Here is a 57,671-nt window from a genome sequence, read left to right on the forward strand (position 1 = left end):
CTAATGCCATGGCCAACATGGCAGCGGTCACAGGACGATACGGTCCTTCACGTAAAGCGTTCTTGATCGTGCCTATTGTCGGCGCATTCTTGATTGACGTCGTATCGATGCCTATCATTATCACGACGATTAATATATTTAGTTAATGTCAGAAGAACCGGACGAGTTGTCCGGTTCTTTTTGTTTCATTTCCTACGTATTTAACTAGACCTTCTGTTAAAATGAAAGCATTCGCAATTTAGAGAGGAGTTTGTCTATTGAAAGAACAATTGATTGAACGTTTAATTCGCTATGCAAAAATTGATACGCAGTCTGATGCCGATTCTAATTCGACACCGTCTACGGCAGGACAGTGGGATTTATTGCATATGCTTGAAAAAGAACTGGCGGAGATCGGTTTAGAAGAGATATCATTGGATGAAAACGGCTATTTATTCGCCACTTTACCGGCCAATACGGAAAAAGAACTCCCAACAGTCGGATTTTTGGCGCACGTCGACACTGCGACAGATTATACAGGCAAGGATGTACGCCCACAGTGCATCGATCGCTATGACGGCAAAGACATCCAGTTAAATAAAGCTACCATCATGACCGTAGAAGCCTTTCCTGAGTTGAAAAACTACCTCGGGCATACGCTCATCACAACCGACGGCTCGACTTTGCTTGGTGCAGACGACAAAGCAGGTATATCAGAGATCATGACTGCTATGCAATACTTAGTGGAGCATCCTGAAATCAAACATGGTAAAGTGCGTGTCGGTTTCACGCCGGACGAAGAAATTGGACGTGGCCCGCATAAATTCGATGTCGAGCGATTCGGCGCAGAGTTCGCCTATACGATGGACGGCGGTCCGCTCGGAGAACTGCAGTATGAAAGCTTCAACGCTGCGGGGGCTTTGCTGACATTCCATGGAACCAACGTACATCCCGGCACCGCCAAAGGAAAAATGGTCAACTCCCTATTGATCGCTGCAGAGTTCCAAGAAGCAATGCCTGAGAATGAAATCCCACAAGAAACAGCGAATTATGAAGGGTTCATTCATCTAATGGAAGCAGAGGGCACTGTGGAAAAGACGACCTATCAGTATATTATCCGCGACTTTGATCGGGATGCGTTCGAGGCTCGAAAACAGCTGGTTCAAGATACTGCGGCCCGTCTTCAAGAGAAATATGGGAAACATGCAGTAGAGCTTTCATTGACTGACCAATACTATAATATGCGCGAAAAGATTGAGCCCGTTATCGAGATTGTCGACATCATGGCAGATGCCTATCGCAATTTGGAAATCGAGCCAAAAATCGAACCAATCCGCGGCGGCACGGACGGATCTCAATTATCGTATATGGGCATGCCCACTCCGAACGTTTTCACAGGCGGGGAGAATTATCACGGCAAGTATGAATTCATTTCGGCAGACACGATGGTAAAAGCCACTCAAGTCATCATCGAAGCTTTGAAACTACAAGAACAGCGCGGTTAATCAGATGAAAGCGATTGGCATCGGAGTTTTATCCGCACTCTTTTTTGCTGTGACGTTTGTCTTGAATCGATCCATGGAACTCGATGGCGGCAGTTGGTTATGGAGTGCTGCTCTGCGCTATTTCTTCATGGTGCCGTTTCTTTTCGTCATTGTGGCGATGCGTGGCGGATTATCTGGAATGAAACGCGAAATGACTGCCGCTCCTCGACCTTTTTTTATTTGGAGTTTTGTTGCGTTTGTTCTTTTTTACGGCCCACTGACGTTTTCAGCAGGGTATAGTCCGGGCTGGTTAGTAGCGGGGACATGGCAAATGACCATTGTGGCAGGTGTTTTGCTGGCTCCGTTTTTCACCTTTCAAGCGAAAACCGAAACTGGTGATCTCCGAACAATCCGTCATAGGATTCCAAAGGCTTCCTTAATTATTTCATTGATTATACTAGTCGGCGTAGTGTTAATTCAAATTCCACACGCGAACAGTGTATCGACCAAAATTATTTTGCTCGGTACGTTACCGTTAGTAATGGCCGCTTTCGCCTACCCGCTCGGCAATCGGAAAATGATGGATTTGCTCGGCAGCCGACTTGATATGTTCCAACGTGTTCTGGCGATGACGTTGATGACACTGCCAATTTGGCTTGTCATGGCACTCTATGCATGGGCAACCGTAGGGCTTCCTTCCACCAGCCAAGTTGTGCAGTCAGTGATCGTCGCCGTCAGCTCAGGTGTCATCGCGACCTCTCTCTTTTTCATGGCTACCGATATGGTACAGCATGATCAGGGCAAGCTCGCGGCCGTCGAAGCTACACAATCCGTCGAATTGATCTTCGCGATGCTTGGTGAAATGGTACTTCTCAGCTTGCCCTTGCCAGGTGCGCTTTCATTGGTCGGCGTACTGGTCATCATTGGTGGTATGTCCTTGCATAGTTATCAGACGGCATTAGCCGCAAAATAATCAATTGCGTCTAGATTTTGAATCGATCGTGCTCGATTCACTCCTTTCAAAATCTGTGACATCCGCCGGAGGCTTAGGCCTACAGGAAGTAGGTCATGCAGGCATTGCCACAGGATGTGGCGATCTTAGCCTGCGTACTTCTATTGTTCAGCAGGCGTTAGAATACCCGCTGAACAGGAAATAAAACTGCATTCATCACACCGCCTAAAGAGGTGAAGACTTCTGCTGAATAAAGATAAAAGCAGAGCTGTCACAGAAGTCACATTGCGCTGACTTGCTAGACAGTTCTGCCCTTTTTTATATTTTCCGCTCGTTTACGTGCTGTACATTACGCTTCCTAAAAAACTGCGGCTTTGTTTCAGATAATAAAATGGCTACAAATATGAGCAATGCACCTAGGAACATGCGGAAGGTCAGGACTTCATATGCCAGAGCTACGGAGAAGGCCATCCCCCACACCGATTCGGTAGATAAAATAATTGCTGCCTTCGTCTCCGATAAATGCTTTTGTGCGATCGTCTGCATTAAAAACGCTATGGTCGTTGAAAATACAGCCAAATAGACTACAGCTCCAATTCCTGATGAAACCATCGAGAATGACGTTTCGCCTAATCCAATGACAGTCAAACAACCAATCACTGCTGCGAACGCCATCTGCAAAAGCGTCAGCAATATCGGATCCACTGTCCGCACAAACTTCGCTGTGTAGAAAATATGGAAGGCAAACAGCACAGCACATCCGAGTGTCAGCACGTCTCCGAAATTCACACCGGCAGACCACTGCAGTGATAATACCGCTACACCGAGCAGCGCTAAAACCGCGCCGAACAATTCAAACGTATCAAGCCTCCGTTTATATAAAATGAAGGCGATAAATGGCACGATTACTACATTGACACCTGTCAAAAAAGCATTTTTTGAAGGTGTCGTGAATTGCAATCCAACTGTCTGAAGCGCAAAGGCTGCGTACAATAAAAAGCCGAGCACGGCACCCTTCCATAAAACGTTTCTCTCTACTTTACGCAAGCGCTTATGGAACACCAAAGCCAATAAAATTGCTCCGATCGTAAACCGTACCGCCAAAATTTGATATGGGGTGTAGTAGTCGAGCGCCAACGCACTCATGACAAACCCGCTGCCCCAGATGATTGCGGTAATTGTCAGTCCGATTTCTCCTATGTATCTTTTCATTTCATCCACCATTCTTCTGATTATCAGTCTTTTCAGTTTAGCATGTTTTTTGTGGCTATTATAGAATACTTTCAAATTTCAAGAAGTGTAATCTTTATAAAATAAAGTTTTCGTAAAAGTCAGCAATAGTAGTTTCTAACATGTTTAAGCAAGCCAGAGGAACGCACCAATATGCCGACAGACCGAACGAAAGCATTGTTGCACCGAACCAAAAACTCCTGGTTCCGAACATTAAACAAGACGCACCGCTCCAAACCGTCTACAGAACACACCAAACCATCTGCGCACCGCACATTTCCTCTTCCCGCAATCACTGGAAACAAAAACTGCCCGAAAAGTCAGGTGAAAATGACTTCTCGGACAGCTCCACTTATCTTATTCCTCATACACACCAATTTCTTTAATCGCCCGTTCCACTAGCGATGGATCTACAGACTTGTCGAAATCGATTTCCCCACGGATCGCACCATTCGCTTTGTATGTCTCATACTGTTTCTTAATATCATCCACAAACATCTTGCCGTTTGGATCCAGCCCTGTCACAAATACTCGCTCCCATAACTCAGGATCCTTCAGCGCCGTATGCTTCACCATAATATCGATGATTTCTTCTTTCCCTTTCTCTTTAAAGAAGGCATCATTATAGTCACGGACCCCTTTCAGATAGGCAGCCATGAAACGTAGCGACAACTCCTCTTTCTCCATGAACTGTGGAGAAGCCAAAACCATTGCAATCTGTGACTCTGGCGCATAATCGGTCGCATCCCCAAAACGTACATGAAAGCCTTGGTGAATTCCTTGTGCGATGAGCGGCTCAATATTAAGCGCAGCATCAATCGTTCCCGAGTCGATTGCCCCAAGCATAGCGCCGAAATCTGCTATGTGCACATACTCTACATCCTCTTCCGTCAAGCCCGCATGCTTCAGCATCTCTTGATAAATATATCCGTCTATTGAATTACGCGAAGAAACCGCGATCTTCTTGCCTTTGAAATCACTATATTCTTTAATTTCATCTACCATATGATTGCCGATAACAAAGCTGAAGTACGACTTTCCAGGCATATTATGTCCTTTATCCGCAATGATCCGGACGTCGATCCCTTGTGCAATCGCATTGAAGAAGGACGCTGTGGATACACCGCCTGCAATATCTACTTCTCCTGCAGCCAACGCTGGCAGCATGTCATCACTATTGGCAAAGTCAGCAAACTCAACGGAAATATTATAGTCTTCAAAGTATCCTTTTTCCTTCGCGATATAGAAGCCCGCCCCTGAAGCCGCTCCGTCTTCCGCTATGAAAACTTTTGCTGGTTTCTCAAGCGGCGTCAAATCACCAGACTTCGGCTTACCATCGTCTGACGCCGGCTTTTCAACTTCTTTTGGCGAGCATGCCCCGACGATCAAAACCGCTGATAGGATACTGATCCAACCCGCCTTCTTCATCCACTTCCCCACACCATCTCTCCTTTTATCGTTTATTCCCTGGATTTCAATACTTCTTCCTGTAAGTGATGCCAGATCTCAATAAACTTTGCTGCCATTTCAGGATCTTTCCGAATGTCTTCAATCTTTCTAGGCCGCGGCTTATCGATAATGATTTCATCAATGATCTTGCCCGGTTGCGCCCCCATCAATAAAATGCGATCACTGAGCAAGAGCGCCTCATCGATACTATGCGTAATAAATAGTACCGTTTTCCTCGTTTCTGCCCAAATACTCAGCAACTCTTCCTGCAAAATGAATCGATTCTGTTCATCAAGCGCGCCAAACGGTTCATCCATCAATAAGATCTCGGGATCATTCGCAAAGGCTCGCGCAATACTCACCCGCTGCTTCATACCTCCTGACAGTTCTTTGGGATATAAAGAAGCAAACCGCTCCAAACCCGTTTTCTTCAAATAAAAGTTCGTTCGCTCCTCAATGAATGCTTTCGGTAATTTGCGCATTTTTAGTCCGAAGGCAACATTTTCACGAACCGTCAACCAAGGAATGACACCTCGTTCCTGAAAGACCATCGATTGCAACGGCCGATCATCTCGTTCCGTCGCAATCGTAAAACTCCCCACACTCGGTTGTTCCAGTCCGGCTAATATACGCAGAAGTGTAGTCTTACCACAACCACTAGGACCAACAAGGCAAACAAACTCACCTTCTTCCACGGTCAGCGAAATATTCTCGAGCGCAATAACACTTCCTTGTTTCTTGTAAAAAGCCTTCATGAGTCCTTCCACGGTAATTTTAGGCTTCCCCTCCATTTCATTCACCTCCATGGCAATAACTTATTTTGAAGGGCGCGCAAGATGAGCGAAAATAAATAGCCAAAAAAGGAGATAAGGATCAGACCGACATACATCTCGGGCAATAGAAAGGCCTTATAGGAAGTCCAGATCAAATAACCGATTCCCGAAGTGGCCCCCATCATTTCTGCTGCCACAATCGTCAGTAGTGCAATCGCCTGCCCCATTTGGATTCCCTCGAGCATAACTGGCAGCGATCCGGGAAGAGCAATTTTGAAAAAGAAATCTCGCCGGCTCGTTTGGTAATTATTCGCGACATCCAAATAAATTTTATCAATGTTCAGCACACCAGCCGCCGTGTTGATCACTACTGGGAAAAATACACTCCCCGCAATTGTTACGACTTTCGATAAATCTCCGATACCAAATAAAATAATGATAATCGGAAGCAATGCCAGTGTTGGAATCGGCATGAGTGCCATGACAATTGGCTGGACAAAGTGCCGTATTGGGGAATACAGGCCCATCAGCAAACCGATGATGATACCCGGGATCACGCCTGCCAAAAATCCGATGAAAATCCGGTACAGCGACACGCCTACATGCTGGGCCATCGTTCCGCTGACGATCATGTCATAAAATGTTTGAACAATTGTGCTTGGTGGAGGGAAAAATCGAATGTCCAGTATTCCGGTCCTTGATAATACTTCCCATAGCAACAAGAGAAATATAGGTGAGACAATTGTCAGCAATTGCTTCCCTCGTTCCTTGCGCTGCCTCACCTTCCACTCCCGTTGCTCCACCTCAAATGATTCATCACGGATTAGTTGTTGCTTCTCCACTCTTCACCACCTCTTCACTGCCTATAGTATGTGATCGCCTAGTGATATGGTTGGGCTTAGGTAAAGTGTAATGCAGTCATATTGAGAGTCTTCAAGTTTAAAAAAGACTAAGAGCCAGTTGTCATTCTAGGAATTAGGGAGAGGGAAAAACAAAAAGTTAAACGATTTCTTAAATAAGCTAGTGAGAAACAATATATTTTTATACACTCTAAAAAGTAAGAGGCGAAGCCATTATGGTAGGAATCACTGTTCCTGGACAGTGATTGGAAAATTGCGGTTATGAATGATGTTCAGTTGGAGGTTGAGTAAATCATAAGCGATGATAATTATTATGACGGTGACGGGCTGGAATACTTGCTTAAGAAATTCAGTGAGTAATTGTAGTTGATTGGGGATCGACTTGATATAGCCGTATTTAAACTTCAGTAATGATGTTAAGGCAATAAAATTGCCTTAACATCATTTTAATCAAGATAAATTATTTATCCCACTCAAGCCGAGGATGTTTTGTTACACAGTCGATATGAACATTTGATTCTATGGTTCCACCAAATGTGTGGTTAGAACCAAAAGCGATATGTACAGTCTGGTAGGCTTTTTCATCCTCCAAAATTTTTCCGGTTATGCGCGCGGCGTGGTTTGTTCCAATACCTAGTTCGCACAGCAGCCTTCCATTTTCTCGGCCTAATAAAGCTAGCAGTTTTTCTCCATCTCCCCCAGTTGCGTCTATTAATCGACCTTTTTTTATTGTTAGGACAATGGGTTCTTGAACCAAACCAATTCCAGCAATGGAGCCATTGATTTCAATAGTTCCTTCGGATTTCTCCTCTAATGGAGCGATATATGCCTCCCCAGAAGGTAAGTTTCCAGACATTCCTTTTTCTTTAAACACTCCAGTACTCGCGATACCTTGTCTCTTTCCTATTGGTATGGTTAATTTATGATTTTCGCCAGTATAAATAGTCACTTGTTGATGAGCATTCAGTTTCCCTGTCATTTCCTTTGTTTCCCGCTCTACTCTTCCGTAATCCGCACGCAAAGCACCATTTAAAAACATATCTTCTGTGATTCCCGGCATTGTAATTACACTAATGTCCTTGGCATTCGCCTGTTTACGTGCAACAGTATGTGTCAAGGAATGCTTGGTAAGACAAAAGACCATATCAAAATTCAACATACGATTCGCGGCTTCACTAGGTGGCTCCTCGCCTGATTTAGTTCGATCTTCCATTACGTACAGATCCGTGTTCCATTCATCCGCTCTTAATGCACCTTCAAACTTACGACCAACATTTTCAGTACTTCGATCTGTCAATACCAGAATAGACGCTGATTTATCTAATGAAAAGTTTGTGCTTATAAGGCCTTTTACAATCGTTGCAAACTGAGACATGTTCAACATCCTTTCATGTGTTTATCAATTTTTGTAACTATACTAAAACATTTCAGCAACCGCAGCAAACACTAAATTTCTCGATGGTAGTATTGGTTTTTCAGTGTACCGGGACATATACTGTTTCATTTTGTCATCGTACCCCATACAATCAAGGATGATAGCTTGTATAGGCCACTCATCCATACGCTCTGCTACTTTCTGAAATTCCGTCCACTCTACTTGGTACGGTGTGCAAGAATCAAGCATACAATCTATTTCAGCTTCATTCCACTTGTCTAAAATTTCGGTTCGTTGTTCGGACAGGGGGACAACCACGCCAATTTCCTTTTCGCGGAACAAACCTTTTACGATTTGACTTACTATATAATCGGGGTACAAAATGGGCTTTGTCGAAGTAAATAACTCAAACTTCCCAGTACAAGCAACTAAAATAGCATCAATATGATCGTCCTGACAAGCAGCCACCAATTTACCCAGTTCCTGATCTACAAATTTCTTTTCCAGCCGTACTTTTGTACCATCGCGCAATCGAGAAACAAGCGTCTGTCCCGGCTGTGAAGAGACTAGTGTCTCAATTTCATCAGGTTTATACGAATCCAAAATTCCACGTTCCACTATATTCACATGCGGAATATATTTTTTGAAGGTTTCATGCATATCCTCTCGCGGACTTTGACCAATCGTTAAGACACATAATGTTTTCAACGTATCATCCCCTCATGGCGATATACTTCTTTTCCTTCTATATAAGTTGCAAGAACATTCGCTTTTGTCTCGAAGGGTTTGTGAGACCAAATTGCAAAGTCGGCATCTTTTCCTTTTTCTACAGAACCTACCTTATCGGCTATTCCCATAATAGCAGCTGCTGCACATGTAATACTTTCAAGCCCCGCCAACTCATCCAATCCATTTTTTACTGCCTCTACGACACAATAATAGAGATACTGTATTGGGATAAATGGATGGTCTGTCATTATAGCAAAAGGGATCCCTGTTTCATGGAAATGTTTCGGGCTCTTTGCTGTAGAAAAACGATTTTCATACTTTGTTGCCGGGGTCATATAAGGACCTAGTGTTACGGTAGCACCACTCGCCTTGATGGTATCAAGCATCAACATACCTTCCGTACAATGTTCAAGTGATAATTTGACATTGTACTCTTTTGCAATCCGAATAGCAGTTGCTATATCATCGGCCCGATGACAATGTAACCGAAGGGGCATTTTTCGTTCCAATACTTCCACAAACGGCGCTAACGCTGAGTTATCCTTAGATAGCTGGTCTCTTTCACTATCTTTTAGCTGTAGCACCTGGTTAAAGCCTTTGCGTATCAAGTGAGCCACTGCCATTCGGGTCATCGGCATCGTTTTATATTGATTACCAAACACATTTTTAGGGTTTTCTCCTAATGCTCCTTTTAATCCACTTCTTTCTATGAGTATCCTGTCATCAAAAGAAGCACCTGCTGTTTTTAATATACTCCATACACCGCCGATTGGATTAGCACTTCCCGCACCGGTTTGGACAGTTGTAACACCACCCATTACAGCCTGTTCAAATGAAAAGTGTCGTGGATCAATTCCATCCTTTGCATTCATTAAAGGGGTCCATGGACTTGAATATTCATTGGCATCATTTTGTCTTTCCGTAACTTCTGCCCATAATCCAACATGCGTATGCGCGTCGATTAATCCTGGCGTAATGAATTGACCTGTACAATCTATGACTTGTGCATCCGAAGGTAAATCTGTGTTCTTGCCTATCTTTGTAATCTTCCCTTCACATACCCAAATATCGGCATTCTGCAAAACTTCATTTGATTGGTTCATTGTGTATACTGTACCGTTACGTAAAACTGTAAGCATTAGCAATCTCCTTTACTATAAACTTCAGTACCTTTTATAAACGTTTTCAGTACCGTAGCCGTTATATTCATTGGGTGCTGATCCCAGATTACTAGATCACCAAACTTTCCAGTTTCAATCGTTCCCGTTATATGATCAATAGATAAAAGTTCGGCTGCTCCTTTTGTTAAGGCATAAAGAGCTTCATTCTCAGGTACGCCTTCCCGAATGGCTAGTGACGCTTCCAACTTCAAGTTGGAGGCACCGCTTTTTGGATGATCTGATGCAAAGACAAATTTTTTCTGTTGTTCATGTAAGACCCGATACATCGATGGGTGAAGTTTCATTAATTCGTTACGTTCTATAGGTTGAAAAGCAGGCCCTGCAATAATTTCTTGAACTTGACTAGACCAACGTTCATCTATCAGGGGATATTCTGTGGCATGGACGAGCGTGATAGATACACCCACTTCTTGCGCAATTCGCAGTGCTGTCTCTATGTCGTCTGCTCGATGGCAACGGATAAATATTCGTTTATCCTTCAGGTCTGAAGATTGAATAAGCATATGCATCATTCTTCGCATCTCCGCAGCAATTCCCATTCGAGTCAGCGGCTTTGCGGTGACATCAAAATAAGCCTGCTTAGGCACATCACCCATTGAAAATGATATACCTCCACCTTCTGTAATGCACATTTCCTCAAACGTACTTCCAGTAGAATGGATAACAGCCGTTACCGCACCAACAACACTTTCCGGGCCCGACATAATATGATTTGCAGTTACTCCGGCTTCCAGTGCATCTTTAAACGAAGTATCGAAAGGGTAAATCCCATCGCGAACGTGGAAGATCATTCCTTTCCCGGCATACGGTTCATAACTGTCATTACCTTCCTTGCCAATCCCTGATTCCTTTAAACCAACAGAAGAACATGTGTCTATCAATCCAGGTGTTACATACATTCCATTCACATCAATCGATATTTCAACTGTTTGATCTTTTAATTCATCTGTCACTTCACGAATCCAATGGTCTTCAAGCAAAATATCTTTTTTTAAAAAAGCCTTATGATTAGTGTCAAATACAAACCCATTACGAATCAAAACTTTCAACGTTATCGCCTCACTTTTCATATATCAAAGGAAAAAAGCAGAGCTACGAGTACTCTACTTTTTCCTTTGCTTCATATTTTATTGCTTCAACCAAACATTGGCACCGTTCGGATGCACAATTTGAATAGAGTTATCTGGTGACACATCAAACCCTTGTACTTTTTTATTAACCCCAGCAGTTGATTCTTGAACATCAATTTCAAGTCGAGGTACATCTTTTAAGATGATTTTCAATGCTTCTTGATACAACTTGGCACGCTCATCTTGATCTGCTGTATCAGAAAGTGCGCTGTTCAATAATTTATCTACTTCAGGATTTTCATAACCTTTACCATTACCCAATGCATTCAACTGATCCGTATGGAATAATTGGTATAAGAAGAAGTATGGATCTGGATACCATGACCAACCTCCAATTGACATTGGCGCATTTCCTTTGGACACTGTATCACTGTAAGTTCCCCATTCTACTACTTTAATCTCCACATCCACATTCAAGTTTTCTTTCATTTGGTTCTGGAAGATTGTCGCATATGGGACACGTGCTTCTGCTACATAAATTTCTGTTTTAAATCCATCTGGATAACCTGCTTCAGCAAGTAAGTCTTTGGCTTTTTCTGGGTCATAAGTTGGCACGAGTTCTTCCAACTCTTTATCGTAGCCCCATGAGCCTGGGGGTAGAGGCAGATAAGAGCGTGTAGCTCCTCCCCATTGGTTTACCCCTTCTACTAACTCATCAACATTCGTAGCTTTATAGATGGCTTCCCGTACTTTCGGATCGGCAGTCGGACCTTTCTTGTTATTTAAGTCTAAGTACGTAATTGATAAAGCTTGTTGTGTAAGCAACTCAAGATTCTCATCTTGTTCAACTAATGCACGATTTTGTCCTTTAACATCCATCGCGATATCAATATCGCCGGAACGCAAAGCATTTGTCATCATATTCGTGTCCGCAATTACTTTCATCTTCACAGAATCCACGTGAGGCTTCTCACCCCAATATTTATCAAAACGCTCTAGTGTAAGCTGTTGATCTTTCTGCCAATCTGTAATTTTGAATGGGCCGGTTCCGACTAGGTTTGCACCAAAGTTATCGCCCCATCCTTCTACTTCCTCTTTCGGAACAATGACATTCCCTGCATCTGTCAATACTGCCAATAAAGCAGCGTTGGCTTTTTCTAAATGTACTTCTACTTCATTTTCACCTGTTACTTCTACTTTTGTCACTCCGCGCAAACGATTCATAACCGACTCATTTGCGGATCTTTCTAAACTATATTTGACGTCCTCTGCTGTCATTTGACGTCCATCTTGATATTCACCAGGTTGAAAATAGACATCATCACGCAACTGGAACGTATACACTAACAAGTCGTCTGAGATTTCCCAGCTTGTTGCAAGTGAAGGTTTAATTTCTGATAAATCTTTACTGTAAACTACAAGAGTATCAGCCACAGATCTCATAACTTGAGATTCATACACACCCGTATATTTTACAGGATCTAAGGTTTGTGGATTAGCGGATAAACCAATCTGTAACACCCCACCATCTTGCGGTTCTCCACTATTTGAATCTCCACTGTTCGATGACTCTCCGTCTGTCGAAGAATTCTTTCCCGAACAAGCACCCAGTACTAACAATAAAGCCATGCTGAGTAAAAATAATCCTAGTACTCTTCTCCTCATCTCTCTCCCACTTCCCTCTGTTTCATATTGTGAACCAATGATTCACCGATTAAGATAGTTAATAATCTATCACAGAGATCTTTTCGTGTAAAGAGGTAATTTCAAATATTCTGATCCTTCATAAACTTAACAACATAATTACAGGAACAGAAAATTTACTATTTACTTTCAATTCTAACAATGCTAGAATTACGAATATTCACATTGTGAACCAGTGGTTCAAATTTTAGAAACAGAGGTGAAGGCGCATGGGGAAATATATAATCAAACGATTATTCGACTTACTTCCTACAGTTTTTGTAGTAGCAGTAATTGTATTCATCATTACACGACTGATCCCCGGTAATCCCGCTGCTGTAATGTTAGGACCAACAGCAAGCGTAGAAGATATTGAAAAATTAACTACACAACTAGGACTGGATCAACCGCTTTATAAACAGTTCCTTGATTACCTTTTGGGTTTATTACAAGGTGACTTTGGAACTTCCTTAAGTTATAACCAACCTGTTGCCCAATTAATAATGGAACGTTTTCCGAATACCGTGATTCTAGCTTTAGCTGCATTGGTCATTGCGTTACTCATCGGGATTCCTGCTGGCATGATCTCAGCTGCACGTCAAAACTCCGCGCTAGACTATGGCGTCATGCTTGTCTCATTACTTGGGGTTTCGATGCCAATATTTTGGCTAGGAGTTATGCTGGTTCTATTCTTCAGTGTGAACTTGGGGTGGTTCCCCGCAACAGGAATGGGGACACTCGACGATGGTTTACTTTCATATATAAAGCACCTCATACTCCCGAGTATTACTCTTGCTACGATTCCTATGGCAACCTTCGCCAGAATCACCCGATCGAGCATGTTGGAAGTTATTTCACAAGAGTACATTAAGACTGCACGTGCAAAAGGCGTTGCCGAGTTTTGGGTTATTTCAAAACACGTATTAAAAAATGCCTTAACACCTATTTTGACCGTCCTAGGTATGCAAATCTCCATGCTTTTAGGTGGTGCTGTTCTAACAGAAACAATTTTCAGCTGGCCGGGCATGGGCCGACTTATCGTCGATGCAATCGACAAACGTGATTTCGTCGTAGTTCAGGGGACCGTTCTATTCATTGCTATTATTTTCGTATTAGTGAACTTACTCGTCGATATCCTATATAAAGTTGTAAATCCAAGAGTCAATTATGAATCTAGCAAAGGAGGAGGACAGTAATGATGAATGTCCAACCGAATACTCCTGAAACTATTGCTATAGAAGAAGGAAATTTACCTGTTAACGAAAAAGTATTCTTAAAAAAGTTATTGAAAAACAAATTAGCTGCGATTGGCTTGGCTGTTACCATACTAATGATTCTTGTAGCTATCTTTGCACCTTTCATTGCTACGCATCCACCGAACGAAATGAATGTTGGGAACTCTTTGAAACCGATAGGAGCTGACGGACATTTTTTAGGGACAGACAATTACGGACGTGATTTATTTAGTCGTCTAGTATATGGAGCTAGAATTTCATTAATCGTTGGAGTATCAGCTGTTTTATTTGGTGCTATTTTAGGTACATTTCTAGGTTTGATTTCCGGTTATTTTGGCGGAAAACTCGATTCCATCATTATGCGTACAATGGATGGACTGTTCGCATTCCCATTCATTCTTCTAGCAATTACACTAATGACTGTACTCGGTCAAGGACTTGTGAATGTAATTATCGCGATTGGTATTGCAAATATCCCCGGCTTTGCAAGAATCGTTCGGGGACAAGTACTTAGTGTGAAAGAAGAAGAATATATCGAAGTCACACATTCTCTTGGAGCTACCCATTCACGAATTTTATTTCAGCATGTGCTGCCAAACTGTTTAGCACCGCTTATCGTTTATGGAACTATGAGTGTGGCAGGCGCCATCATTTCAGAGGCTGCGCTAAGTTTCCTGGGTCTCGGCGTTCAACCCCCTACTGCTTCATGGGGAAGTATCTTGAAAGACGGCAAAGACTTCTTAGTATTAAACCCGCAAATGGCTACATTCTCAGGACTCGCCATTCTGATTACAGTTTTAGGTATTAACTTATTTGGTGACGGCTTAAGGGATGCTCTTGATCCAAAGATGCGAGTGTAACTGATAGGAGGAATTAAAATGTCGGAAAATTTGCTATCCATAGAAGACTTAGATGTAGAATTCCGCTCTTCCTCTTCTACTGTCAAAGCCGTAAACGGGGTGAATCTGACATTGAAGAAAAAAGAGACGTTAGGAATTGTAGGGGAATCTGGATCAGGAAAAAGTGTAACAGCTACTGCTTTGATGCAACTCATTCCCTCACCTCCAGGCAAGATCAGCAACGGTAAAATTCTATTTAACGGTATCGATTTATTAACATTGTCCAAAAAAGAAATGAGATCTATTCGTGGAAATGAAATCGCTATGATTTTCCAAGATCCGATGACTAGCTTAAATCCTGTTTTCACAGTAGGAAATCAAATTATCGAAGCTATTCGACAGCATAAAAAAATATCTAAGAAAGAAGCCCGACTGGAAGCCATTGCGATGTTGAAAACAGTTGGTATACCTGAACCCGAGAAACGCATTGATATGTACCCGCATGAATTTTCTGGCGGCATGCGTCAGCGGGCTATGATTGCAATTGCTTTATCCTGTAATCCCAAGTTATTGATTGCTGATGAACCAACAACAGCACTTGATGTGACGGTACAAGCGCAAATATTAGAGCTGATGAAAGATCTGCAACAGACAAACGATACAGCCATCATCATGATCACTCATGATCTAGGTGTTGTCTGGGAAATGTGTGACAACATCATTGTAATGTACGCCGGAACTACGGTGGAATCTGGATCAGTAGAAACTATTTTCAAGAATCCATTACACCCTTATACGTGGGGACTGCTTGAATCACAAATCACAACAGACGTTCAGCACAATGAAAAATTACCGGCGATTCCAGGGAGTCCGCCAGATTTGCGGAAACCCGTACTTGGCTGTCCGTTTGTAGATCGTTGCCCTTACAGTGAGGAAGTTTGTCACACGAAAAAACCTGAATATATCGAAGTAGAGCCAGGACACTTTGCTGCCTGCCATTTTCAACATGAAACAAGTCGATTGGAGAAGAAGGAGGGAATGTTCGTTGACTGAGACAATTATTAAAGCGACAAATTTAAAGAAACACTTCCCTATTTTGGATCCAATGCCTTTTAAAAAATCTACACAAAGCGTCAAAGCTGTAGATGGGGTAAGTTTCGATGTATTCAAAGGAGAAACTCTCGGAATCGTAGGTGAATCAGGCTGCGGAAAGTCGACACTAGCACGATTGATTAATCAGCTCATCAGTCCGACTTCGGGATCTGTCGAGTTTAAAGGAAAAGACTTGGCTTCTCTTGGCATTAAAGAAATTCGCAGCGCCCGGAAATCCATTCAGATGGTATTCCAAAATCCCGACGCTTCATTAGATCCACGTAAAACTATTGAATCATTAATTGCTGAACCGTTAGTTATTCATAAGATTGGTACGAAAGAAAGTCGCAGAAAACGTGTGCATGAACTATTGGAAATTGTAGGTTTAAGTAGTTATCATGCCAGCAGATATCCGCATGAATTTTCGGGTGGTCAAAAGCAACGGATCAACATCGCTAGAGCGTTGACCTTAAATCCTGATGTCATTATCTGTGATGAGCCTGTTTCAGCACTTGATGTATCCGTTCAGGCACAGGTTATTAACTTGCTGAAAAGCCTTCAAAAAGAATTCAATTTAACCTATATATTTATCTCGCACGATTTGAATGTTGTTCGTTACATGTGTGACAGAATTGCGGTTATGTATCTAGGTAAAGTCGTAGAAACTGGTACATTCCAAGAAATTTATGAGGATCCTAAACATCCTTATACAAAGGCGCTTCTTTCTGCTATTCCAAAAGAGAATCCCTTTGAGCAACGAGAAAGGATTATTTTAAAAGGGGATGTTCCAAGTCCTGTAAATCCACCTACAGGCTGCCATTTTCACAAACGCTGCCCTTTTGTAATGGATATTTGTAAAAATACACGGCCTGAACTACAAGAATTAAATGAAGGCAACAAAGTTTCTTGTCACCTATATTAAAAATGGAGGAATAATAAATGTCATTAAAACACGTAGTAGAACTATTAGAGGTTATGGATGATCATTCTGTTTCAGGCGAAGAGGTGAAAAGCTATTTACAAAAAATTTCGCCGTCTGCCACTGTTTCTGTTCAAACTGTATTTGGAGAAAAAGGATCTACTGACTTCATTAAGGTGACCATTCCCGGTGTAAACGGTAAAACAAACGGTGGTTCAGCGAAAACACTAGGTATTATCGGACGCTTAGGTGGTATTGGCGCTCGTCCTGAAATGACTGGCTTTGTATCAGATGGAGATGGGGCGCTTGCCAGTATGTCGACAGCAGCAAAATTATTAGATATGAGTAATAAAGGGGATCGTTTACAAGGAGATGTTATTTTAACGACTCATATTTGTCCCGTAGCTCCAACTTCTCCACATGACCCGGTTCCATTTATGGGATCGCCAGTAGACATTTTAGAGATGAACCAGCATGAAGTAACAAAAGAAATGGATGCAATTCTTTCAATCGACACAACAAAAGGAAATATGATTACGAATCATAAAGGATTTGCAATCACTCCCACTGTGAAAGAAGGCTATATCTTAAAAGTCAGTAATGACCTTTTACATTTATATACTCAATCTGCTGGTATTTTACCCGTCACACTACCAATTACAACACAAGATATTACACCATACGGCAACGGCGTATACCATGTAAACAGCATCTTACAACCAGCAGTTGCTACCACAAGTCCAGTAGTAGGGGTTGCACTAACAACTCAAACCGCTGTGGCAGGCTGTTCAACAGGAGCAACACACCCAACAGATGTAGAACAAGCTGTCCGCTATGCCATTGAAGTTGCAAAGTATTATGGCGAAGGAAAATGTTCATTTTTTGACGAGAAAGAATTTGAGCATCTTGAAGCCCTTTACGGAAAAATGACCCATTTGCAAACTAAAGGAAACGAGGTAAATGCTTAATGACTAATTTGGAAGCCTTAAAACAATTCGTAATTGATGAAGTGGAAAAGAATAAAAATGAGCTGCTGCAACTATGCAGTTCATTAATTCAAATCCCCAGTGAAAATCCCCCTGGAGATTCCACAGAAATAAGTCAATTCATTGCAGATTACTTGAAAGAATCCAATGTTGAGTTAGACTGGCATGAGTCTGCTGACAAGATGTATAACCTATTAGCTTCTCAAGGTGCCGGCGACGGCAAGGAACTGGTCTATTGCGGACATACTGATGTAGTCCCGGCTGGTGATCTTTCGAAATGGGATTTCAATCCATTCTCTGGGGAGATCAAGGATGGATGGATGTTGGGTCGTGGCGCCAGTGATATGAAAGCAGGATTAGCAGGATTGATTTTCGTTTTTGGTTTGTTCAAACGATTGAATATCGAGCTGCCGGGAAAATTAACACTCGCTATTGTTCCTGACGAAGAAACAGGAGGAGAATATGGTGTACCTTGGTTACTTGAAAGAAAGTTAGTCACTGGAGATGGCGCTCTTATCGCGGAACCCTCCTCCCCTTTAAATCCTACTATCGGTCAAAAGGGATCTTATTGGTTCGAACTTGAAGTTTTCGGTGAACCCGGACATGGCAGTCTTTCTCCACTCGCAGGTAACAATGCAATAACAGATGCAATCAAGGCTATTGAAAAAATACAGGGATTATGGGAGTTAGATATACATATTCCGAAAGAAATACAGCCCTTAATTGAAGTTTCAAAACGCTATATGGAAGAGGTAGAAAAAGATAGAATTAAGTATCAACCAGTTCTAGAAAAAATTACAGTAAACGTAGGCACAATCAACGGTGGTACGAAATCCAATGTCATACCTGAAAGCTGTAAAGTACAAGTTGACTGCCGATTACCATTCGGCGTGACACATGCGCAAGTATCTGACTACTTAAAGCAAGAATTAGATAGTTTAAATATTCGCTACTCTATTAGACTATTCGGTTTTAAGAGCGAAGCCAATTATACACCTGCAGAAAATCCGGTATGTCGTGCAATTGTGGACAATATTAGCGCTATAACAGGAAAAGAGGCTTACGGTGTTATGCAGTGGGCAAGCAGTGATGCGAGACATTTCCGTGATCATAACATTCCTGTCTTGCAATATGGACCTGCTTATTTGCCTAGCATTCATGGATATAATGAAAAAGTACAAGTAGAAGATATTGTACGCTGTGCAAAGGTATATGCAGCCGCCGCCATTGATTTCCTTCATAATAATTAGTATTATTTACTTATATGGAAAATAGTTAATAATATATCAAAAGGAGTCAACTATGCTTAAAACAGTCAACTCGGCGTTAGCCATTCTGAAGATGTTTACGCGTGAAAAGACCGTCTGGGGCGGTAGAGAATTGGCGGCTGAAATGGGACTTAACCATACCAATGTCTATCGAATATTAGAGACTCTAGAGAGAAATGGATTCGTGTCTAAAGACCCAATCACCAAACAGTATAAACTTGGTTCCGCTGTTTGGGAATTGGGCACCATTTTCTATGAAAATTTGAATGTCCAAGAGATGATCAATCCACATTTACAAAAGTTATGTGATCAGACAGGCGAATCTGTATTTTTTACGGTCTTAGATGGAAATGAAACGTTAATGTTGACAGTCATCGAACCTGAAAATAAAGTGAAATTCCCTGTCACTGCTGGAAGTCGGGCTCCCCTATATGTTGGTGCCTCGTATCGCTCCATTCTTGCACATCTTCCAGAAAATAAAATTGAAGATATACTTCAAGGTGAATTGATCAAGTACACAGAAAATACCATGACCAATCCAGATGATTTACGAAGAGATCTTCAACAGATACGAAAAAATGGATATGCAATTAGCCATAACGAGTACACCCCTGACGTTGTCGCAATGGCTGTTCCCTTGATCATTGATGGTGATATTCTTGGTTCTCTTACCGTAGCGGGTCCTTCCTATCGTATTAATAAAACACAGCAATCCGAATTTATACCTTTACTTCAACAAACAAGGGATACAGTGCAATGGAATATGAAAAAATATAATTTGACTCTCTAAAAGACAGAGTATCAGCACTCCCCTGCTGGTACTCTGTCTTTTTTACTGTGAATAGAACACCAACAAGTTGCCTCTACAAAATCATTTGCTTATACTAAATGTATGAATACTCTTACAGCAAACCAAATCAAAGAATTGAATAGTTATAGCATCTATGTAAACGAGCCTGAGCATCCGGTATTCACCTTGACTGATCTACAGGATCCTTCGAAGGCTTCGGATTTAATTCAAGTGATGAAGACGGTGAGCCAAAGTCCAAATGACGTCATTGCAGCTTCATTTTTCATGCGTAGGATCGGAATGTTTTTTGCTATGCAGTTGTACAACTTAGCTGCCTACGATGAGATGTGGAAAGGACCACCAGATAATTTACGCTTTGGTGCAGTGGTAGAGTTCGGCAATCGAACCATCAGTATATTCATAGATGCATCCGATTGGCAGACGGTAGAGGAAGAAGATCGACAAACGAGAATTAGAAGCATTTTGGAAATGGCGCATGCAATTATCCTATCTCTTCGGACAGCTGTCCCAATTTCACCATTGACGTCATGGGAAAATATTTTCGGATTTTGGTTATGGCAATACCATGTCCTGCTTTCAGATCCTTCCACACAAATCGAAGCACGAGAAGATGTAGAGACACTAAAAGATGACTCACTATGGACAGGTATTTCCACTCATTCCAGATTCGCCAGCTATTTGAACGGCTACGAACCGTCCGTTTTATTGAACACAACCGTGCGCAAGACTTGCTGTTTTTCAAAAGATGTCCCCGGTTTGATGCAATGCGGATTCTGCCCACTAAAATAAGTCGAACAAAAACAGGCTCTCGCACCTATGCGGCAGCCTGTTTTTCAATTCTGTCGATATGCACGAAAGGACTGCTTCACAGAATAAATGGTACCCATCGCAGCTCCACTATAGAAAAATCCCATGAAAATCCCAGCTGATAAATTACCCGGATGACTGATAAACACGGACAAGCCCAATGCTAATGTGGTAGCCAAAGTCGACAACCAGCTGGGAGGCAAACGAAATATCCACGTAGCCAAGAGGACGACTACCAAAACGACAGGTACTGCCCAAACCGCGTCCCATATATTCGTATGAATTACAGGGAACTCTGTTAACATGGCATTCATCCTTTCTTTTTAATTAGAATGTGCGAAAAGACTCCGTTTATCCATTTTTTTCGTCACACAATTTGCCACTCAAACCCAATAAAAAAACCTCCCAGCCATAAGACCAGGAGGCTCCGCAACTACACTTCCTTAGTAGCCGCTCGGCGAATTTCTTTTCGCCGTTCATAAATATTTTGTACAATCACTTTTCCGACTGCATAAGCAGGAACCGCTACCAAGATTCCAAGGAAACCAGCGAGACTTCCCGCCACCAATAAAACCGTAATAACGGTGAGCGGATGAATATCAAGCGATTTCCCCATAACATTCGGCGTGATGAGATTACTATCTGTCTGTTGAGCGATTAATGTCACTAATGCCACCCAAATGACAAGTTTCGGCTCCTGTAAATAAGCGATCAATAAAGCGGGTGCGACAGCAATCCACGGACCGATGAACGGGATTAAGTTCATGAAAAGAGCGAGGATGGCTAATAGCAACGCATATTCCAACCCAATAATCATATAACCAATTAATATGATCGTTGCGAGAATCGCACTGATTAACAATTGTCCCTGTATGTAAGAACGCAGTACATTGTCAATATCCCCCAGTGTCTTTTTCACCCATTCGCGACGCTGGCCGGAAAACAGATTATAGACCCGCGGCGCAAACTTTTCGTGATCTTTCAGCATGAAGAAAAAGAAGAACGGAACAAGCAGCAGTAAGGCGACTGCCTGCACGAAAGACTGGATGAATAGAACAAACCACTTACCAAATTTCACTGCAAAAGACTGGATTGAGTTCACTGCTGAATTTAGCGTGTCCTGTAGCTCATCCGGTAACGGAAAGTTATCCTTTTGATTGATCACTTCATTCTTCAATTGATCTAACTGCCGAGTAAGGGCGGGTCCATTGTCCACTAGATTGTTTACCTGTTTGGTCACAATCGGTCCGATGAGCGCAACTAAAATCCAAATAGCAGCCACGAGAACAAGGATCACCGATATAATACTGCCCCATCTAGGCAATCCGCGTTTTTCAAGCAAACGTTGAATCGGTTCGGTCATGTAATACAGCAGGCCACCAAAAATCAGCGGCAGCATGATGGTCTGCAAGATGATACCAACTGGCCTAAAAATATAATTCACTTCTAAAAAATATTTGGTGATCAGAAGTACTAGTAGAATGCCAACACCTAACTGAAACCATACTTTTTTCGTCAAATCCTCACCTCTTTTTAATTCAATTATACAGTTATTTTTAGTATACGTGGTTGAGTTGCTCCTGTCGAAATTTATCTCGTAATTAGTTAGGCAGAGGCTAGTAAATCTTTCGTTAAATACCAACTTAAATTATTTTAAAATATGAAAGAATCAAAATCCCTCTTGTTCCTTCAGCCTATCATCGGTAAAATAGGTTTGTCTTGGAAAGAATGTCACTTTACCAAGGTATACAACTTAGAAAAGAAGGGATCTTATGTTACAACAGACTTGGAATCGTCTTTGGTCATTACATGATCAAGTCAAAGACGTATTCCGCTTTTTTACGGCACCAGATTCTTCAGAGATGGTAAAAGGCGGTGGCGGTGGAAAACCCATCGGCGTCAAAAATGAGGGCGGCGGCAGAGATTCGCGCAGCTATTCCGCTACACAACTGTTCGGCCTCATCCTTGGCCCATTATTATTTTGTTTGATCTTGCTCTTCTTTAAACCTGCCGATTTATCAAGTGCAGGCGTCGCCATCCTAGCTAGCACAGTTTGGATTGCAGTTTGGTGGATTACTGAAGCAATACCGATTCCGGTGGCTTCCCTGTTGCCGCTCGTACTGTTTCCTCTGACAGGCGGGCTCGAAATGAAAGAGGCTGCTTCGTCTTACGGTGATGAAACCATCTTCTTATTCATGGGCGGTTTTATGATCGCACTTGCACTTGAAAAATGGAATTTGCATCGGCGGATTGCCCTAACTATAATTTCTGCCATCGGAACGAATATGGACCGAATTGTTTTAGGTTTCATGGTAGCCACTGGTTTTCTCTCCATGTGGATATCCAATACGGCTACCGCTATGATGATGGTTCCGATTGGACTTGCCATCATCACACAAGTCACGGTTGCGTTAAAAGATAATCCGTCTATCGACACGTCCAAAGAAAACTTTGGATTCGGTAAAGCACTGATGCTTGGGATTGCATACTCCGCTTCATTGGGCGGTATTGCAACACTAATCGGGACACCGCCGAACACGTTATTAGCCGGAGCTATAAATAAAATTTACGGAATTGAGCTATCATTTGGAAAGTGGATGCTATTTGGCGTGCCATTTGCATGGGTCTTCATTTTTCTGACATGGTGGTACTTAGTAAAGATTGTCTACAAATCTCCTGTGAAGACATTGCCAGGCGGTCGTGAAGTAATTGACCAGGAAAAGAAAAGGTTAGGTCGTCCTTCTATTGAAGAGATTCTAGTATTTATTGTCTTCGTCCTAGCAGCATTTTCGTGGATTACTCGCTCTTTCCTATTATCTAAATTTATAGATGGGCTAAGTGATGGCCTGATCGCAATAGTCTTTGCGATGATTCTGTTTATCATTCCTTCTTTCAATAAAAAAGGAGATCATCTTTTGGATTGGAATACAGCTGTCAAACTTCCGTGGGGCATTTTGCTTTTATTCGGAGGCGGGCTGGCAATTGCAGCCGGTTTCGTAAGCAGCGGTCTGTCCGAATGGATCGGAACCCAGTTGATTGGGCTGAAGGGAGTCCCATTGATCGTCATCATTCTCATTGTCACGGGGCTTGTCATCTTCTTGACAGAAATCACATCGAACACTGCCACCGCTTCAATGATGTACCCAATCATGGCTTCATTGGCATTGGCATTAGGCTTCCACCCATACGCTCTAATGATCGCAGCGGGTGTAGCAGCATCTTGTGCTTTCATGCTGCCTGTTGCCACCCCGCCAAATGCTGTTGTCTTCGGTTCTGGCTATTTACGGATACCCGATATGGCCAAAGCAGGTTTTGTGCTCAATTTACTAGGCATTGTACTTGTGACACTCTGTATTTACTTCCTACTTCCACTATTATGGGGAATCGACTTGAATACGATACCCGAAGTTTTTAAAGGTTAACATATAAAAAACAGGTACTGGAGACTTCTCCGGAACCTGTTTTTCTACATTTTTCAATGCGCCACGCCTAACTTCCGTTGACGCAGCCGAATTAACAATACATACACAATAGGCACACTCGCTGAGAACAAAGTAAGCCCTGTCCAACCAGCCACCTCCCAAAGCGGACTAGTTAGCGTACTTCCTGCCGCCATGCCAACATAATAGGAAACCAGATAAAGACTGGACGCGCTCCCTTTATGATGTGTCACTTCTTTACTAACAGAAGCTGCAGTCAAGGAATGCGCAGAGAAAAACCCTAGACAGATGACGCAATAACCAATCACAATCAAAGGAAGCTTCATCGGGATGGTAATCAGACAACCTGCCATTAGCAAAACAATTGCGATCAGCCGCACCTTTCTTAACCCATACTTCGCTGCCAGTACCCCAGCTAAAGGTGCACCAATAATTCCGAAAGCATAAGCAAAATAAATATAAGAGATTTCATCCAGCGTTAATAAAAACGGTGAAGCCGTCAAATGGAAGGGAAGAAACGTCCACATCCCTGTAAAACATAGCTGCAAGACGATGCCAAGCCCAAATACGATCAATAATGCAGGATTTTTCAAATGAAAACCAAATCCCTCCATATCCTTTCGTATTGTCTCAGTACTCGGCTGAAAATTAGTTGACTTCGGCAGTACAAATAGCAACATGAAAAAGACCACCACACCAATTATCCCTAATAATTGCAAGGACAATTCCCATGACCAGCGCTCTGCTATATATCCTGTCACGAAGCGGCCGAACATCCCGCCAGTGCTGTTGAATGATATGTAGAGAGCGGTCGCCATGCTGACTACACGCCCATGAATCTCTTCATTGATATAGGCTAGCGCGGCTGCCAATACGCCAGCCATTACAAAACCCTGAAGGAAACGCAACGCCAAAATTACTGCAAACGAATGAGTTAAAAACATTGGAATAAATAAAAGAGCTGTCAGCAAGATCGACGTCTTAACAAAAACTGATCTCCCTAGCCGATCCGAATAGAATCCTAGAATTATAAGTCCGATTATCAAGCCGATTGTATTGATGGACATGGTTAAACTTGCCGTAGCTACGGATACGCCGAATTGTTTAGTTAAAATAGGAAGAAGCGGCTGCATGGCATACATGGCAGCGAAAATAAACACCGAAGCTATACCAAGCCCGATAATAATTCGCCAAAAACGAGCTTCTCGAATCGTAGATTTAGTAGGTAAACTCATGATGCCACTTCCCGTCATTAAATTTCGAATAATAAAATTATAGCATTATAAAGAGCATTTAACATGTGCTTCTGAAAATTAGGCTGAATATCAAAATGTGTTTTAGTGGAAATACGTATAATTTTCTCAAAGAATGCCACCTTACCTATTGGAGGTGGAAGACGAATGAATAAAATGGCGATGACAGCTTTAGGACTTGGCGCTCTTTTTCTAATGCGGAACAAGCAGTCACGAGAAAAACTCATGGAGCAATTCAACAACTTTGCAGGAATGAAAGATTCTCAGTAATGCCAGACATTTGTTGGACACACCAAAACCGGAAACCTCTAGAGGTCTCCGGTTTTTTTTCGGGCTAATATTTTATAGAGTTTCTTGGGTATTAAAGTGTCCCCTTTTATACTTGCTATACGACTATTCAGTATTTTTACCACTAGCCGATAATAAAGATACAGAATATTACCAGGGGAGGCAATGACATGCTAGGTCAGTGGAATGCATTAGGTTTGAATATCTTGCACAATATGAATATCCATAACCAACAAGCAATGCGATCGATGGAGCGTTTATCGTCTGGAATGCGAATCAACCGAGCAGCGGATGATCCAGCAGGATTGGCGATTTCCGAGAGAATGCGTGGTCAGATCCGCGGTCTTCAAATGGCGCAGCGAAATATTCAAGATTCCATTTCGATGTTCCAGACTGCCGAAGGTTCATTGAACGAAACGCATGATATACTGCAAAGAATGCGGGAATTGAGTGTCCAAGCAGCTAGTGACACATTGACGGATAATGATCGAAAACAATTGGCCTTGGAATTCGAAGAGTTGAAAAAAGAGGTCCAGCGCATTTCAAAAGACACCGAATTTAACACAATGCCTTTGCTTGACGGTTCCAGAGATTCATTTAAGACACAAGTAGGACCGAATGCAGGCCAGTCCATTGATTTCTCAATTGGAGACATGGGGGCTACGAGTTTAGGTATTGATGGCGCTTCGATTGAAACACGTGAGGATGCAGATAAAGCACTGGGCTTATTGGACGGAGCCATTTCTAAAGTATCTTCTGAGCGTTCGCGTATGGGAGCTTATATAAATCGTTTGGAACACGCCTACAGCAATGCCCAGACTATGGAAGAAAACTTAACTGCCGCCGAGTCACGAATTCGGGACGCGGATATCGCAAAAGAAATGATGGCTTTAACAAAAGCAAATATTTTATTGCAGGCAGGACAATACGTACTATCACTTCATATGCAGCAAGCACAATCTGTATTGCAGCTTCTACGACAATAAGTAGATGTTTTCTCTTTTTCAAAACGGGTATTTATATACCAACTACAGAAACGGAGGAGATTTCATGGAGAACAAAGATCATGGCATAGAAGATAAATTAAAAGGTGCCGGAAATAAAATTAAAGGCAGCATGAAAGACGTTGCCGGCGATGTTATGAATGACACGAAAATGAAGGTAGAAGGTAAAGTAGACAAAGCAAAAGGTGAAGCCCAACAGAAAATCGGTGAAGCAAAAGAACACTTCAGTGATTCAGAAGCGCGCCGTGATCGTTTATAAAACTCAAATTAGTAGGAGCCTGCTGTCTAACAGCAGGTTTTTTTACGTTTAAAAAAGAAAGGATCCCCACGGCAATGGAAGATCCTACTTTTCTATAACTGATCAGTATTGATTCGGGGACTATTGGGGATTGGATTAACCAGCTCTTGATCGGGTTCACCTTCCAAACTCTCACCACTAATTGTTTGTTGGGACGAACTGTCATGTGGATCAATGGAATCCGCTCTTTCTTTATCAGTCAATTTATCCACAAATAATGCAATTCCACCTTCCTTCAGATCACTGTAAAAGGTCTTGGCTTCTTGCTTCGAGAATCCCATTTTAATAAAAATGGTCAACATTTCATCCTTGCTATTGAACAATTTCCGCGTATGATCCCAAAGCGAACCTTCCTCAATTCCAACCAATTCTATTTCAGAATCATCTTCCAATATTTTCAGATCGTCCCGGACGTTGGATACGGCACACATCTGACGCTTCTTGTACCCTTGCGCCTCAAGTTCTGTTATTTTGTAAAGAACATTATCTACCGAATGGAATGTACCTGCATATTGTTTACTCGCCATTCTCGCACCTCCTTTACGTACATTATATTTTACTTCTACCCATTGCCTACTTCTTTTACACCTTAATTGAGCTGGATGGCATTCACCAATCCGCCACGTATAGTTTTTCGTCTCTTACACACGCTACTTGTATCAAATGGAAAGGAGTGTTGAAACAGTGGAAATGAAAAACAAAGTGGAGTCCGAAATTTCGAATATGAAGGAAGATAAGAAGGAACAAATCCTTCAAAACTTCAACCATTTCAAAGGGTTTTTGGCAGAAAAAGTAGAAAAAGGCGAAAACTTAGGCTTGAATGATGAACAACTCGCAAAAACGACCGAATTTATTGCGAACTACTTATCACGTCATGAAGAACCTCGAAACCGAGAGCAATATTTATTACAGGAATTATGGGATTCAGGCTCCAAAGAAGAACAACATTCTTTAGCACATATGTTGCTGAAGATGGTTCGTCAAGCATAAAAGGAGAGCGATAAGCAATGGGTGTTCAAGAAAATCCTGCTCCAAAAAATCCAGACGTCTATCGATTAATTCAAACACATCCTGAAAATTTAAATACCAATACAGTTAGTCTGTTCGATTTGCATGAAGATATGCAAACAGTCGATTCAATTTCTTTGCCTGATCAGCGGAAAGCTCAGATGAAAGAAAAAATAAACCACTCCCCCCGCTATAGTGGCGGAAGCCGTTCCTCCGATTACGGCGCTCCAATGTAATTTCCCAATCAAAAGCTGCACAGTGAACCCTCACACTGTGTAGCTTTTCCTCATTTACTCACCCAAATTGTCGATATTTCCCGGGAAATGTACGCTCGATTTCTATAATCCGATTTAAAGTTTCCATGATATACTAATGTTCGATAGGAACGGAGGTTAAATGCATATGAAACCATGGATGTATCCGCTATTCATCGTTATTGGTGCAAGTTGCTACGGCATTTTGTCGACAATTATCAAACTGGCAATCCACGATGGCTTTACAGCTTCGGAAGCTGTGACGGCACAATACTATACGGGATTTCTATTAGCTCTTATTATTTTTTTATTCGCTAAACGAAGTATGCCAAAGCTTCGAGGCAGTTTTCCTGTCTTGATTGCAGGATTATTCACAGCTATAACAGGAACAGTGTATGGGAAATCTGTCGAGTATATGCCTGCTTCATTGGCAGTCGTGCTGCTGTTTCAATTCACGTGGATTGGAATGTTATACGAGTGCGTAGCAGCTAGACGACTTCCTAAGAAAACAGAAGTAGTATCGCTGATATTTTTATTTGGAGGTACGATTTTAGCAGCCGGGCTTATTGATGTAGATGTCAGTGGAATTCCATGGCAAGGCTGGGCGTGGGGACTGGCTGCAGCATTTAGTTTTGCTGCATTCGTTACGGCCAATCAAAAGCCGGTACCTGGAATGGGCGTCGTAACACGATTGTTTCTCATGTCATTTTACGCTGCCATTGCAATTACGTTCTTCCAGTCTCCTGAAATCATTTGGAATGGAAAATTGAGTGAAGGTCTTTGGCTGTATGGAGCTATTTTGGGCGTTTTCGGCATTGTTCTTCCGATTTTTTTATTTTCCATTGGTGTTCCAAAAGTCGGCGCTGGCATGTCCTCTATTTTGAGTGCCATGGAGTTGCCAGTTGCAATTATCGCCTCCATGTTATTGCTTGGTGAACGACTGACCCTACTGCAATTTCTCGGAATTTTGCTCGTGCTGTTCGGGATGACCTTACCCGCGATGCTGCAGCGTTTTTCATTGCATAGAAGACAGCAGTTAAAACATCTGCAATAAAAGAGAGACATGTCCGCGAACGCGGACATATCTCTCTTTTATTTCTCCAATTTCACTTCAATCGGATCTAACGTCAATGTTTCATGACCTTGCCCGCTTCCTTCGCTCAAAATCACTTCAGGCGTGAAAAACAGGGATGTCGCTTGCTCATTAATTTTCCCCATCGTAGCACTCCAATAGAAGTCCTGCTCGTTTTCACTATGACCGCCATTGCCATTCACTTTATACTCGTTCCCTAAATTATCCATAACAAATAATTCTGCAGTGACCCATTCCCACATCTCACTTACAGAGCGATCGACTTTTTGGCTGTATTCAATAACAGTGGAAATATCTGTCGAACGGATTTCATTTATTGTCACTTTAATTCCATCTTTAGAAGTCGAATCTGCGACTGACTGGACTTCTCCTTTCACTTCCCTCAATATGAAATCAAAATTCCATTCGCCTTTTATTTCTTTCATTGTCTCTTCGTTTACGATACTTCTTGGTCGCCATTTGACCGTGACAACGTCTTGTTTGGAATCAAAGAATGGGGTTGATGTAATCATTCCGACATATTGGGTATCGCCTATTTTTTTTAATGAAGAGGAAGTCCCGGTAGCACCTGTTTCATATTTCACCTCTACAGGTGCATTCACTCCTGTATTCTTCCCTAATTCCTTTTCGGTTTCTACTGAATACGTAAGTGTTATTGTCTTCCCGTCATAAACAGCATGGTCCACTGCCATCGTTATGCCATTACTCGTCTGAACTTGACCAATGCCAGTCGCAAACTCTTCATATTCAGTATAAAATCCATCCTCTTCGTCATTGAAATAACTAAAAATATTATTCACAATTGGAATCTGACTGGCAAGCGTCGGGAATCCAATTCCAATCGTCGTAATGGAAGCCATTGTTATAACAGCCGCTGCCGCCACATTGCGCCAGAGTTTCGGGATCCGTCTCTTTCGATGGATTTTCTTTCTCACAAGCTGCTTCATCGCCTCTTTTTCGTCATCCGAAATTTCTATCGGCTCCATTTCCTCGTCTACATTCAATTCGTTCAGTCGCTTATAAATTGTTTTCATATGTACTCTTCCTCCCATTCACCTTTTATCAGAACCGAAAGTTGTTTCTTTCCCCGATACAGTCGATTGTCAACAGCTGCCTTCGTCACACAAAGAGATTCTGCAATCTCGCCATTCGACATATCGAGGAAATACTTCATTGTGAAAATATCCCGATCCATTTCATTCAGCTTGCTCATCGCGACCAACAGCTCTTCCTGCTCTTCTTTCGCGAGGACAATACCGGTGATATTGGTTTCACTGACGAATGGCATATTATCCATCCCCTGTTCTCGATTTCTTTTTTTCCCCACCCGACGATACTGATCAATCGCTTTATACTTCGCCACCATGCAAATCCACTTCTTGAAATCTGCAGGCCCTCCTTCAAACTGATCGCCATTCTCCCATACCGACAGAAATACATCACTGATGCACTCATCGATATCTGCATCTGTTTGCAGCGGACCAAGCACTTTATACACTACTGCTTTAACGATGGGCAAATAGGTATCTACCACATACTCAATGGCGTCTTCTTTCTTCCGTTTCAACCGCCTGATAAAATTTTTCTCTGTAGATTTCATCTGCACGTCTCCTTGATTATCTGTTCTTATTTACTACAACGAATGAGCTCGTCTATTATTCTCACGCCTAACAAAAAAAGTCCTCACATTCTATCGTGAGGACTTAATTTCCATAGGATCTTTCCAATCCACTTTACGTAATGCTGCAATCAACACGAGCAGCGCAATATCCATCGCAATGACGGAAAAACTAATAGTTAAAAATACAGATGACCAGGAACCGCCGCCTATATTGAAGGAAAACGCCATATACAGCATCATGGCAAAATGAACACCCATATACAATAGGTAGACCTGTTTCAACCGATCACGCAACAGTGTATACCCTTGCCCTTGAATCGCCGACTTCCATGTACCGAGTAAATAATAGACCACAATCACTTTCCAGACGAACAGACCTTGAGTGTAAGACATCCATCCTACATCAATCGCTTCAGATAAATTCACAAAGACACCCGGCAAGGAGATCAGCATCCCTATAAAGGCAACAATTTCCACCTTCTTTGCTACATGAAAATGTTTCGTCATCAGCCGGCCACCCGAATAAATGAGGTAGTAGCCAATTGGATCGGCCAGCAAATCGATGCCGATCTGGATGCGGAAAAAGATGAACAGATAGCCCCAGAATATCAGGCGCAGTGCTTTATTCATTCGGCACCGCCTTCGTTCTCTTCTCGATCAGTTGCTGAATCTCTTGTTTCGTAAACTGCGGATACGAGATATAGCCGACTTTCTCCTTAAAAGGCTCCTTTGTCGCTGTCTCTCCTATTATCTCAATATCGATATCCATTACGGCTCTGAATTTGAGATCGGCAGTACTGGATACAATCAACGGCTCTCCTTGTTGGAGTTCAAACGGAAACTCTACAGTTCGCACATCAACGCCTGGAGCTTCCTGCCAGTATTTCTCTTTGAAATCCCTCATTCCATCCGCAAGCGGTTTTGACAACAACCTAAGTTTCGGTGAATAAGCCTTCATAAAAAATTGATTTTGAAGCAGATCATCAAATGAAGTATGTATTGATTCAACTGTCACTACTTCTCCAGGTATCAACTGGGATTTGTCATAATCTCCGCTCGAATGAGTGTTATCATTAAACGGTGACGTCCCATCCGAAGGAGGATGCACTACAATTCTCCCGATCTGCGCTACTGTTGAAGGGCTTTCTGAAAAATGGACAGTCACCTCATGGAATATTTGCTGCTCTTGAATTTCCGGTAAATGATTGAATTGAACCGTCACTCTACGCAGGGAATAGCGGCCAAATTGATCCACTTCCGCAATTTCGCTGTCTATTCCCCATTCAGGACTGCCCAGCCAATCCCCAAGTTCTACAGATTGTACAATTGAACGATCTTCTTTATTTGCCAGATAATAAAACTGCAAAAAAGGAGACTCTTCCCACCACATATCTACATAATGATCGACAAAGATTGGCTGATCGAGCTTTTGAGACTGTGCATAAGCAAGGTTGGCAACCCACAATATTCCTGTGAGCACTAGAATGACCCAGAATGGTCTAATCTTCATCCACTCACTCCTTACAACGTTTTCAAAAACGTCACCAAATCACGTTGATTCTCCGGTACCACACCATGACCGTCGCTATACGTCTTGAACGTCACAGTTGCCCCTAATGACTCAAAATACTCCTTGCTTTCCGCTCCCCATTGGGATGGGATAACATAGTCATAATCACCGTGTGAAATGAAGATTTGTAGACTTTCAACCGGCTGCTTCGCATATTCATTCTTGACGAAATCTGGTACGTAACCGCTTAATGCGGCCACTCCTTTAAGAGTAGGTACCATGGTCAAACCAAGCGCCTGCGAAAGCACTGCTCCTTGACTGAATCCTACAACTGTCAGATGTTCAGGATCCAAATCGAACTCCGTAATCGCCTCGCGAATAAACGATTGAATGTAAACTAATACTTTATCAAACACTTCGCGATCCGGTTTGCCTTCTTCTTCAATTGTAAAGAATGCATATCCCGGAGCATGCACGATTGGTCCGCGCAAGCTGAAGATATGATGGCTTTCCTTAAATTCACCGACGAGTTGCAGCAAATCTCCTTCATGACTTCCCATGCCGTGAAGTAAAAATATTGCTGGTTGTTTCCCTATATCCGTTGCTGGTGCTGTATGCGTAAACGTAAATGGTGATTGCATATTCCTTCTCCCCTTTTCTCTTCTTTGTTTCTATAGTTTACCATACAAAAAAACGCCTGCCACGGTAAGCAGCAGACGTCTTCACTCGATTACTTTTCAGGTTTCGCTAACACTTCATCCCAGTTGATCGTTCCATCTTTCACTTGGTCTCGGCGTTCTTTTGTCATGATATCATTGGGACGCCCGCCATCCGGCCAATCTTTGTCATGATTTCCCCACTCGGGACGATCCTGTGACAAAATGTATGCTGCTAAATCGCTAGCTTCCTGATCAGATAATGTATTTTCTTGACCCACTGGCATGTTTTTCTGAACATAACCTGCCATTTTCGTCATACGGGCAATCCCTGCTCCGTCGTTAAATGAACCGTCACCCCATAATTTCGGTCCTGTATTCGAACCTGTTCCTTCTCCCGATTCTCCGTGACACGCAATACATGATTGCTGGTACAATTTCTCACCGTTGTCCACGTCCGGAGTCGGCAAATCATCAATTGTGTTTTGGTGGCGCCACTCTAACTCGGCTCCTACCGGAATACCTTCAGAAATATACGTTAAGTATGCAACCATCGCGTCTAAATCTTCATCATCCGCCGCAAATTTTTGTCCATCCATACTTCTTACCATACAGCCGTTAATTCGTTCTTCCAATGTGACCATCTGTCCAGATCTGCCAATATACATTGGATAAACTGCGGACATACCAACCATGGAAGAAACTCCTTCATCTGTTCCCGCACCGGCATGACAGCTAGTACAGGATAATTCATTAACACGTGCAATTCCATCTTCTACGGAAGCGGCCTCTGAACGTAATACATTGGATGTATCATCGAATAACAGGTGACCACGTTTAATTGCCTCCCCTTCTGGTCCGTCTGGTACATCTTCCATTGAAGGCGGATTGTGCTGAATACCAGCCACTTTTTCAGTTGGAGCTTCTGTTTCAGGAGATTCTGCCGCTTGATCCTTGTTGCTTCGGAGTTGATTGGCCATAAGAGCAATAACGACCAGACAAACTACGACAATAAAACCTAAGGTGAGCGTTGTTGTTCGTTTCATGTGAACCCCTCCTTGTACCCATATTTTCTATATTATCAGTATACTACACTTCTAATTTACCATAAATGGAAATATAGATCTATACGTTATCTAACTGAAATTCGACAAAAAATGGAACAGATTCTACATTCTTTTTATATCAGGTCGCGGAACTTATATACGCACACATTAAAACAGATGGCGGTAAAATACCGCCATCTGTTTACTCCACAATATATCCATCTCTCATCGTGATAATGCGATCTGCATAAGGTAACATCTCTTCGTCATGTGTAACCATCAACGTAGTTAAATGCAGTGTACGTGTCAATTCCTGCAACAGTTCCATGACGTCTTTTGAACGCTTCGTATCTAAACTTGCTGTCGGTTCATCCGCAAATAGGATTTTCGGACGGTGAATGATTGCACGCGCAATCGCCACCCGTTGCCGCTCTCCTCCAGATAAGGAAGAAGGATATGCGTCTTTACGGTGTTCCATATCCACTAGTTTCAATATCTCCTCTATAGCTTTTGACTGTTCTTTTTTGCTCGTTTTCGTCTCAGACACTTCGAGCATTAATTGCAACTGTTCTTCTACCGTTAAGAAAGGTACTAGGTGAGAGGACTGGAAGACGAAGCCGAAATCGGTGGCACGTATATGCCGAATATCCTCTTGGCTCATTTTCGTCATATCTTTTCCTTCAAAGATGATTTCTCCGCCAGATGCACTTTGCAAACCGGCTGCGATCGTCAAGATTGTAGATTTGCCCGAACCAGAAGGACCGACCAAAGCGGTAATTTCTCCTTCTTTCAATGTCAAATTGACACCTTTCAATATTTCCTCTTCAATCTCACCATTCGTAAACGTCTTTTTCACTTCATCAATAGTAAAAGCAGACATTTTACATCTCTCCTTGTTGAATCGCTTGAAGCGGTTCGATTTTTTTGATTTGGAAACCTGAAATCGTTGCTCCAATGAAACCAACAACTAAAAATACTCCAGACAACATAAAGACAGTATCCAGAGTCAAGTGGAACGGCATTCCTTCAGGAGCAACGATGCTGAACCCTTGGCTGAGCGCAATGGAAAGCGCTAATGCAACTACGGTAATAACAATCATCTGGTACCAGATCATCCTGAACAACGATAATGTTTTCATACCAATCGCTTTCAAAATACCGTACAATCCGATCTTTTGGACGTTCATCATATAGAAGAAAATCGCAAATAGCATTCCGCTGATGATGACGAGAAACCAAACGATCATGTTCAATGACATCTGTTCCGCACTATAACTTGGAATCGCGTTTAAGAATTCTTTATTAGAAAAAGACTCCACCCCGCTGATTGTTGGTGCGTCTTTACCTGGAATGAAGATTGCCTGCATTTCCATCACGCGGTAGATTTCTTGGTAATTTTTCATTTGAATGAACGCAACAGGTGCGTGGCTATATTTCTGCTGATCAACAAATCCCTTGACGACGAACTCGCCGCTAAATTGGTTGTTGGTCAAGACATCGCCAACTTTGATTCCTTCATCTTCAAGCGTACGATCGAGAATGATCTCGCCTTCTCTAACGTTTTGGAACAGATCGGAATCTGTAGAAGTGACGAATGCGACGCTGTGCTGTTTATCTTCCGCATCATTGACAAATCCCATTTGGATTGAGAAAGCCGTTGCATCCGGGTTGTCTGCCAATGTCTTCTTCTGTACGTCTTCATCTATTTTAGATAGGTTATACGTTTGATTGGCATCTTCATCTAAATAAAATTGTCCCGCCGGTAAATCTTTGATCAACGCTGCGTTGTCTTGTGACAATCCATTGGCAAGTCCCGAAATAATAAAAGTCAGGAAGCTTACTAGGAATATAATCGACCCTAAGATTAAAAACTTTGCTTTACTCTTCTTCATTTCTTTCCATGCAATCTTCATGGATACCGCCTCCGTGTTTTTCTTTATGCTCTTATCTTACCCAGCGAAGATGAACGGAGGATGAACTGGACATTACAATTCGTTAAGTTGAAAAACAGCGAATGGTAAGGGATATAATTTCCTATTCACATTTCATTATGTGAAAATCGAAATATTGAAGGAGTGATACAGATGATTCGATTTGAAAATGTTTCGAAAACTTATGATGGCGAGCGTTTAGTAGTAGATTCTCTCAATCTGCAGATCGAGCGGGGAGAGTTTCTTGTTCTGGTTGGTCCAAGCGGCTGCGGAAAAACAACGACCCTTAAGATGATCAATCGCTTGATCCCGCTCACAAAGGGAACAATTTGGCTCGATGACAAACGAATCAGCGACTACCCGATCCACGAACTTCGCTGGCAAATCGGCTATGTTTTACAACAGATCGCGCTCTTTCCGCATATGACCATAGAGGAAAATATTGCAATCGTTCCCGAGTTAAAAAGATGGAAAAAAGAGCAAGTACAGCAGCGAGTGACAGAATTACTGAAAATGGTCGGACTTGACCCTCACATCTACCGTGATCGCCAGCCACAAGAACTGTCAGGAGGCCAGCAACAGCGAGTAGGTGTGATACGAGCATTGGCTGCAGATCCAGACATTTTATTAATGGACGAGCCATTTAGCGCTCTTGATCCAATCAGTCGCGTTAAGTTACAAGATGATATCTTGGATCTACAGCGCACTATTCAAAAGACTATTGTTTTTGTGACGCATGACTTGCAGGAAGCTTTTAAATTGGGTGATCGTGTGTGCATTATGAATGATGGAAAAATCGAACAGGTGGCTACTCCGCAAGAAATACTAACGCGTCCCGCTTCTCCATTTGTCCAAGAATTTACTGCGACGGCTGTAGCAAGGAAGTTTTCTATTGTGGAAAATTTGGAGCCAGTTCCAGATGGTTTTTCTGCTCACTCCACTCTGCCCTTCGATAGCGAGTGGGGGTCTCTGGTGCAATCATTAGCTTCTAATGAACGAATAGCGATTGAGAAGGAAGGACAGATTGTCGGTTTTATCACGAGAGAAGGCATCCTCCGCTTTTTAGCGGAACAATCACTTGAAGGGACGGTGCCGAATGAATAATTTCATGGAAGTATTCCAAGATCGGCGCGGTCAATTGCTGGAAGCTCTTTTGGAACATATTCAAATCTCATTGATTTCCTTATTGTTTGCGGTAGTAATCGCTATTCCTATCGGTATCTATTTAACCAATCAACGAAAAATAGCGGAAACGGTCATCGGAGCAAGTGCCGTACTGCAGACAATACCTTCACTTGCCTTGCTTGGTCTTCTCATCCCCTTATTTGGTATCGGGAAAGTACCGGCAATCATTGCATTGGTTGCCTATGCCTTGCTACCGATTTTACGTAATACATACACGGGTATTAAGGAAGTCGATCCTTCATTGAAGGAAGCGGCCACTGCAATGGGTATGAATACATGGAAACGCTTGATGAAAGTCGAGTTGCCTCTTGCTATGCCTGTAATGATGGCGGGGATACGTACTTCCATGGTACTGATTGTCGGAACGGCAACACTTGCGGCGTTGATTGGAGCAGGCGGTCTCGGTGATTTGATCCTGCTTGGGATTGATCGGAATAATCCTTCGCTTATTGTGCTTGGTGCAATCCCCGCTGCTCTGCTGGCATTATTTTTCGATTATTTACTGAAGATATTTGAAGGCCTTTCATTCAAAAAAGCCATCATCGCCTTTGCGGCATTTACCGTAGCGGCAATCCTAATGGTCGCTGCACCTTTGATTGGTGGAAGTTCTAAAAACCAACTCGTAATAGGTGCAAAACTTGGTGCTGAGCCTGAGATTCTCATTAATATGTACAAACTGCTCATCGAGGATCAGACCGAACTGACAGTCGAATTAAAACCCGGACTTGGGAAAACTTCATTCGTCTTCAATGCTTTACAGTCGGGAAGCATCGATCTCTATCCTGAATTCACGGGTACAGCCTTATCTGAGTTCTTGAAAGAGGAAGCGGCCAGTAATGATCGCGAGGAAGTGTATCGGCAAGCTAAAAAGGGATTGGAAGATCAATTTGACCTAGTATTATTATCACCTATGTCTTATAACAATACGTATACGCTTGCCGTTTCAAAAACTTTCCAGCGGCAATATAATCTAGAGACCATATCAGATCTCGCTGCTGTTGAACAAGCCGTAAAAGCTGGATTCACTTTAGAATTCAATGACCGAGAAGATGGCTACTTAGGCATCCAAAAGCTCTACGGTCTGACATTCCCTTCCGTCCAAAAAATGGAGCCGAAATTGCGCTATCAAGCGATAGAAGCAGGAGAAATTAATTTGATGGACGCTTACTCTACGGATAGTGAGCTTCGAGAATATGATTTAACGGTACTGGAAGATGACAAAGAGTTATTCCCTCCTTACCAAGGAGCTCCCCTGTTACGGAAAGAGACGCTCGAACAATATCCTGAATTGCAGAAGGTACTCGATTCACTCGCGGGTCTTGTGACTGATGACGAAATGCGTGAGATGAATTATCAGGTGAACGTAGAAGAGATAAGTGCAAAGGAAGTGGCGGAAACCTTCTTGCAGGAGAACAATTTACTAAATTAATTTTATTTTTTTGATCCGCAACCAGCTCAGAGATCCCAGGTTGTTTCAGTTACCTAGCAAGCCATTCCTAGTGATCGATTCAAAGTTAAAAAGTTTAAAATCATGTGAGCGGGCTATACAGAGGATGTAACGAACAATACTAAAAAACGAGGAGAGATTTTCATTATGGCAAAACGTAACAACAACCAGGAGAACCAAAACAACCGTAGCAAAATGTCCCTTGAAGAAGCAGGTCAAAAAGGCGGAGAAACAACAGCTAAAAATCATGGCCATGAGTTCTATGAAGAAATCGGACGCAAGGGCGGAGAAGCCACTGCTCGAAACCATGACAAAGAATTCTACGAGGAAATCGGCCAAAAAGGCGGAGAAGCTCGCGCTAGACAAAACAACAATAACTCAAACAAAAACAATAATTCCTAATGGATGCTACGTGATGTAATGACAGGATTCCCCCTCTTGCATTTTACTTCACATAAGCACGAGGCTGTCCCGGAGGTCAGAAATGACTTTCAGGACAGCCTCGTTTTTTATTAATGTACAGTAAACCTTGTAAAAAGTAGTGAGGGCACTATGTCCTTTATGTCTATCTCATAATAAAAGATAGGCCAGTGGTGTAGCAACAAGAATACTTAAAATTGTACGTTGTACCCAAATAACAAGAAGCTTTGGAATACTGATTGGAATCTCTGTAGACAAAATACTAGGGATACTCGCCGAGAAAAATATAATGGATGATACACAGACGACAGCAACGACAAATTTTGATACGATTGCCGCCTCAACGACTAATAATGCCGGTAGAAACATTTCGGTGACACCAATGGCAGCCGCTTTAGCAACTAGGAATGCATCCGGCAATTGCACTAAAGCAGTAAATGGATAGAAAATATATCCTAGAAAATCAAAAATGGGTGTATACTCTGCCAATAGTATTCCGATTAAGCCAATAGATAAGATAGTCGGTAACATATTCATCGTCATGACCATACCATCACGTAAATTCACCCAAAGGTTCTTTCCGAAATTTGTTGCATTATTAGAAGCTTCCATTGCTTGTTTCCAAGCATTCTGTAGATAGTTACCCGTGATAAGTGTTTCCGGTTCCCCTGTCATACCGTTATAATATTCATCTGGTAACTTACTGATCGGCCAAATCCTTACGGTAATAGCCGTCACGAAAAATGTTACAAAGGCCGTCACAAAAAAATACAAATTCCAAACACTCATAAGATCCAATGTTTTAGCAACAATAATCATGAAAGCAACAGTTACAGTTGAAAACCCAGTTGCAATGATAACAGCTTGCTTTATTGTATACTTACCTTCCTTAAACTCCCGATTTGTAATTAATAAACCTACAGCAAAGCTTGCAACGAAGGATGCCATAGCGCTTACAGCAGAACGTCCCGGAGTTTTCCATATCGGTCTCATAACCCGTTGAAAAAGAACTCCAACAAACTCAAAAAGTCCATAACCCAGTAATAAAGCTAAAAAAACCCCGCCCAACGGAACCATTATACCGACAGGGACTACTAGTGAATCAAATAGGAACGGTCCTACATGTTCATTCATTAACCAATCAGGACCTCGTTTTGAATAGATGATAATTCCTACTGCTAAACCTATTATCTTCAGTAATGTAAAAACTAAATTAAATGTGCTTTTATTCCACGTTTTTGTTGCAAATGGATAGATCACTCCTCCTAATATAACAAGTAAAGCGTATATCGGAGTAAGAGATGGAAAAGTTGTGTTGATCCATGTAACTATGTGATCAAGAGGAATGGATGATGTTCCATCAACTTTGATTGGAGCGAAAAAAATAAATATTCCAATCAAACTAAAGCCGACAAACTTTAAGATATTGGGCACATTACTCATGGTTTGTTCTTGAAGCTTAGGATTCTCTTCTACATTTGTTGTTTGAAGATTTGGCACAGTATGTTACCTCCTTTTTTGTAAACAGCTTTTTAAAATTTCGAAATTCTCTTGGCAAAAAAATATTATTGGCAAGTTCAAGATATAAAAGACACAAGGTATGTGCAGTTTTTACTCAACATAGCCTTATGTCTCTGATCTCAAAATTCAATAGAATATACTGTTCGTTTTATACATTTTTCCCCTCTAAACCGGCTAACTCCTCTGCTGAGGCAGCTGGTGCCTTCATTTCAAATATTTCATTGATCACAGTATAATCATAGTATCCTAGACGTGCGATCGGTTTTATTTTCAAGATATCCAGTTTTCCATTTGGAAGAATGATGTCATCAGCGATATGCACGTGGGCTACTCGTCCGATAACAAGATCTACTGTGGAGACTTCATTACCAGTTGGTATTCTAATCGTCTGTACATACTCACATTCAAATTGGACCGGTGATCCGGCCACACGTGCACCAGGTGCTTCAATACAACTTTCCTTTGCTACTCCTGCTGCTTCAAATTCGTCAACGTCATCTGTAGAAGCCTTTGCGGAAATATTCACTGCTTCACGTAAATCCCAGGTAGCCATGTTCCAAACAAACCAGCCCGTTTCCTCAGCATTCCGGACGGTATCTTTTCTTCCGCCTAATATCGACTGATTAGCCGCAAACATAACCATCGGCGGGTCCCACGTAAGATTTTGATATTGACTGTAAGGCGCCAGATTGTCTACTCCATCTTTTGATTGAGTTGAAAGCCATCCGATCGGGCGCGGTATAGCACTACTTTTAAAAGGGTCATATGGCAAACCGTGATGTTCGCCTTTCTTTGGTGAATAATTCATGTATTTTCCTCCTAAGTGTATATGATATTTATGGAATAAATTGAGTTCACAAGCTTCTTATTGCACCAATCCTGTAGCTGGACCACCTCCTTTAATCACTAATAACCTAACGGAAAGCGCTTTCTTTGTTCGTTAGATTAATCCTACTCTTTTTGCAACCTACCACGCTATGGACAATATATATAACTTTAGGAAAATATAAAATAATTAGACGACAAAAAGAAAAATCTATCCAGTTTATATGGACAGATTTTAGATAGTAGGATTATTATGTGTCCTCCAAAAGCTCGGAGAATAGCCTATGACTTTTTTAAAGACCCTACTAAAATAGCCCGGGTCTGTAAATCCTACTTGTTCGGCTATTTCAGAAACCGTCATCGTAGTTCCCATAAGAAGCACTTGGGCCTCTTTAATACGTTTCCTTTGTAAATAATCTGTAAATGTACAGCCCATCTGTTTTCTAAACATCGAACTGAAATACTGGCTATTTCGGTTTACAAAAGCCGAAATATCTTCAAGAGTAATTGAAGTAGCATAATTTTCGTTGATATATTGAATAGCCTTTTTTATTAGAATAGAATTATAGGAAGTTTCTTCTTTTTCGACTTGATCGCATAATCGGTAACAAAACGATAGTATATTATGAATAATGTCAAATAATACTTCGCCTGATAATATATTGTTAAATAATTTTTTATAAAGATGTTCTTCTTCAAGCAGATATACTTTTTCTAACATGAAGCGTCTTATATGAGATAGAATATTTGTTAATCGAATACGGACATTTTCAGAATCCGGGAAACTTTCTTCTGTTATTGAATAGTTATTTACCTGATCATTAAGCCAATTTTTCAGCATCTCACGATCAATATTCCGCAAGTGCTTCATAAATTCATCGCTTTCCTCAGGGGAAAGAAAGGGATCTATTTCGGTTAAAACTAAGTTTTCAATCGGAGGAAATACGTGATTCCCTCCAAAGTAGAATCGGCGTAACAGGGCACGTTTTGCTTCCCAATACGATTGGTGTACCATCTTCGGGTTGTTATACCATTTCCCTATACTTGCAGAAAAGGAAAGACCTCTTTCACTTTTCGCTTTTTGGCAAAAGTACACTAATATTCGTCTTAACGAATGAATTGGCTCTTGATCAGAAGCCAAATATTCTCCACTAAATAACAAGACGAGATGATCTTCTACGATTAGCACAAAAGGGCGGTAAGATTGAAATTCACTATTGATAAAATGGACTAACTTGGTCAGATCCACTTCTCCTTGATTTGACTTATCAAGGCTAAGGGCTACAACCAGTGTGGGAATTTGTTGATAGCCCCAAGTTCGGACTTGGTCCAAAATGAGTGAGTCGTTGAATACTCTTCCAAATAAAAGGTCGTATGCCCATCCATGATGGATAAAGTTTTCTTTGTCTTCACTAGTTTTTTTATGTGAATTAATTACTGTATTTTTCATCGTATGTAACCATTCGTTTGTATCATAGGGCTTTATAAACAAAGCCTCCGCCTTCATATTTAATGACTGCTCAGCTGCTTCAAATGTTTTATGATGCGTATGGACAATTGTCTTTATCTCCAATTCCCTCAGTAAATTTGTTAATTGTTTTCGTGAATGGGTAAGCATCTCAAGTTCTACAATTAAAATATCCGGCTTCCAATCGAAAAGAATATCAAGACACTCTTCTTCATTGTCCGTTTCTTTTAATTGTGTTATTAAAATCTGGTTTGATAATAAAACCCATCTGATCCCTTTTCGTTCAAGTTCATCTCTTTCCGCTATAAGAATTTTCATCCATTGCCTCCTACTGATTCTTAGTAATTTTACCTTTTATTTAATGTAAATTGATAGTTTGTACAGATTAATGGTGGATCATAAAACAGGCAAAAGCAGTGAACACACTGCCTTTGCCTGTTTTTAATTATGCTTAAGTTATACTTGCGCGATACTGTCTTCTGGCTTGCATAAATAGGGTTATAGAATGCTATAAGATTCTAACTTCAATCCAGCCAAGGAACTTCAATTAACGTACGTCCGACCCACTCACGCAATACTTCATTAGTTGGGCCCATAATTGCACCCGCGCGTCCATCCCGCACAAATTTTTCCACTTGTCCCGTCATATAACCCCGACCGCCAGACACTTGCAACGCTGCATTTGTCACGTCAATGACCATATCTGCTGCATGTGTCTTCAGCTGCCATAATGGATATAAGCATTCTGATAACTCCCGGCCTTCCTTCTGACAGCGATCCATTGCCTCCGCTGTTCGATACAACATGCTGCGCGCACTATCGATCTTGATTTGCGCCTTAGCCAGCTCATGACGAATTACTTGATAATCAGCCACGGAAGAACCTGTATCCGCGTGAACGGTACGCTTTGCTCCGTTGATGGCCATATTCAATGCACCTTGCGCGATCCCTACCCAGCACGCCGCTGAACCTAGTAAGAATAAAGGATCGATCGTGTTGTCGTTGAAATAACCCATACCGCCTTCGCCACCAATACGGTTCTCAAGAGAGACTTGAACTTCCTTAAAGTTCATCGGCCCGCTAGCATTTCCACGTAAACCCATTGCATCGAATGGGAAAGCTTCCACACCTTTTTGATCGTTTTCGACTAATAAAAACATCAGATTATCCGGATCGTTTGTTTCAGGAGAAGTAGTCGCAACCAAATAAAAGTCCGCTTCTCCCCCGCTCGTCACGAAAGATTTTTCTGCATCCAACGAGTAACCGCTTTCATTCCGTTTCGCCTCACTGCCAACGTTCCAGAAGTGTCCACCAGTTGCTTTTTCACTAAACGCCAATCCTCCGACATGTCCAGCCTGCAAGCGCGGTAACAAACGCTGACGCTGTTCTTCAGTTCCAGCCTCGTAGATTGTATGAGCAGTTGTCATGTGCATCACCCAACACATCGTAGTGGATGGGCAATACTGTGCAAAAACTTCCGAAAGTACTGCAAATGCTGTGAATCCATCTTCAAGACCACCCGCCTCAACCGGTATGGTAACTGCTGAATAGCCAGCTTTCGCAACCTCACGTAAACTTTCGCGTGGATACTTTCTCTCTTGATCTGAAACGAGCGCACGGGGCAACAGTTCTTTTTCTCCTAGTACATGTGCTGCTTTCTGTAACTCTTCATGCCCTTCTGGACATGTCCACCATTGTGGTATTTCCATGATTCCCTGTTGTTGTTTTTCTTTTTCCATTACACTAATTTTCACCAAAATGTTCACTCCAATTTTTCATTAACTTGCTATTTAGTTATTCGAAAAGCTAGCTCTACTCTTTTTACTTTATCATATTTTACGTAATAGTAAAGATTCAATGTTTAAATAATTATCTGTTAATGTTAACTTAAACTGTATACTCAGCGTCCGTATTATAAATACGATCAATTTATTAATTTTATAGTTTTCCAATAAAAAAAGAACCATCCGAGATAAAAATGACTTCTCGGATAGCTCTATGGTTGGTCAGTTTAACAAATAAATTAATATTCACATCACAATCAGCACTAGTCTCTTATTCTTCTTTGCAATTCCCCGGATGCTCGAAACGAAATGTCACAGATAGCACCATTTGTCATCGTAACTGTACGTTTCTTTTTATCCAATTCATTTACATGTTGCAGATTAATCAGAAGGCTCTTATGACACCGATAAAAAGAAGTGCTCGCTTCTTCAAAATCTTTTAATCTGCCGTAAAACTCATAATATCCATTCTTCTCATATACGGTAATCTTATGTGGAATCGTAGAGGTTTCGAAATAATAAATATCCTGAAGCCTTATATTTTTAATGCGCTCCCCAATTTTTATTTGAATAACTTCTGATGAGTCCACTTCACCAAGTTGCGTGTATTTTACAAATGCGCTCTCTAATGCTTCTTTAACTTGTGAGGCGATTTGATTGGGTGTATCTTTCACAATGAAATCAAGTGCTGCCAATTTATAAGTAAATGTAAGTTTCAAACGATCCGCATGAGTTGTAATAAAAATAATAGTGGCTAACGGATCTTTTTTCCGAATAGTTACGGCCAAGTCCATCCCATCCAGATGATGATCCAACTCAATATCCAGAAAGTAACAGTCAGCCTGATAATGATCAAGATAAGTTAGTACGTCGTCCGGCGTGCTTGTACACAAGACCACTTCAATACTTGGTTCGTGAAAACTTGCATAGTTCATAATTTCTTTGTAGATAAACTCTTTCTGAACTGGATTGTCTTCACATATGATAACCCGCACTCATATCCCTCCCTGCGATCATAATTTCATGAATAAACCATTGGTTTTCAACACGCGTATTCCAAGTAATATTCGGATAATCGGATAAGATTTTCCTAGCGGAAGACAAGCCCATTCCTCTATCTTCCCCTTTCGTTGAATACCACTCTGCAAATATTTGTTGAATATTCATCTCGCTATCTGACAGTCTATTCTCGATCACGATGACGACCTGGTTATTCACGGATAGAAAAGCCAAGTTAATTTGAGGAGAGTCTAAAGCGGTCGATGCCTCGATTGCATTATCCAAGAGAATTCCCAAAACTCGCGACAGATGAAGACGATTCATAGATATATCTTCAATCACATCTGGAACCTCTACAGAAATAGGTATCGACGATTCATCAGCAAGCAATAATTTGGTGGAAATCAGTCCTTTTAATTCAATTATCTGTAAACGGTCGAGCTGGCTAAACAATTGATTTTTAAACAAGGTTCGTTGCTCTGCTTTTATAATTTGTTCCTCAAAATATTTTCTTAGCCCTGTTACATCTTCATTTTCAATATAGCCACGCAATGAAAGCAGTATATTTGCGTGGTCGTGTCGGAAAATCTGCATGTCTCGATTCACTTGTTCAAGTGATTTCATGTATTGAGTGAACTGTTGCTGCTCTATTAGCTTTTCGTTTATGTCTTGATCTTTCACCATCGTATGTAAAACAATTCTGGTAAGGCTTATCATAATCACAAAATAAAAAAGCAGAATTACTAAATTCGTTGCAGAAATTTGGATATCGTCTTTTTCTGCAGGCAAAAACACCAAAACATAAAAGACTATGCTGGTACTAACCGCAACGAGTAATAATACCAATTGAGAACTCTTAGATAGAATAATTCGATGTTCGTAGTGAGTTAAAAACTTTTTGTACACCACAACAATCGCAGCAATTTGCACCACGATTAACCCAATATGAGTGACTAGCGATAAATGAAAGGTATACACTAAAAATAGAGCAGTATATTCTGCTAGAATGCTGCAAAGATGGATAAAGAGTAAATGAAAAAAGACCATTTGCTGTCTAGAAAACAAGAAAAATAGTCCGCCAATTAAAACGACACTGACAACCATTGAAAGCCAAAGTGACTGTGGATAGATAGCGGCCAAAACGGTGACAAATGTGTTAACAACCAAGCATAAAATCAATCGCTTTATCGTTAATTGTAAATTCATAATATAAAACAGAGACCCATATATGATAAAGAAATTGAATAAACCAAAGAGGAAAAACAAAGTTGTCATTTTATCACCTCTATATTTTGCTGTTTATGTCTTTAGTAGTTACGTTCAAGATGTATTTGTAGACGATCATGATAAAATCGCCCGAAACCATTCTACCATGACTATAATGAGGTTTGATCGTACCTGAGTTATTTTCATTAGTACGTTACGGTATACGGGAGGTTACTATATGAATACGGAAAGTCTAATGACAATAAGCAATCAATCGCTGTGTGTGGCGTTCATCTTCTTACTAGTCGCTATCGTTCCCGTTGCGCTTTCGGTTACCACAAAAAACAAGCGGACGAAACGACTAGGCATGAGTTTAACGATCGCAGCCTTATTACTGCAACTGACTTATTTTGCGCTTAGATGGCTTGCAATCGGTCACGCACCAGTTAGCAATATGTACGAGTTTATGACATTCTTCGGCATCATGCTCCTAGCAAGCGCATTACTACTCTACCAGCTATACAAACAAATTGTGGTTGTATTATTTTCAATTCCGTTCTCGTTGATTATCATGGGATTTGGCGGAGTTTTCACGAGAGATGCTTCACCTCTAATCCCCGCTCTCCAGAGTAATTGGTTATCTATACATGTGATTACTGTCGCTTTTTCTAGCGCAATCCTCTCAATAGCGTTTGCAACAGGTATTATTTACTTGTTGCGTACTCTGGATGTCGAGACGCAGACAGTTCATACGAGAAGCTTGGAATTCGTTATGTATTGTCTAGTCGTGTTAATAGGATTTATTTCGAGTTCAATGTTTTTTTCGTTCACCTCGGAAGAAAAACTCATTCAGTTTGAAAATAGAGAACAGGAAGTAGAGAACGCTGCATATATTATGCCTGCGCTTATCGTAAATCAAGATGCCGTTCTTGTAGATAGCGGACAATCAATCGGAGTCATAGAAATTTCCAACATGCTGGATGCGAAAAAGAGCAACACCATTCTATGGGCATTTTTGATAGGCACTGCTCTATACCTGATAATTCGCATGCTAACGAGAAAGAAAATAATACAATTACTAAAACCATTAACAAAGAAAGTGAATTCTACGGTTATGGATGAAATATCGTACCGAGCTGTCGTTGTAGGCTTCCCCTTGTTCTCGCTAGGAGGTTTATTATTTGCGATGATTTGGGCACATCTGGCATGGGGGCGCTTTTGGGGATGGGATCCAAAAGAAGTCTGGGCGCTCGTTACTTGGTTGTTTTATGCAGCTTTTTTACATCTACGAACATCTCAAGGTTGGGAAGGTAAGCGAACTGCCTGGATGTCGATCATTGGTTTTGGCCTAATTGTATTCAACCAAGTATTCGTCAATCTCGTAATTGCCGGATTACATTCTTATGCTTGAAGTTCAAGCAGATAAATCAACTGTAAAAGGTCGTCTTTGACAGTCATTTCAACCGACTTCGGACGACTTTTTCCTGCTTAAAATTTATGTTAGAAGAGTGATATAGATCACTGCATTGAAGTTGTTCTGAATTTATAAAACATCCTTCAGTGACACCCTTTTCTCACGTGGTCAATCAAGAAAAGCAGAAATTTCGCACCAAAGTATCTTTACACCGCACTAATGTATAACTGAACCGAGCCAAAACTCCTCCAGACCGCACCTTATTCAAGCCACTCTGAACCAAATCAGCTACATACCGCACCATTCTAACCTAATAACCTGTATAATTGAGGAAAATCATACAACTTCAAAGGAGTGAGTACATTGCTAAGTATCTTGGTTGGGCTAATAATCTGGGCTTCAATCTTACTATCGCCAATCGCTCTGCTGGTTCTCATCTTCAAACGAACTTGGACTACTGTAATCGCCTGTTTAATCATCATGTTGCCAGTTTCTCTATATTGTCTGGCCGGAAACCCACCTATTTCATATATCGGTTTCGCACCGATAGTACTCTTGATTTCTGCTCCCATCTTTATCAAAAAGAAAAAATTAACTTCTTCTGTTTAGAAAAAGCCAGCCCACTCCAAAAGATATTGGAGCAAGCTGGCTATTTTTTTAATATAAAGGCACTTTCCACGGTTCTACCACTGGCTCATAACGTTTTACGGAGAAAAGGTGCAAGATCAATTCCTCAGGTACTTCTTTCAATTTAGGCAGAGTCAATTGCATCCCGACCTTAAAGTCTCCATTTTCGTCTTTTTCATCCAATATAGAACCACTTAATCCCGACGAGTAAACATTCCCTTTATCATCTGTAATCAACCAGCCGCCTAACTCACTGGCTCCCACTTCTTTCCCGCCTTCCATCTCAATAACAAAAGTCTCTTCTTTCGCAATTGGCATCAGCGATTTACGTAAATAAAAGTTTGTTTCATTTTTCGCCTTGACGACAGTCAAATGGTTGCCCTCAAACTCAAATGAAAATGGCTTCTTTCGTAACTCATTCGGCCGAATTTTAACAGAGAAATCAACCGGCTCCGTTTTATACACGCCATCCAGCACAAACGCTACATTAGGCTGTTCTTTTTTCGGAACAAATGAATTCACCCACTTTAGGTGTCCCAGTGTCCCCAATCTTTCGCTGGTGCCTTGCAGCATACCTGTGTCCACAGCATGCCCTTTTTCTTCTGTCCACGTATTCCAGGAATATAATGCTGTTCCACTCTCATCTTCCAAATGATACGCGATCGCCGTCTCGTACTGATAGACAAGATCTTCTACATTTTCCGCTCCGAATCGAAGCACGAAATCATTTCTCGCCTTTTCAACCCTCGTGAGTTCTTCTTCTGAAAAGGATGTTTCATAAAACAACTCTGTAGATGAAGGTGCCTTTTGAGCTTTTTGCAAATCAACTTTTACACCATTCGTCGTAATGGAGGCATCTTCCAATGCAAGTGTTTTGGTCAATTGCCGTTTCTCTTTCAGATCAATCGGAACATCCAACTTCCAACTCCCTCTTACTCCATTCAGTTCAACTATATCAAATCGGACAGTCAACTGGTCCAGTTCCTCCTGATCACGCAATGAAAATTCATATACACCATAATCGCCTCCATCCCACCAACTGTAACCAAGCTGACCTATCTCATTTCCATTACTATCGAGCGCGATGACACGATTTGCAGAGTCCCCCTCCTCAAGATACGTGTTTTTCGTCTTTCCATTTTTCAACACTTGGTACGATAGAGTAATCCGAGAGGAATCCGCCATTACATCTTCCACTTTCAATGTAACCCCTTGGTCTTCTACCGCCAGATCCACTCGTTCGGCTAGCCCCTCTTCCATTGCCAAACGAAGCCCTTCATCCGCTTGTTCAGTTGAAAAGAAGCCTCCAATCAATTGAGCAAAACTCGGACTCAGCGCAGCGCTTAAACCTACAGCCAACACTACACCCGCAGCGGATAACATCACCTTTTTCCAAGGCGCTTTCCGTCTGAACGTTTTTTGCTCATACGGTTCCAGCTGTTCCAATACGTTATCCGCAAAATCATCCGGCAATTCAGGGTTTTGGAGCGTTTCCACGACAAATCTCTGCTCTTCCAAAAACGCCGCTACAACTTCTTGACAATGTGAACAGTTTTCCACATGCACCTGTACCCGATCCGATTCCTTTTCCGTTAATAAATCATCCACATATTTAGATAATTCATCTATCGTTGGACAGTTCATGAAAATATCCTCCTTCTCGTTTCACCGTATCCCTCATTTTTTTCTTTGCGCGGTGAAGTTTATTGCGAACAGTAGACAACGGAACATCTGTCAGCTCACTGATTTCGTCATAACTTAACTCATTCGCATATCGCAATAGCATGATCAATCGCTCATCTTCTGGAAGTGTCGCAAGCAGACGTTCCAGTTGTCGATGTTTCTCTTTTTTCAAAAACACGACTTCCGGGTGATTGCTGTCTATTACTTGTTCTTCCCCGAGTTCCACTTGCGTCGAGTGGTACCGTTTTTTACGGAACTCATCCATACAATGATTGATCGCCACTCGATACAGCCAACTGGAAAACGATCCCGTTTCTTTATATTTACCCAACTGATGATATACTTTCAAAAATGCATCCTGCACGAAGTCCTGTGCATCCTGCGGGTTTCTCGTCATTCTTAAAATTGTCGCGTATAACGGATTTTTATATTTATTGATAATATGGGCATAAGCTTGCTTATTTCCAGCCAATACTTCACGCACCCACTGCAGATCCTCTTCCATAGCGGCCTCCTTAATCAATTACACCTCGGCGTAATTGCGTCGGGATTTTGAATTTCAAAATCCCTGACATCCGCCGGAGGCTTTATTTAGAGACAGATAAAACGACCATGCGCACGTCTCGTTTTTCTATTTCATTCAGTATAACGAGACGAAGTCAGAAAACATCTCACTTCTACGAAAATATATTTTAGAAACGTAACGGAAAGTTCAGTAAACTGCTACACTATAAAAATATAACTAAAATAAGGAGGTTACTAGACGATGAAAAAATGGGTAGGTTTGATGTGCCTTAGTTGCCTACTAGTTCTTGGTGCTTGTGCAAACACTGATACGAATCAACTGACAATCCCTGAATTAACAGACCGTGAAAAGCAAATACTCGGGACCACATCTAACCAAGCATTCGTATTTGATTATACCGCTGACCAAAAGTACAAAGACGTCTCTATCTGGTTGGAGAAATATGAAAAAGGGAAGAAAACAGCCGAACCGGTTAGCCAATTTTCTACCTCCCTGCCAGGTAAATTAACAAGCGGCGGCATTGTGTTCACTGTAGTACATACAGCGGACCAGCAAGTACTTTTTTTCACAAACGTTGGTGATACAGATGGATTTAGTGGAATACAAACTCAAGATACGATGCCAAATGGAGAAAACCTGGCAATGCTTTGGGGTACCAATCCACAAGAAAGCTTGCCGTTGTCAGAAGAAATGCTTCTAGCCAGCATCATCCACACGAGTACAACTGAGGGCGTTGGAACCAGCTCTTTATCTGTAGATTTCTATGAACAAAAGGAAGGGTATTTGGAGGAATTGAAGGCAAAAGAATATGACGTAGTGTATTTATTGAAGGCTTCATTTAAGAAATAAAAAAATACCTAGACGACAAGTCAACTCATCGTCTAGGTAGTCTCGTATAAAGAGGTTCCTTAGTTCTGCAAGTATTCTTTTACAGCCTGGGAAACTGTCTTACCTTCCGCACGTCCGGCAACTTCTTTCATCACTGTCCCGATCGCTTGCCCCATCGGCGTGTCTTTCGCAATACCGAGTGTGCCGATCAGTTCCTTCACTTCATCCACATTCATCTGCTTCGGTAAATAGGATTCGACGATTACTACTTTTGCTTTTTCTGCTTCCACAATATCTTCACGATTGGCTTTTTGTGCTTCTTCAAGGGATTGTTTCGTTTGCTTGAGTTCACGCTGAACGATCTTGATTTCCTCTTCTTCCGTCAATTCACGCTTTAATTCCAGCTCCTCATTTTGCAGACCCGCACGCAATAAATTGATCACACCTTTTTTCATCTGATCCTTTTCCTTCATTGCCGTTTTTATATCTGCCATCAAACGATCTTTTAACTGCGACATCCTAATCCCTCATTTCTAAAGTATTACTACTAGTATACAAAATAATCATGCTCTCAGTCGTCTTTTTTATCTCATATAAGATTTCTCCTTCATCTGCTCATCTCACCTTTGAACAAGGCTCCGAAGAATTGACGAAACCTCTATACTAGTTTACACTTTTTACTAAGCAACTCCTTTTGATAGCATAAGGCCTTTGTAACCTTATCTACCGTGGGAGTTTTTTGACATGTACGTATACAAAGGAGTTCAATTATATGAAAAAAAGTGTAGTATTGGCGGAAAAGCCTTCCGTTGCACGCGATATTGCCCGCGTGCTCAACTGCAATAAAAAAGGGAACGGCTATTTAGAGGGCGATAAATATATCGTCACATGGGCACTCGGCCATTTAGTGACACTCGCAGACCCTGAGAATTATGATACGAAGTATAAGACATGGAAACTGGAAGACTTGCCGATGATGCCCGATCACTTGAAATTGACGGTCATTAAGCAAACAGGCAAGCAATATAACGCCGTAAAGTCCCAGTTGCTTCGCTCTGACGTATCCGATATCATCATCGGGACAGATGCCGGACGTGAAGGAGAGCTGGTCGCTCGCTGGATTATCGAGAAAGCGAAAGTCAATAAACCGATCAAACGACTTTGGATTTCATCCGTTACCGATAAAGCAATCAAGGATGGGTTTGCTCAGCTGAAACCCGGTAAAGCGTATGAAAACCTTTACGAAGCGGCAGTCGCTCGTTCTGAGGCGGACTGGTATATCGGCTTGAACGCGACTCGCGCACTGACGACAAAGTTCAATGCCCAATTAAACTGCGGTCGCGTTCAAACTCCTGTCGTTGCAATCATTGCACAGCGCGAAGAAGAGATTAACACATTTCGCCCAAAAACTTACTACGGCATCGAAGCACAGACCGACTCTAAATTAAAATTGACATGGCAAGACGCGAAAACTAATGATACACGTTCATTCGACCGCGAAAAACTGTCCACTATCGTCAAAAAAGTAGATGGCAAACAAGCGATTATCGAAAATGTTGATAAAAAAGCAAAAAAGTCGTTTTCTCCAGGTCTCTACGATCTGACAGAACTGCAGCGCGATGCCAATAAACTATTCGGTTACTCTGCCAAAGAAACGTTGAACATCATGCAAAAGCTCTACGAACAACATAAACTGCTGACGTATCCGCGGACCGATTCACGATTCCTATCGAGCGATATCGTCGCGACTCTGCCGGAGCGTTTGAAATCCTGCGGTATCGGTGAATATCGTTCACTTGCAAATAAAATCTTGAAGAAACCGATCAAAGCGAATAAATCTTTTGTCGACGACAGCAAAGTGTCCGATCACCACGCGATCATTCCAACTGAAGAAATCGTCCTGCGTGATAAGTTGTCCGACAAAGAGCGGAAAATCTATGACTTAGTCGTGAAACGGTTCATGGCCGTTCTGTTCCCTGCACATGAATATGAACAACTGACCATCCACGCAAAAATTGCAGATGAACGCTTCACCGCACGAGGAAAAACGATTTTAGTACCCGGCTGGAAAGAAGTCTATAACAATCAATTTGATGAGGAAGAAGCAGAGCAAGACACGAAAGAACAGCTCTTACCAAAGCTCTCAAAAGGAGATTCGCTGAGCATCCAATTCGTCAAAGAGACATCCGGTCAGACGAAGCCCCCTGCCCGTTTCAATGAAGCAACACTTTTATCTGCGATGGAAAACCCTGCGAAATATATCGCGGGAGCTCAAGATAAAAAGCTTGCAGAAACATTGAAATCCACAGGCGGACTCGGGACAGTGGCAACACGTGCGGATATCATCGATAAATTATTCAATTCCTTCCTGATTGAAAAGCGCGGCAAAGACATCCACGTGACCAATAAAGGAAAACAATTGCTCGAGTTAGTGCCAGACGAGTTGAAATCCCCTGCCTTGACTGCAGAATGGGAGTTAAAGTTAGAAAAAATTGCAAAAGGACAATTGAAAAAAGAATCGTTCATTAATGAAATGAAAGGTTATACGAAAGAAATTGTCTCAGAGATCAAAGCGAGCGATGCGAAATTCAAGCATGATAATATTTCTACTAAATCGTGCCCGGACTGCGGCAAGCCGATGCTCGAAGTGAACGGCAAACATGGAAAAATGCTTGTTTGTCAGGATCGTGAATGCGGTCACCGCAAAAACGTTTCCCGCGTCACCAATGCGCGATGTCCGCAATGTAAGAAAAAGATGGAGCTGCGCGGAGAAGGAGAAGGCCAAATCTTCACGTGCAAATGTGGCTATCGCGAAAAACTATCTTCCTTCAAAGCTCGCCGCGAAAAGGAATCCAAAGGCAAAGTGAATAAACGCGATGTCCAGAAATATTTAAAGAAGAACAACGATGACGAACCAGTCAATAATCCGTTCGCAGATGCGTTGAAAGGATTGAAATTGGACGACTGATGGACATTGACGGAATGCCTTTGGTGCGGTCTGCCGGCAGTTTGGTGTGGGTCTTAGTCGATTTGGCTCGGTCAACAGCTATTTTGGTGCGGTATTCGTATTGATTGGCGCGGTTGTGCTAACTTTTGGTTCGTTCCGCCATGTTTTTGGCGCTTTCCCCCCATAGCCTCATCCGAAGGTATCAGCTGTCTGGCTTAACGAAACTCAAAAAGGTGCCAACACGTTACAATGCGTGTTGGCACCTATTTTAATTAGTAAGCTCTTGCAAACCAAACAGTATGTTTCGCTTCTTTACCGCAATTAATGCAAGTGGTCTTCTCCGCAGGCGGATTGAACGGAATATTACGCGTCGTAAATTTCGTTTCGTCTTTCACATGTTCTTCGCATGCATCGTCTCCACACCAACCGGCAAGAATCCATCCTGGAATCTCTTCCTTCGCAGCACTTTCTTCAATATGCTTCTTCAATTCATCCAGTTTGTCTATATGCGTGTGAGAATGTTCTTCGCGGAATGCACGTGCTTTTTCGAGCAAGCGAGTTTGCATCGTTTCCAGTTCTTTCTCAATGCTCGCCACTGCTTGCGCCAAGTCCACCGCCACTTTTTCTTCTCCGTCACGCGCTTTCATCAAGGCTTGATTATTCTCTAGGTCACGCGGTCCAAGCTCCAGTCGAACTGGAACACCTTTTAATTCCCATTCATTGAACTTAAAGCCCGGAGACTGATCGGAATCATCCAAACGTACACGGATACCTTTTGCCTTCAGCTCGGCAAAAATTTCATCCAGTTTTTCCATGATTGCCGGGTTCTTCTTCCACGGTCCGACCGGAATGAGCACCACTTGAGTCGGCGCAATACGTGGAGGCAATACCAAACCTTGCTCATCACCGTGCACCATGATAACCGATCCAATCAAGCGAGTGGAAGTTCCCCAAGATGTCGTATGGACAAACTCATGCTTATTCTCTTTTGTTAAATATTTGATATCGAATGCTTCCGCAAATTTTGTTCCTAAGTAATGTGAAGTTCCGGCTTGAACTGCTTTGCCATCCTTCATCATCGCTTCGATGGAGAACGTATCCACAGCACCGGCAAATCGTTCAGAAGGCGTCTTTTGGCCATCATATACAGGAATCGCTAGCAAGCCTTCCACGACTTCCTTATAGATCTCAAGCATTTGCATCGTTTCGGTACGCGCTTCCTCTTCATCGACGTGAGCTGTATGTCCTTCTTGCCATAAAAATTCTGACGTCCGAATGAACGGCAATGTCTTTTTCTCCCAACGGAATACGTTCGCCCATTGGTTGATCAATAACGGCAAATCACGATAACTCTTTACCCAGTCTGAATACAAATGACCGATCATCGTCTCAGAGGTCGGGCGCAACGCTAAACGTTCTTCCAACTGTTCTCCTGCTGCTTCCGTCACCCATGGCAGTTCTGGAGAAAATCCTTCGATATGATCCTTTTCTTTCTGGAAAAAGGATTCTGGGATCAGCATTGGGAAATACGCATTACGGTGTCCCGTCTCTTTGAAACGGCGATCCATTTCATCTTTAATATGCTCCCATATTTCAAAACCGTCTGGTTTAAATGCGATACAGCCACGCACCGGCGTATAATCCATCAAATCCGCTTTCTGGATTGTGTCAATATACCATTTCGTAAAATCATTTTGCTGATTGCTCATTACCTAATTTCCTCCTTAATGAAAAAAAGCGCTCTTGTTCAGCTTCCATATTGCTAATCATATAACAAATCCATCATTCCTACAATTGAATCCCCACAACAAGTAATAAGCAGTGTGTAGGAAATCAATCCTATTTCTTACAGGCACTCATAAACCTTCGCAGATGATCATAGAAACCCTACAACTGCTCATACACCTCCGCCAAGCGATCATATCCTCTCTGTCCACGATCATAAACACCCTACACTCGCTCATAGAGCCCTGCAGCCCCAGCATAAACACAAAAAAACTGTCCCCCATCAAGAGGACAGCTTCAAATTCATCAAATCATCTTTCTTCCGCTAACACCATTTGTGGTTCTTGCTCTTCCTTTACACTTTCCGTACCAAAACGGCCTTCCCACTTCGACATAACAACTGTCGCAAGTGCGTTTCCAACAACGTTGACCACCGTACGTGCCATATCCAACAAACGGTCGATCCCCGCGATGAACGCTAGACCTTCAAGTGGAATACCTACCGTTCCAAGTGTCGCCAAAAGTACGACGAATGAAACACCTGGTACGCCCGCAATCCCTTTAGACGTAATCATCAACACTAATACCAAGGTGATCTGTTCCGTAATACTCAACTGAATACCATACATTTGCGCAATAAACATCGCAGCCAAAGCCTGATACAGTGTGGAACCGTCCAAGTTGAACGAATAGCCTGTCGGCACTACGAAAGAAACAATATCTTTCGGACAACCGAACTTCTGCATCTTCTCCATCACTTTTGGCAGTACTGTTTCAGAACTAGAAGTAGAATAAGCTAAAATCAATTCGTCTTTCAATACTTTCATCAGATGGAAAATATTGATTCCGACCAACTTCGCAATTCCGCCAAGTACGACAATAATGAAGAATACCATCGTTGCATATACCAAGATCATCAGCTTGCCCATTGGGATGAGCGAT

The 57,671-nt window shown here is 41.9% G+C and carries 56 protein-coding genes (2 of these 56 only partly in view); 24 read left to right on the plus strand and 32 right to left on the minus strand.

What is annotated here, in order from left to right:
* From gltS to B5D59_RS08340, 3 genes are all read left to right on the plus strand, one after another.
* Positions 1–146 carry the final stretch of a sodium/glutamate symporter gene (gltS, locus tag B5D59_RS08330; RefSeq protein ID WP_009766527.1) on the plus strand. It extends 1,045 nt beyond the left edge of the window, so only the last 146 of its 1,191 coding nucleotides appear in the window; its start codon lies beyond the left edge, outside the window; its stop codon occupies positions 144–146.
* A 111-nt stretch (positions 147–257) separates the two neighbouring features.
* A complete protein-coding gene (gene pepT / locus B5D59_RS08335) occupies positions 258–1,484 on the plus strand; it encodes a peptidase T (RefSeq protein WP_078817602.1) in 1,227 nt (408 codons plus the stop codon).
* A gap of 4 nt (positions 1,485–1,488) precedes the next feature.
* Positions 1,489–2,436: a DMT family transporter gene (locus B5D59_RS08340; RefSeq protein ID WP_078817603.1), complete on the plus strand. Its 948-nt coding sequence runs from the start codon at positions 1,489–1,491 to the stop codon at positions 2,434–2,436.
* 297 nt (positions 2,437–2,733) lie between these two features.
* On the opposite strand, the gene B5D59_RS08345 is transcribed toward B5D59_RS08340, so the two are convergent.
* From B5D59_RS08345 to B5D59_RS08385, 9 genes are all read right to left on the minus strand, one after another.
* Positions 2,734–3,627 (minus strand): DMT family transporter, encoded by an 894-nt coding sequence (locus B5D59_RS08345; protein ID WP_040758656.1) that lies wholly within the window; start codon positions 3,625–3,627, stop codon positions 2,734–2,736.
* Positions 3,628–4,002: 375 nt separating this feature from the next.
* Positions 4,003–5,073: an ABC transporter substrate-binding protein gene (locus B5D59_RS08350; protein WP_009766531.1), complete on the minus strand. Its 1,071-nt coding sequence runs from the start codon at positions 5,071–5,073 to the stop codon at positions 4,003–4,005.
* A gap of 32 nt (positions 5,074–5,105) precedes the next feature.
* Positions 5,106–5,885 carry an ABC transporter ATP-binding protein gene (locus tag B5D59_RS08355; protein WP_009766532.1) on the minus strand — a complete coding sequence of 260 codons (780 nt, stop codon included), beginning with the start codon at positions 5,883–5,885 and terminating at the stop codon, positions 5,106–5,108.
* Between the two features lie 5 nt (positions 5,886–5,890).
* A complete protein-coding gene (locus B5D59_RS08360) occupies positions 5,891–6,709 on the minus strand; it encodes an ABC transporter permease (RefSeq protein ID WP_009766533.1) in 819 nt (272 codons plus the stop codon).
* Positions 6,710–7,187: 478 nt separating this feature from the next.
* Positions 7,188–8,102: an aminopeptidase gene (locus B5D59_RS08365; protein WP_245799486.1), complete on the minus strand. Its 915-nt coding sequence runs from the start codon at positions 8,100–8,102 to the stop codon at positions 7,188–7,190.
* A gap of 42 nt (positions 8,103–8,144) precedes the next feature.
* Positions 8,145–8,810, minus strand: a complete 666-nt coding sequence (locus tag B5D59_RS08370) for an AroM family protein (RefSeq protein ID WP_078817605.1) — start codon at positions 8,808–8,810, stop codon at positions 8,145–8,147.
* Positions 8,807–9,970, minus strand: a complete 1,164-nt coding sequence (locus B5D59_RS08375; protein WP_078817606.1) for an amidohydrolase — start codon at positions 9,968–9,970, stop codon at positions 8,807–8,809. The genes B5D59_RS08370 and B5D59_RS08375 overlap by 4 nt, the downstream gene beginning before the upstream one ends.
* Positions 9,970–11,061, minus strand: coding sequence for an amidohydrolase family protein (locus tag B5D59_RS08380; protein ID WP_176132535.1), 1,092 nt, complete (start codon positions 11,059–11,061; stop codon positions 9,970–9,972). The genes B5D59_RS08375 and B5D59_RS08380 overlap by 1 nt, the downstream gene beginning before the upstream one ends.
* Positions 11,062–11,139: 78 nt before the next feature.
* Entirely contained in the window at positions 11,140–12,747 is a 1,608-nt protein-coding gene (locus tag B5D59_RS08385; RefSeq protein ID WP_009766538.1) for an ABC transporter substrate-binding protein, read from the minus strand.
* Positions 12,748–12,995: 248 nt separating this feature from the next.
* Between B5D59_RS08385 and B5D59_RS08390 the strand changes: the two genes are divergently transcribed.
* The 8 genes from B5D59_RS08390 to B5D59_RS08425 all read left to right on the plus strand — a co-directional run bounded on the left by B5D59_RS08390 (position 12,996) and on the right by B5D59_RS08425 (position 20,704).
* On the plus strand, positions 12,996–13,961 hold the full coding sequence (locus B5D59_RS08390) for an ABC transporter permease (protein ID WP_078817608.1): 966 nt from the start codon (positions 12,996–12,998) through the stop codon (positions 13,959–13,961).
* Positions 13,961–14,860, plus strand: a complete 900-nt coding sequence (locus tag B5D59_RS08395; RefSeq protein ID WP_009766540.1) for an ABC transporter permease — start codon at positions 13,961–13,963, stop codon at positions 14,858–14,860. Before B5D59_RS08390 ends, B5D59_RS08395 begins: the two co-directional genes overlap by 1 nt.
* A gap of 18 nt (positions 14,861–14,878) precedes the next feature.
* Positions 14,879–15,892, plus strand: a complete 1,014-nt coding sequence (locus tag B5D59_RS08400; protein ID WP_078817609.1) for an ABC transporter ATP-binding protein — start codon at positions 14,879–14,881, stop codon at positions 15,890–15,892.
* Positions 15,885–16,853, plus strand: coding sequence for an ABC transporter ATP-binding protein (locus B5D59_RS08405; protein WP_009766542.1), 969 nt, complete (start codon positions 15,885–15,887; stop codon positions 16,851–16,853). Before B5D59_RS08400 ends, B5D59_RS08405 begins: the two co-directional genes overlap by 8 nt.
* 17 nt (positions 16,854–16,870) lie before the next feature.
* Positions 16,871–17,818: a DUF1177 domain-containing protein gene (locus B5D59_RS08410; protein WP_009766543.1), complete on the plus strand. Its 948-nt coding sequence runs from the start codon at positions 16,871–16,873 to the stop codon at positions 17,816–17,818.
* Positions 17,818–19,086 carry a M20 family metallopeptidase gene (locus tag B5D59_RS08415; RefSeq protein WP_078817610.1) on the plus strand — a complete coding sequence of 423 codons (1,269 nt, stop codon included), beginning with the start codon at positions 17,818–17,820 and terminating at the stop codon, positions 19,084–19,086. The genes B5D59_RS08410 and B5D59_RS08415 overlap by 1 nt, the downstream gene beginning before the upstream one ends.
* A gap of 52 nt (positions 19,087–19,138) precedes the next feature.
* Positions 19,139–19,894, plus strand: a complete 756-nt coding sequence (locus B5D59_RS08420; RefSeq protein ID WP_078817611.1) for an IclR family transcriptional regulator — start codon at positions 19,139–19,141, stop codon at positions 19,892–19,894.
* Between the two features lie 102 nt (positions 19,895–19,996).
* A complete protein-coding gene (locus B5D59_RS08425) occupies positions 19,997–20,704 on the plus strand; it encodes a hypothetical protein (protein WP_078817612.1) in 708 nt (235 codons plus the stop codon).
* A gap of 44 nt (positions 20,705–20,748) precedes the next feature.
* On the opposite strand, the gene B5D59_RS08430 is transcribed toward B5D59_RS08425, so the two are convergent.
* Both B5D59_RS08430 and B5D59_RS08435 read right to left on the minus strand, forming a co-directional pair.
* Positions 20,749–21,027 (minus strand): hypothetical protein, encoded by a 279-nt coding sequence (locus tag B5D59_RS08430; RefSeq protein WP_245799487.1) that lies wholly within the window; start codon positions 21,025–21,027, stop codon positions 20,749–20,751.
* Between the two features lie 128 nt (positions 21,028–21,155).
* On the minus strand, positions 21,156–22,241 hold the full coding sequence (locus B5D59_RS08435; RefSeq protein ID WP_078817614.1) for an AI-2E family transporter: 1,086 nt from the start codon (positions 22,239–22,241) through the stop codon (positions 21,156–21,158).
* A gap of 253 nt (positions 22,242–22,494) precedes the next feature.
* Between B5D59_RS08435 and B5D59_RS08440 the strand changes: the two genes are divergently transcribed.
* Positions 22,495–24,144 carry an SLC13 family permease gene (locus B5D59_RS08440; protein WP_009766553.1) on the plus strand — a complete coding sequence of 550 codons (1,650 nt, stop codon included), beginning with the start codon at positions 22,495–22,497 and terminating at the stop codon, positions 24,142–24,144.
* A gap of 53 nt (positions 24,145–24,197) precedes the next feature.
* Here the strand turns inward: B5D59_RS08440 and B5D59_RS08445 are convergent, their stop codons facing one another.
* On the minus strand, positions 24,198–25,397 hold the full coding sequence (locus B5D59_RS08445; protein WP_245799488.1) for an MFS transporter: 1,200 nt from the start codon (positions 25,395–25,397) through the stop codon (positions 24,198–24,200).
* Between the two features lie 165 nt (positions 25,398–25,562).
* Between B5D59_RS08445 and B5D59_RS18545 the strand changes: the two genes are divergently transcribed.
* From B5D59_RS18545 to B5D59_RS08455, 3 genes are all read left to right on the plus strand, one after another.
* On the plus strand, positions 25,563–25,685 hold the full coding sequence (locus tag B5D59_RS18545) for a hypothetical protein (RefSeq protein WP_281250657.1): 123 nt from the start codon (positions 25,563–25,565) through the stop codon (positions 25,683–25,685).
* A gap of 188 nt (positions 25,686–25,873) precedes the next feature.
* Complete coding sequence (locus B5D59_RS08450; RefSeq protein WP_078817616.1) at positions 25,874–26,689, plus strand: flagellin N-terminal helical domain-containing protein; 816 nt, start codon at positions 25,874–25,876, stop codon at positions 26,687–26,689.
* Between the two features lie 64 nt (positions 26,690–26,753).
* A complete protein-coding gene (locus B5D59_RS08455; protein WP_078817617.1) occupies positions 26,754–26,966 on the plus strand; it encodes a CsbD family protein in 213 nt (70 codons plus the stop codon).
* A gap of 92 nt (positions 26,967–27,058) precedes the next feature.
* Here B5D59_RS08455 and B5D59_RS08460 read toward each other — a convergent pair whose 3' ends face one another.
* Complete coding sequence (locus B5D59_RS08460) at positions 27,059–27,532, minus strand: YflT domain-containing protein (RefSeq protein ID WP_078817618.1); 474 nt, start codon at positions 27,530–27,532, stop codon at positions 27,059–27,061.
* Positions 27,533–27,668: 136 nt separating this feature from the next.
* Between B5D59_RS08460 and B5D59_RS08465 the strand changes: the two genes are divergently transcribed.
* From B5D59_RS08465 to B5D59_RS08475, 3 genes are all read left to right on the plus strand, one after another.
* Positions 27,669–27,995, plus strand: coding sequence for a DUF3243 domain-containing protein (locus tag B5D59_RS08465; RefSeq protein WP_009766560.1), 327 nt, complete (start codon positions 27,669–27,671; stop codon positions 27,993–27,995).
* Between the two features lie 17 nt (positions 27,996–28,012).
* Positions 28,013–28,249, plus strand: coding sequence for a hypothetical protein (locus tag B5D59_RS08470; RefSeq protein WP_009766561.1), 237 nt, complete (start codon positions 28,013–28,015; stop codon positions 28,247–28,249).
* Between the two features lie 160 nt (positions 28,250–28,409).
* Positions 28,410–29,321 (plus strand): EamA family transporter, encoded by a 912-nt coding sequence (locus B5D59_RS08475; protein WP_009766562.1) that lies wholly within the window; start codon positions 28,410–28,412, stop codon positions 29,319–29,321.
* Positions 29,322–29,359: 38 nt separating this feature from the next.
* Here the strand turns inward: B5D59_RS08475 and B5D59_RS08480 are convergent, their stop codons facing one another.
* The 8 genes from B5D59_RS08480 to B5D59_RS08515 all read right to left on the minus strand — a co-directional run bounded on the left by B5D59_RS08480 (position 29,360) and on the right by B5D59_RS08515 (position 36,106).
* Entirely contained in the window at positions 29,360–30,394 is a 1,035-nt protein-coding gene (locus tag B5D59_RS08480) for a DUF4179 domain-containing protein (RefSeq protein ID WP_009766563.1), read from the minus strand.
* On the minus strand, positions 30,391–30,960 hold the full coding sequence (locus B5D59_RS08485) for a sigma-70 family RNA polymerase sigma factor (protein ID WP_078817620.1): 570 nt from the start codon (positions 30,958–30,960) through the stop codon (positions 30,391–30,393). Before B5D59_RS08485 ends, B5D59_RS08480 begins: the two co-directional genes overlap by 4 nt.
* A gap of 90 nt (positions 30,961–31,050) precedes the next feature.
* Positions 31,051–31,611 (minus strand): hypothetical protein, encoded by a 561-nt coding sequence (locus tag B5D59_RS08490; protein WP_009766565.1) that lies wholly within the window; start codon positions 31,609–31,611, stop codon positions 31,051–31,053.
* Positions 31,604–32,491, minus strand: coding sequence for a hypothetical protein (locus tag B5D59_RS08495; protein ID WP_078817621.1), 888 nt, complete (start codon positions 32,489–32,491; stop codon positions 31,604–31,606). Before B5D59_RS08495 ends, B5D59_RS08490 begins: the two co-directional genes overlap by 8 nt.
* Positions 32,492–32,502: 11 nt before the next feature.
* Positions 32,503–33,132 carry an alpha/beta hydrolase gene (locus tag B5D59_RS08500; RefSeq protein ID WP_078817622.1) on the minus strand — a complete coding sequence of 210 codons (630 nt, stop codon included), beginning with the start codon at positions 33,130–33,132 and terminating at the stop codon, positions 32,503–32,505.
* Positions 33,133–33,221: 89 nt separating this feature from the next.
* Entirely contained in the window at positions 33,222–34,193 is a 972-nt protein-coding gene (locus B5D59_RS08505) for a c-type cytochrome (protein ID WP_009766568.1), read from the minus strand.
* A 202-nt stretch (positions 34,194–34,395) separates the two neighbouring features.
* The gene (locus tag B5D59_RS08510; protein ID WP_078817623.1) at positions 34,396–35,073 is read right to left on the minus strand and encodes an ABC transporter ATP-binding protein; all 678 of its coding nucleotides are present in this window, start codon (positions 35,071–35,073) and stop codon (positions 34,396–34,398) included.
* A 1-nt stretch (position 35,074) separates the two neighbouring features.
* Entirely contained in the window at positions 35,075–36,106 is a 1,032-nt protein-coding gene (locus B5D59_RS08515) for an ABC transporter permease (protein ID WP_009766570.1), read from the minus strand.
* Between the two features lie 171 nt (positions 36,107–36,277).
* Between B5D59_RS08515 and B5D59_RS08520 the strand changes: the two genes are divergently transcribed.
* The 3 genes from B5D59_RS08520 to B5D59_RS08530 all read left to right on the plus strand — a co-directional run bounded on the left by B5D59_RS08520 (position 36,278) and on the right by B5D59_RS08530 (position 39,158).
* Positions 36,278–37,228 (plus strand): ABC transporter ATP-binding protein, encoded by a 951-nt coding sequence (locus B5D59_RS08520; protein ID WP_078817624.1) that lies wholly within the window; start codon positions 36,278–36,280, stop codon positions 37,226–37,228.
* A complete protein-coding gene (locus tag B5D59_RS08525; RefSeq protein ID WP_009766572.1) occupies positions 37,221–38,738 on the plus strand; it encodes an ABC transporter permease/substrate-binding protein in 1,518 nt (505 codons plus the stop codon). Before B5D59_RS08520 ends, B5D59_RS08525 begins: the two co-directional genes overlap by 8 nt.
* Before the next feature lie 165 nt (positions 38,739–38,903).
* A complete protein-coding gene (locus tag B5D59_RS08530) occupies positions 38,904–39,158 on the plus strand; it encodes a KGG domain-containing protein (RefSeq protein WP_009766573.1) in 255 nt (84 codons plus the stop codon).
* A gap of 168 nt (positions 39,159–39,326) precedes the next feature.
* On the opposite strand, the gene B5D59_RS08535 is transcribed toward B5D59_RS08530, so the two are convergent.
* The 6 genes from B5D59_RS08535 to B5D59_RS08560 all read right to left on the minus strand — a co-directional run bounded on the left by B5D59_RS08535 (position 39,327) and on the right by B5D59_RS08560 (position 47,048).
* Positions 39,327–40,676, minus strand: a complete 1,350-nt coding sequence (locus B5D59_RS08535; protein ID WP_176132536.1) for a YjiH family protein — start codon at positions 40,674–40,676, stop codon at positions 39,327–39,329.
* Positions 40,677–40,845: 169 nt separating this feature from the next.
* A complete protein-coding gene (locus B5D59_RS08540) occupies positions 40,846–41,505 on the minus strand; it encodes a flavin reductase family protein (protein ID WP_009766575.1) in 660 nt (219 codons plus the stop codon).
* Positions 41,506–41,757: 252 nt separating this feature from the next.
* Entirely contained in the window at positions 41,758–43,308 is a 1,551-nt protein-coding gene (locus B5D59_RS08545) for a helix-turn-helix domain-containing protein (RefSeq protein ID WP_009766576.1), read from the minus strand.
* A gap of 206 nt (positions 43,309–43,514) precedes the next feature.
* Entirely contained in the window at positions 43,515–44,744 is a 1,230-nt protein-coding gene (locus tag B5D59_RS08550) for an acyl-CoA dehydrogenase family protein (RefSeq protein WP_245799492.1), read from the minus strand.
* Between the two features lie 293 nt (positions 44,745–45,037).
* The gene (locus B5D59_RS08555; protein ID WP_078817625.1) at positions 45,038–45,769 is read right to left on the minus strand and encodes a LytR/AlgR family response regulator transcription factor; all 732 of its coding nucleotides are present in this window, start codon (positions 45,767–45,769) and stop codon (positions 45,038–45,040) included.
* On the minus strand, positions 45,750–47,048 hold the full coding sequence (locus B5D59_RS08560) for a sensor histidine kinase (protein ID WP_078817626.1): 1,299 nt from the start codon (positions 47,046–47,048) through the stop codon (positions 45,750–45,752). The genes B5D59_RS08555 and B5D59_RS08560 overlap by 20 nt, the downstream gene beginning before the upstream one ends.
* A gap of 169 nt (positions 47,049–47,217) precedes the next feature.
* On the opposite strand from B5D59_RS08560, the gene ccsB reads away from it, so the two are divergent.
* The gene (gene ccsB / locus B5D59_RS08565; RefSeq protein WP_078817627.1) at positions 47,218–48,390 is read left to right on the plus strand and encodes a c-type cytochrome biogenesis protein CcsB; all 1,173 of its coding nucleotides are present in this window, start codon (positions 47,218–47,220) and stop codon (positions 48,388–48,390) included.
* 660 nt (positions 48,391–49,050) lie between these two features.
* On the opposite strand, the gene B5D59_RS08575 is transcribed toward ccsB, so the two are convergent.
* Positions 49,051–50,664, minus strand: a complete 1,614-nt coding sequence (locus tag B5D59_RS08575) for a DUF4179 domain-containing protein (RefSeq protein WP_009766583.1) — start codon at positions 50,662–50,664, stop codon at positions 49,051–49,053.
* Positions 50,642–51,208, minus strand: coding sequence for an RNA polymerase sigma factor (locus tag B5D59_RS08580; RefSeq protein ID WP_040758683.1), 567 nt, complete (start codon positions 51,206–51,208; stop codon positions 50,642–50,644). Before B5D59_RS08580 ends, B5D59_RS08575 begins: the two co-directional genes overlap by 23 nt.
* 261 nt (positions 51,209–51,469) lie before the next feature.
* On the opposite strand from B5D59_RS08580, the gene B5D59_RS08585 reads away from it, so the two are divergent.
* Complete coding sequence (locus B5D59_RS08585; RefSeq protein ID WP_009766585.1) at positions 51,470–52,078, plus strand: hypothetical protein; 609 nt, start codon at positions 51,470–51,472, stop codon at positions 52,076–52,078.
* Positions 52,079–52,137: 59 nt separating this feature from the next.
* Here the strand turns inward: B5D59_RS08585 and B5D59_RS08590 are convergent, their stop codons facing one another.
* Complete coding sequence (locus B5D59_RS08590) at positions 52,138–52,575, minus strand: GatB/YqeY domain-containing protein (RefSeq protein ID WP_009766586.1); 438 nt, start codon at positions 52,573–52,575, stop codon at positions 52,138–52,140.
* Between the two features lie 254 nt (positions 52,576–52,829).
* Here B5D59_RS08590 and B5D59_RS08595 point away from each other — a divergent pair, with 254 nt between their 5' ends.
* Positions 52,830–55,025, plus strand: coding sequence for a DNA topoisomerase III (locus tag B5D59_RS08595; protein WP_078817628.1), 2,196 nt, complete (start codon positions 52,830–52,832; stop codon positions 55,023–55,025).
* Positions 55,026–55,276: 251 nt separating this feature from the next.
* On the opposite strand, the gene proS is transcribed toward B5D59_RS08595, so the two are convergent.
* Both proS and B5D59_RS08605 read right to left on the minus strand, forming a co-directional pair.
* Positions 55,277–56,713, minus strand: coding sequence for a proline--tRNA ligase (proS, locus tag B5D59_RS08600; RefSeq protein ID WP_078817629.1), 1,437 nt, complete (start codon positions 56,711–56,713; stop codon positions 55,277–55,279).
* A gap of 327 nt (positions 56,714–57,040) precedes the next feature.
* Positions 57,041–57,671, minus strand: partial view of a cation:dicarboxylate symporter family transporter gene (locus B5D59_RS08605; protein ID WP_009766589.1) — the 3' end only. It continues 653 nt past the right edge of the window; 631 of the gene's 1,284 nt are visible here — the last part of the coding sequence; the start codon falls outside the window, past its right edge; it ends in the stop codon at positions 57,041–57,043.

Source organism: Sporosarcina newyorkensis, from assembly GCF_900167515.1.
In the GTDB taxonomy this organism is placed as follows: Bacteria; Bacillota; Bacilli; order Bacillales_A; family Planococcaceae; genus Sporosarcina; species Sporosarcina newyorkensis.

Bases quoted from the DNA above. Each gene is read 5' to 3' on its own strand.
- B5D59_RS18545 (WP_281250657.1), top strand. From the start codon at position 25,563: ATGAATAAAATGGCGATGACAGCTTTAGGACTTGGCGCTCTTTTTCTA.
- B5D59_RS08430 (WP_245799487.1), bottom strand. From the start codon at position 21,027: ATGTTAACAGAGTTCCCTGTAATTCATACGAATATATGGGACGCGGTT.
- B5D59_RS08515 (WP_009766570.1), bottom strand. From the start codon at position 36,106: ATGAAGATTGCATGGAAAGAAATGAAGAAGAGTAAAGCAAAGTTTTTA.
- B5D59_RS08480 (WP_009766563.1), bottom strand. From the start codon at position 30,394: ATGAAAACAATTTATAAGCGACTGAACGAATTGAATGTAGACGAGGAA.
- B5D59_RS08345 (WP_040758656.1), bottom strand. From the start codon at position 3,627: ATGAAAAGATACATAGGAGAAATCGGACTGACAATTACCGCAATCATC.
- B5D59_RS08400 (WP_078817609.1), top strand. From the start codon at position 14,879: ATGTCGGAAAATTTGCTATCCATAGAAGACTTAGATGTAGAATTCCGC.
- proS (WP_078817629.1), bottom strand. From the start codon at position 56,713: ATGAGCAATCAGCAAAATGATTTTACGAAATGGTATATTGACACAATC.
- B5D59_RS08560 (WP_078817626.1), bottom strand. From the start codon at position 47,048: ATGACAACTTTGTTTTTCCTCTTTGGTTTATTCAATTTCTTTATCATA.
- B5D59_RS08395 (WP_009766540.1), top strand. From the start codon at position 13,961: ATGATGAATGTCCAACCGAATACTCCTGAAACTATTGCTATAGAAGAA.
- B5D59_RS08500 (WP_078817622.1), bottom strand. From the start codon at position 33,132: ATGCAATCACCATTTACGTTTACGCATACAGCACCAGCAACGGATATA.
- B5D59_RS08375 (WP_078817606.1), bottom strand. From the start codon at position 9,970: ATGCTTACAGTTTTACGTAACGGTACAGTATACACAATGAACCAATCA.
- B5D59_RS08415 (WP_078817610.1), top strand. From the start codon at position 17,818: ATGACTAATTTGGAAGCCTTAAAACAATTCGTAATTGATGAAGTGGAA.
- B5D59_RS08390 (WP_078817608.1), top strand. From the start codon at position 12,996: ATGGGGAAATATATAATCAAACGATTATTCGACTTACTTCCTACAGTT.
- B5D59_RS08420 (WP_078817611.1), top strand. From the start codon at position 19,139: ATGCTTAAAACAGTCAACTCGGCGTTAGCCATTCTGAAGATGTTTACG.
- B5D59_RS08340 (WP_078817603.1), top strand. From the start codon at position 1,489: ATGAAAGCGATTGGCATCGGAGTTTTATCCGCACTCTTTTTTGCTGTG.
- B5D59_RS08465 (WP_009766560.1), top strand. From the start codon at position 27,669: ATGGAAAGGAGTGTTGAAACAGTGGAAATGAAAAACAAAGTGGAGTCC.
- B5D59_RS08470 (WP_009766561.1), top strand. From the start codon at position 28,013: ATGGGTGTTCAAGAAAATCCTGCTCCAAAAAATCCAGACGTCTATCGA.
- B5D59_RS08585 (WP_009766585.1), top strand. From the start codon at position 51,470: ATGAAAAAATGGGTAGGTTTGATGTGCCTTAGTTGCCTACTAGTTCTT.
- B5D59_RS08445 (WP_245799488.1), bottom strand. From the start codon at position 25,397: ATGAGTTTACCTACTAAATCTACGATTCGAGAAGCTCGTTTTTGGCGA.
- B5D59_RS08450 (WP_078817616.1), top strand. From the start codon at position 25,874: ATGCTAGGTCAGTGGAATGCATTAGGTTTGAATATCTTGCACAATATG.
- B5D59_RS08385 (WP_009766538.1), bottom strand. From the start codon at position 12,747: ATGAGGAGAAGAGTACTAGGATTATTTTTACTCAGCATGGCTTTATTG.
- B5D59_RS08495 (WP_078817621.1), bottom strand. From the start codon at position 32,491: ATGAAGATTAGACCATTCTGGGTCATTCTAGTGCTCACAGGAATATTG.
- B5D59_RS08475 (WP_009766562.1), top strand. From the start codon at position 28,410: ATGCATATGAAACCATGGATGTATCCGCTATTCATCGTTATTGGTGCA.
- B5D59_RS08525 (WP_009766572.1), top strand. From the start codon at position 37,221: ATGAATAATTTCATGGAAGTATTCCAAGATCGGCGCGGTCAATTGCTG.
- B5D59_RS08505 (WP_009766568.1), bottom strand. From the start codon at position 34,193: ATGAAACGAACAACAACGCTCACCTTAGGTTTTATTGTCGTAGTTTGT.
- B5D59_RS08595 (WP_078817628.1), top strand. From the start codon at position 52,830: ATGAAAAAAAGTGTAGTATTGGCGGAAAAGCCTTCCGTTGCACGCGAT.
- B5D59_RS08520 (WP_078817624.1), top strand. From the start codon at position 36,278: ATGATTCGATTTGAAAATGTTTCGAAAACTTATGATGGCGAGCGTTTA.
- B5D59_RS08490 (WP_009766565.1), bottom strand. From the start codon at position 31,611: ATGAATAAAGCACTGCGCCTGATATTCTGGGGCTATCTGTTCATCTTT.
- B5D59_RS08425 (WP_078817612.1), top strand. From the start codon at position 19,997: ATGAATACTCTTACAGCAAACCAAATCAAAGAATTGAATAGTTATAGC.
- B5D59_RS08540 (WP_009766575.1), bottom strand. From the start codon at position 41,505: ATGAATTATTCACCAAAGAAAGGCGAACATCACGGTTTGCCATATGAC.
- B5D59_RS08410 (WP_009766543.1), top strand. From the start codon at position 16,871: ATGTCATTAAAACACGTAGTAGAACTATTAGAGGTTATGGATGATCAT.
- B5D59_RS08350 (WP_009766531.1), bottom strand. From the start codon at position 5,073: ATGAAGAAGGCGGGTTGGATCAGTATCCTATCAGCGGTTTTGATCGTC.
- B5D59_RS08510 (WP_078817623.1), bottom strand. From the start codon at position 35,073: ATGTCTGCTTTTACTATTGATGAAGTGAAAAAGACGTTTACGAATGGT.
- B5D59_RS08530 (WP_009766573.1), top strand. From the start codon at position 38,904: ATGGCAAAACGTAACAACAACCAGGAGAACCAAAACAACCGTAGCAAA.
- B5D59_RS08485 (WP_078817620.1), bottom strand. From the start codon at position 30,960: ATGAAATCTACAGAGAAAAATTTTATCAGGCGGTTGAAACGGAAGAAA.
- B5D59_RS08580 (WP_040758683.1), bottom strand. From the start codon at position 51,208: ATGGAAGAGGATCTGCAGTGGGTGCGTGAAGTATTGGCTGGAAATAAG.
- B5D59_RS08460 (WP_078817618.1), bottom strand. From the start codon at position 27,532: ATGGCGAGTAAACAATATGCAGGTACATTCCATTCGGTAGATAATGTT.
- B5D59_RS08365 (WP_245799486.1), bottom strand. From the start codon at position 8,102: ATGTCTCAGTTTGCAACGATTGTAAAAGGCCTTATAAGCACAAACTTT.
- B5D59_RS08575 (WP_009766583.1), bottom strand. From the start codon at position 50,664: ATGAACTGTCCAACGATAGATGAATTATCTAAATATGTGGATGATTTA.
- B5D59_RS08355 (WP_009766532.1), bottom strand. From the start codon at position 5,885: ATGGAGGGGAAGCCTAAAATTACCGTGGAAGGACTCATGAAGGCTTTT.
- B5D59_RS08590 (WP_009766586.1), bottom strand. From the start codon at position 52,575: ATGTCGCAGTTAAAAGATCGTTTGATGGCAGATATAAAAACGGCAATG.
- B5D59_RS08545 (WP_009766576.1), bottom strand. From the start codon at position 43,308: ATGAAAATTCTTATAGCGGAAAGAGATGAACTTGAACGAAAAGGGATC.
- B5D59_RS08455 (WP_078817617.1), top strand. From the start codon at position 26,754: ATGGAGAACAAAGATCATGGCATAGAAGATAAATTAAAAGGTGCCGGA.
- B5D59_RS08440 (WP_009766553.1), top strand. From the start codon at position 22,495: ATGTTACAACAGACTTGGAATCGTCTTTGGTCATTACATGATCAAGTC.
- ccsB (WP_078817627.1), top strand. From the start codon at position 47,218: ATGAATACGGAAAGTCTAATGACAATAAGCAATCAATCGCTGTGTGTG.